The 56220-nt window shown below is 74.7% G+C and carries 53 protein-coding genes (2 of these 53 only partly in view); 33 read left to right on the forward strand and 20 right to left on the reverse strand.

Translation table 11 applies throughout. The annotated features are described in order from the left end of the window. Positions 1-479, forward strand: partial view of a mechanosensitive ion channel family protein gene (locus ACIPK4_RS23105; protein ID WP_402315454.1) — the 3' portion only. The gene continues 607 nt to the left of window position 1, outside the view; the window shows 479 of its 1086 coding nt (coding positions 608-1086); its start codon lies beyond the left edge, outside the window; it ends in the stop codon at positions 477-479. On the opposite strand, the gene ACIPK4_RS23110 is transcribed toward ACIPK4_RS23105, so the two are convergent. The 3 genes from ACIPK4_RS23110 to ACIPK4_RS23120 all read right to left on the reverse strand — a co-directional run bounded on the left by ACIPK4_RS23110 (position 476) and on the right by ACIPK4_RS23120 (position 3168). Next, positions 476-1066, reverse strand: coding sequence for a MepB family protein (locus ACIPK4_RS23110; RefSeq protein WP_402315456.1), 591 nt, complete (start codon positions 1064-1066; stop codon positions 476-478). The genes ACIPK4_RS23105 and ACIPK4_RS23110 overlap by 4 nt on opposite strands. Before the next feature lie 157 nt (positions 1067-1223). Then, positions 1224-2333, reverse strand: a complete 1110-nt coding sequence (locus ACIPK4_RS23115; protein WP_054221550.1) for a sensor histidine kinase KdpD — start codon at positions 2331-2333, stop codon at positions 1224-1226. Beyond that, positions 2326-3168, reverse strand: coding sequence for a response regulator transcription factor (locus tag ACIPK4_RS23120; RefSeq protein ID WP_402315458.1), 843 nt, complete (start codon positions 3166-3168; stop codon positions 2326-2328). The genes ACIPK4_RS23115 and ACIPK4_RS23120 overlap by 8 nt, the downstream gene beginning before the upstream one ends. Positions 3169-3292: 124 nt before the next feature. Between ACIPK4_RS23120 and ACIPK4_RS23125 the strand changes: the two genes are divergently transcribed. Genes ACIPK4_RS23125 through ACIPK4_RS23135 form a run of 3 tightly spaced genes read left to right on the forward strand, consistent with a single transcriptional unit; the run spans position 3293 to position 5300 of the window. Then, positions 3293-4009 (forward strand): glycosyltransferase family 2 protein, encoded by a 717-nt coding sequence (locus ACIPK4_RS23125; protein ID WP_376202973.1) that lies wholly within the window; start codon positions 3293-3295, stop codon positions 4007-4009. Beyond that, entirely contained in the window at positions 4006-4647 is a 642-nt protein-coding gene (locus ACIPK4_RS23130; RefSeq protein ID WP_402315460.1) for a DUF2064 domain-containing protein, read from the forward strand. The genes ACIPK4_RS23125 and ACIPK4_RS23130 overlap by 4 nt, the downstream gene beginning before the upstream one ends. Next, on the forward strand, positions 4629-5300 hold the full coding sequence (locus tag ACIPK4_RS23135) for a class I SAM-dependent methyltransferase (protein ID WP_402315462.1): 672 nt from the start codon (positions 4629-4631) through the stop codon (positions 5298-5300). The genes ACIPK4_RS23130 and ACIPK4_RS23135 overlap by 19 nt, the downstream gene beginning before the upstream one ends. Positions 5301-5394: 94 nt before the next feature. Here the strand turns inward: ACIPK4_RS23135 and ACIPK4_RS23140 are convergent, their stop codons facing one another. Both ACIPK4_RS23140 and ACIPK4_RS23145 read right to left on the reverse strand, forming a co-directional pair. Continuing rightward, positions 5395-5799, reverse strand: a complete 405-nt coding sequence (locus tag ACIPK4_RS23140) for a hypothetical protein (protein WP_402315464.1) — start codon at positions 5797-5799, stop codon at positions 5395-5397. Beyond that, positions 5799-6947, reverse strand: coding sequence for a molybdopterin-dependent oxidoreductase (locus ACIPK4_RS23145; protein WP_402315466.1), 1149 nt, complete (start codon positions 6945-6947; stop codon positions 5799-5801). The genes ACIPK4_RS23140 and ACIPK4_RS23145 overlap by 1 nt, the downstream gene beginning before the upstream one ends. 113 nt (positions 6948-7060) lie before the next feature. Between ACIPK4_RS23145 and ACIPK4_RS23150 the strand changes: the two genes are divergently transcribed. Beyond that, positions 7061-8506: a glycosyltransferase 87 family protein gene (locus tag ACIPK4_RS23150; RefSeq protein ID WP_402315468.1), complete on the forward strand. Its 1446-nt coding sequence runs from the start codon at positions 7061-7063 to the stop codon at positions 8504-8506. A 4-nt stretch (positions 8507-8510) separates the two neighbouring features. Here ACIPK4_RS23150 and ACIPK4_RS23155 read toward each other — a convergent pair whose 3' ends face one another. Then, positions 8511-8909 carry a DUF4440 domain-containing protein gene (locus ACIPK4_RS23155; RefSeq protein ID WP_402315469.1) on the reverse strand — a complete coding sequence of 133 codons (399 nt, stop codon included), beginning with the start codon at positions 8907-8909 and terminating at the stop codon, positions 8511-8513. A 222-nt stretch (positions 8910-9131) separates the two neighbouring features. On the opposite strand from ACIPK4_RS23155, the gene ACIPK4_RS23160 reads away from it, so the two are divergent. From ACIPK4_RS23160 to ACIPK4_RS23175, 4 genes are all read left to right on the forward strand, one after another. Then, positions 9132-11447, forward strand: coding sequence for a family 20 glycosylhydrolase (locus tag ACIPK4_RS23160; RefSeq protein ID WP_402315472.1), 2316 nt, complete (start codon positions 9132-9134; stop codon positions 11445-11447). Positions 11448-11667: 220 nt separating this feature from the next. Then, the gene (locus tag ACIPK4_RS23165) at positions 11668-12834 is read left to right on the forward strand and encodes a cytochrome P450 (RefSeq protein WP_402315791.1); all 1167 of its coding nucleotides are present in this window, start codon (positions 11668-11670) and stop codon (positions 12832-12834) included. A gap of 142 nt (positions 12835-12976) precedes the next feature. Then, positions 12977-14473 (forward strand): polyprenol phosphomannose-dependent alpha 1,6 mannosyltransferase MptB, encoded by a 1497-nt coding sequence (gene mptB / locus ACIPK4_RS23170; RefSeq protein ID WP_402315474.1) that lies wholly within the window; start codon positions 12977-12979, stop codon positions 14471-14473. Between the two features lie 213 nt (positions 14474-14686). Continuing rightward, on the forward strand, positions 14687-15097 hold the full coding sequence (locus ACIPK4_RS23175) for a VOC family protein (protein WP_402315477.1): 411 nt from the start codon (positions 14687-14689) through the stop codon (positions 15095-15097). A 292-nt stretch (positions 15098-15389) separates the two neighbouring features. Here the strand turns inward: ACIPK4_RS23175 and ACIPK4_RS23180 are convergent, their stop codons facing one another. After that, entirely contained in the window at positions 15390-16298 is a 909-nt protein-coding gene (locus ACIPK4_RS23180) for a calcium-binding protein (protein ID WP_402315479.1), read from the reverse strand. Positions 16299-16496: 198 nt separating this feature from the next. On the opposite strand from ACIPK4_RS23180, the gene ACIPK4_RS23185 reads away from it, so the two are divergent. Together ACIPK4_RS23185 and ACIPK4_RS23190 are read left to right on the forward strand one after the other, a co-directional pair. Continuing rightward, on the forward strand, positions 16497-16769 hold the full coding sequence (locus ACIPK4_RS23185) for a hypothetical protein (protein WP_402315481.1): 273 nt from the start codon (positions 16497-16499) through the stop codon (positions 16767-16769). A 178-nt stretch (positions 16770-16947) separates the two neighbouring features. Then, positions 16948-17514 carry a DoxX family protein gene (locus ACIPK4_RS23190; RefSeq protein ID WP_402315483.1) on the forward strand — a complete coding sequence of 189 codons (567 nt, stop codon included), beginning with the start codon at positions 16948-16950 and terminating at the stop codon, positions 17512-17514. 38 nt (positions 17515-17552) lie between these two features. Here ACIPK4_RS23190 and ACIPK4_RS23195 read toward each other — a convergent pair whose 3' ends face one another. Next, positions 17553-17804, reverse strand: a complete 252-nt coding sequence (locus tag ACIPK4_RS23195; RefSeq protein WP_402315485.1) for an EF-hand domain-containing protein — start codon at positions 17802-17804, stop codon at positions 17553-17555. A 163-nt stretch (positions 17805-17967) separates the two neighbouring features. Between ACIPK4_RS23195 and ACIPK4_RS23200 the strand changes: the two genes are divergently transcribed. From ACIPK4_RS23200 to ACIPK4_RS23210, 3 genes are all read left to right on the forward strand, one after another. Next, positions 17968-18537 carry a DUF5133 domain-containing protein gene (locus ACIPK4_RS23200; RefSeq protein WP_402315488.1) on the forward strand — a complete coding sequence of 190 codons (570 nt, stop codon included), beginning with the start codon at positions 17968-17970 and terminating at the stop codon, positions 18535-18537. Positions 18538-18638: 101 nt separating this feature from the next. After that, positions 18639-19991, forward strand: a complete 1353-nt coding sequence (locus tag ACIPK4_RS23205) for an MFS transporter (RefSeq protein WP_402315490.1) — start codon at positions 18639-18641, stop codon at positions 19989-19991. Beyond that, positions 19988-21193, forward strand: coding sequence for an anhydro-N-acetylmuramic acid kinase (locus ACIPK4_RS23210; protein ID WP_402315492.1), 1206 nt, complete (start codon positions 19988-19990; stop codon positions 21191-21193). Before ACIPK4_RS23205 ends, ACIPK4_RS23210 begins: the two co-directional genes overlap by 4 nt. Positions 21194-21205: 12 nt before the next feature. Here ACIPK4_RS23210 and ACIPK4_RS23215 read toward each other — a convergent pair whose 3' ends face one another. From ACIPK4_RS23215 to pgm, 3 genes are all read right to left on the reverse strand, one after another. Continuing rightward, entirely contained in the window at positions 21206-21940 is a 735-nt protein-coding gene (locus ACIPK4_RS23215) for an SOS response-associated peptidase (protein WP_402315494.1), read from the reverse strand. 681 nt (positions 21941-22621) lie between these two features. Continuing rightward, positions 22622-23839 (reverse strand): FAD-dependent monooxygenase, encoded by a 1218-nt coding sequence (locus tag ACIPK4_RS23220; RefSeq protein ID WP_402315495.1) that lies wholly within the window; start codon positions 23837-23839, stop codon positions 22622-22624. Between the two features lie 99 nt (positions 23840-23938). Continuing rightward, a complete protein-coding gene (gene pgm, locus ACIPK4_RS23225) occupies positions 23939-25579 on the reverse strand; it encodes a phosphoglucomutase (alpha-D-glucose-1,6-bisphosphate-dependent) (RefSeq protein WP_402315497.1) in 1641 nt (546 codons plus the stop codon). Positions 25580-25805: 226 nt separating this feature from the next. On the opposite strand from pgm, the gene ACIPK4_RS23230 reads away from it, so the two are divergent. Further along, positions 25806-29021 carry an amidohydrolase family protein gene (locus ACIPK4_RS23230; RefSeq protein ID WP_402315499.1) on the forward strand — a complete coding sequence of 1072 codons (3216 nt, stop codon included), beginning with the start codon at positions 25806-25808 and terminating at the stop codon, positions 29019-29021. 15 nt (positions 29022-29036) lie between these two features. Here ACIPK4_RS23230 and ACIPK4_RS23235 read toward each other — a convergent pair whose 3' ends face one another. Then, on the reverse strand, positions 29037-30488 hold the full coding sequence (locus ACIPK4_RS23235; protein WP_402315501.1) for an MFS transporter: 1452 nt from the start codon (positions 30486-30488) through the stop codon (positions 29037-29039). Further along, positions 30485-31450: a class I SAM-dependent methyltransferase gene (locus ACIPK4_RS23240; protein ID WP_402315503.1), complete on the reverse strand. Its 966-nt coding sequence runs from the start codon at positions 31448-31450 to the stop codon at positions 30485-30487. Before ACIPK4_RS23240 ends, ACIPK4_RS23235 begins: the two co-directional genes overlap by 4 nt. A 77-nt stretch (positions 31451-31527) precedes the next feature. Between ACIPK4_RS23240 and ACIPK4_RS23245 the strand changes: the two genes are divergently transcribed. Beyond that, the gene (locus ACIPK4_RS23245; protein ID WP_402315506.1) at positions 31528-32208 is read left to right on the forward strand and encodes a helix-turn-helix domain-containing protein; all 681 of its coding nucleotides are present in this window, start codon (positions 31528-31530) and stop codon (positions 32206-32208) included. Positions 32209-32265: 57 nt separating this feature from the next. Here ACIPK4_RS23245 and ACIPK4_RS23250 read toward each other — a convergent pair whose 3' ends face one another. The 4 genes from ACIPK4_RS23250 to sigK form a co-directional block, all read right to left on the reverse strand. Beyond that, complete coding sequence (locus tag ACIPK4_RS23250; RefSeq protein ID WP_402315509.1) at positions 32266-32808, reverse strand: hypothetical protein; 543 nt, start codon at positions 32806-32808, stop codon at positions 32266-32268. 68 nt (positions 32809-32876) lie between these two features. Next, positions 32877-34421 (reverse strand): alkaline phosphatase, encoded by a 1545-nt coding sequence (locus ACIPK4_RS23255; RefSeq protein ID WP_402315511.1) that lies wholly within the window; start codon positions 34419-34421, stop codon positions 32877-32879. Positions 34422-34593: 172 nt separating this feature from the next. Continuing rightward, positions 34594-35343 (reverse strand): anti-sigma factor domain-containing protein, encoded by a 750-nt coding sequence (locus ACIPK4_RS23260; RefSeq protein WP_402315514.1) that lies wholly within the window; start codon positions 35341-35343, stop codon positions 34594-34596. After that, the gene (sigK, locus tag ACIPK4_RS23265) at positions 35340-35921 is read right to left on the reverse strand and encodes an ECF RNA polymerase sigma factor SigK (protein WP_054220909.1); all 582 of its coding nucleotides are present in this window, start codon (positions 35919-35921) and stop codon (positions 35340-35342) included. The genes ACIPK4_RS23260 and sigK overlap by 4 nt, the downstream gene beginning before the upstream one ends. A gap of 396 nt (positions 35922-36317) precedes the next feature. Between sigK and ACIPK4_RS23270 the strand changes: the two genes are divergently transcribed. The 5 genes from ACIPK4_RS23270 (at position 36318) to ACIPK4_RS23290 (ending at position 41185) form a co-directional block, all read left to right on the forward strand. Beyond that, entirely contained in the window at positions 36318-37580 is a 1263-nt protein-coding gene (locus tag ACIPK4_RS23270; RefSeq protein WP_402315516.1) for an NAD(P)/FAD-dependent oxidoreductase, read from the forward strand. 83 nt (positions 37581-37663) lie between these two features. Beyond that, entirely contained in the window at positions 37664-38392 is a 729-nt protein-coding gene (locus ACIPK4_RS23275) for a DUF1365 domain-containing protein (RefSeq protein ID WP_054220908.1), read from the forward strand. Next, positions 38389-39666, forward strand: a complete 1278-nt coding sequence (locus tag ACIPK4_RS23280; RefSeq protein WP_402315518.1) for a class I SAM-dependent methyltransferase — start codon at positions 38389-38391, stop codon at positions 39664-39666. Before ACIPK4_RS23275 ends, ACIPK4_RS23280 begins: the two co-directional genes overlap by 4 nt. Continuing rightward, on the forward strand, positions 39663-40472 hold the full coding sequence (locus ACIPK4_RS23285; protein ID WP_402315521.1) for a DUF1295 domain-containing protein: 810 nt from the start codon (positions 39663-39665) through the stop codon (positions 40470-40472). The genes ACIPK4_RS23280 and ACIPK4_RS23285 overlap by 4 nt, the downstream gene beginning before the upstream one ends. After that, complete coding sequence (locus tag ACIPK4_RS23290; protein WP_402315523.1) at positions 40469-41185, forward strand: alpha/beta hydrolase; 717 nt, start codon at positions 40469-40471, stop codon at positions 41183-41185. Before ACIPK4_RS23285 ends, ACIPK4_RS23290 begins: the two co-directional genes overlap by 4 nt. Here the strand turns inward: ACIPK4_RS23290 and ACIPK4_RS23295 are convergent. Together ACIPK4_RS23295 and ACIPK4_RS23300 are read right to left on the reverse strand one after the other, a co-directional pair. After that, complete coding sequence (locus tag ACIPK4_RS23295) at positions 41163-41783, reverse strand: hypothetical protein (protein WP_402315526.1); 621 nt, start codon at positions 41781-41783, stop codon at positions 41163-41165. The two genes, ACIPK4_RS23290 and ACIPK4_RS23295, sit on opposite strands and share 23 nt — an antisense overlap. 248 nt (positions 41784-42031) lie before the next feature. Next, a complete protein-coding gene (locus tag ACIPK4_RS23300; protein ID WP_030293642.1) occupies positions 42032-42442 on the reverse strand; it encodes an organic hydroperoxide resistance protein in 411 nt (136 codons plus the stop codon). A gap of 124 nt (positions 42443-42566) precedes the next feature. Here ACIPK4_RS23300 and ACIPK4_RS23305 point away from each other — a divergent pair, with 124 nt between their 5' ends. From ACIPK4_RS23305 to ACIPK4_RS23345, 9 genes are all read left to right on the forward strand, one after another. Continuing rightward, a complete protein-coding gene (locus ACIPK4_RS23305) occupies positions 42567-43040 on the forward strand; it encodes a MarR family winged helix-turn-helix transcriptional regulator (RefSeq protein ID WP_402315529.1) in 474 nt (157 codons plus the stop codon). A gap of 124 nt (positions 43041-43164) precedes the next feature. Next, entirely contained in the window at positions 43165-44052 is an 888-nt protein-coding gene (locus ACIPK4_RS23310) for an oxygenase MpaB family protein (RefSeq protein WP_402315532.1), read from the forward strand. Positions 44053-44061: 9 nt separating this feature from the next. Next, the gene (locus tag ACIPK4_RS23315; RefSeq protein ID WP_402315535.1) at positions 44062-44448 is read left to right on the forward strand and encodes a VOC family protein; all 387 of its coding nucleotides are present in this window, start codon (positions 44062-44064) and stop codon (positions 44446-44448) included. Between the two features lie 289 nt (positions 44449-44737). Next, entirely contained in the window at positions 44738-46345 is a 1608-nt protein-coding gene (gene mdlC, locus ACIPK4_RS23320) for a benzoylformate decarboxylase (protein WP_402315537.1), read from the forward strand. Positions 46346-46389: 44 nt separating this feature from the next. Beyond that, positions 46390-47796 carry an FAD-binding oxidoreductase gene (locus ACIPK4_RS23325; protein ID WP_402315540.1) on the forward strand — a complete coding sequence of 469 codons (1407 nt, stop codon included), beginning with the start codon at positions 46390-46392 and terminating at the stop codon, positions 47794-47796. Then, complete coding sequence (locus ACIPK4_RS23330) at positions 47793-49229, forward strand: cytochrome P450 (RefSeq protein WP_402315542.1); 1437 nt, start codon at positions 47793-47795, stop codon at positions 49227-49229. Before ACIPK4_RS23325 ends, ACIPK4_RS23330 begins: the two co-directional genes overlap by 4 nt. Positions 49230-49330: 101 nt before the next feature. Then, on the forward strand, positions 49331-50704 hold the full coding sequence (locus ACIPK4_RS23335; protein WP_402315544.1) for an alpha/beta hydrolase: 1374 nt from the start codon (positions 49331-49333) through the stop codon (positions 50702-50704). Between the two features lie 36 nt (positions 50705-50740). Further along, positions 50741-52645: a peroxidase family protein gene (locus ACIPK4_RS23340; protein WP_402315546.1), complete on the forward strand. Its 1905-nt coding sequence runs from the start codon at positions 50741-50743 to the stop codon at positions 52643-52645. Then, positions 52642-52899, forward strand: a complete 258-nt coding sequence (locus ACIPK4_RS23345) for a hypothetical protein (RefSeq protein WP_402315548.1) — start codon at positions 52642-52644, stop codon at positions 52897-52899. Before ACIPK4_RS23340 ends, ACIPK4_RS23345 begins: the two co-directional genes overlap by 4 nt. A 65-nt stretch (positions 52900-52964) precedes the next feature. Here the strand turns inward: ACIPK4_RS23345 and ACIPK4_RS23350 are convergent, their stop codons facing one another. Continuing rightward, positions 52965-53321 carry an ArsR/SmtB family transcription factor gene (locus ACIPK4_RS23350; RefSeq protein ID WP_402315550.1) on the reverse strand — a complete coding sequence of 119 codons (357 nt, stop codon included), beginning with the start codon at positions 53319-53321 and terminating at the stop codon, positions 52965-52967. Between the two features lie 17 nt (positions 53322-53338). Here ACIPK4_RS23350 and ACIPK4_RS23355 point away from each other — a divergent pair, with 17 nt between their 5' ends. The 3 genes from ACIPK4_RS23355 to lysA all read left to right on the forward strand — a co-directional run. Continuing rightward, a complete protein-coding gene (locus ACIPK4_RS23355; protein WP_402315552.1) occupies positions 53339-54427 on the forward strand; it encodes a cation diffusion facilitator family transporter in 1089 nt (362 codons plus the stop codon). Positions 54428-54613: 186 nt separating this feature from the next. Further along, a complete protein-coding gene (locus ACIPK4_RS23360) occupies positions 54614-54970 on the forward strand; it encodes an SAV_915 family protein (RefSeq protein ID WP_402315554.1) in 357 nt (118 codons plus the stop codon). Between the two features lie 12 nt (positions 54971-54982). Continuing rightward, on the forward strand, positions 54983-56220 hold the 5' portion of the coding sequence (gene lysA, locus ACIPK4_RS23365) for a diaminopimelate decarboxylase (RefSeq protein ID WP_402315556.1). It continues 97 nt past the right edge of the window; 1238 of the gene's 1335 nt are visible here — the first part of the coding sequence; its start codon is at positions 54983-54985; the stop codon falls past the right edge of the window.

The raw sequence follows: 56220 nt of genomic DNA on the forward strand, positions 1-56220 counted from the left end.
ACATCAACTGGCGCAACACCGTCGTCCGCAACCTGTCGAACAACCTGGTGATCATCCCCAACGGGCGTCTCGCGCGGACGAACATGACCAACTTCACGCAGCCCGAGCAGCAGCTGTCGATCCTGGTCCAGGTGGGCGTGGGCTACGAGAGCGATCTGGAGCACGTCGAGCAGGTGACCCTGGAGGTCGTCGACACCGTGATGGCCGACATCAACGGCGCGGTCCCCGACCACGAGGGCAAGGTGCGGTTCCACACCTTCGCGGACTCCAGGATCAACTTCACGGTGATTCTGGGCGTCGGCGAGTTCAGCGACCAGTACCGCATCAAGCACGAGTTCATCAAGCGGCTGCACCAGCGGTTCCGGACGGAGGGCATCTCCATCCCCGCTCCCACCCGGACGGTCGCCCTCCAGCAGGACGCCGTACAGGTGCCGGCGCCGGTGCCGCACCAGCGCGAGGCCTCCACGGCCGTCCGCTAGCGCCGGTAGAGCTCCCGGGCGCGGACCTCGTCGAGGGGACGGTCCGGCGGCAGGTGGAGGAAGTACTCCACCTGCCACGCCTGGGTGCAGCCCGCCTGGCGGTTGGTGGTGGAAACCCAGGGCGGATAGACGCGCAGGCCCCGCTTCCCGCCGGCGCCGTCGACAGAGACGACCCCGTGCCGGACGAGCGCGTCCACCGGGAAGACGAACTGGCCGAAACCGTCGTCGTCATGGCTGCCGATGACGAAGAGGTCCACGGGGTCGGCGGTGTCGAAGGGCCGGATGGGCCCGTCCGCGGACCTCTGCCACACGGTGACGAACTGGCCGGCCTTGGCGGGAGTCGTCTTGGCCGCACGGAACCGGACGGGCCGTCCGTCGAGGGCGAAGGCACACGCGGCGTACTCCGCGCCCCCGGCTTCGGGGACCGGCTGCGAGCACGTGAATCCGAACGGGTCGTAGACCCGTTCCTTGGCCACGAGGAGATCGTCGTGGACCCGGGTCGTGTCCGGCCACGGCCGGACACCGGCGGATGGCCGGTGACCGGGCGCGGGCGGGTGATCGGCGGGACGCTCACGGTGGCTCGTCATCCGTTCACCCTGCCACGGACGCCCCGCTCGCAGGGAACCGGGAGGCGCGGCGAGGACGACGACGGTGTCCGGGTACGTCACCCCGCACGCGCCGGACCAGAACATGTCGGCGCGCAGCGACCAGGCGACCCTCACCTGCGCGAAGCAGCCGTGAGCGCTACGCCGGCGCCGGAAGGGTGAGCTCGAAGCGACAGCCGCCGGAGACGTTGCGGACGTGCGCGTGCCCGTCGTGGGCCTCGACGATTCCCCGGACGATCGCCAGGCCCAGGCCCGCGCCGGCCGGAGGCGTGCGGGCGGCGCTGCCACGCCAGCCGGTGTCGAAGACGCGCGGGAGGTCCTCCTCCGGAATGCCGCCGCAGGCGTCAGTGACCGAGAGCACCACGGATCCCTCGCGGGATTCGGCGGCGATCGCGACCGTGCCGTCGGCCGGAGTGTGGCGGATGGCGTTGACCAGCAGGTTCGACAGGACCCGGGTCATCTCCTTGCCGTCGACCTGCACCGGGAGCGGAGCGATGCCGTCGCCGACCAGCCGTACGCCGTGCTCGCGGGCCAGGGCGTCGGTGCCGGCCAGCGCGTCGCCCACGAGGTCGTAGAGGGACATCCGGGTCGGGCTGAGGCTGAGGGCGCCCGCGTGGATGCGGGAGAGCTCGAAGAGGTCGCCGACCATGGAGTTGAGGCGGTCGACCTCGGTGCGGATCTGCCGGTGGTAGCGGGCAGGGTCGGCGGCCATGCCGTCCTCCAGCGCCTCCGACATGGCGCGCAGACCGGCGAGCGGGGTCCGCAGGTCGTGCGAGATCCAGGCCACCAGTTCCCGCCGCGAGGTTTCCAGGGCCCGCTCGCGCTCACGGGACGCGGCCAGGCGTTCGCTGGTCAGGGCCAGTTCGCGGCTGAGCGCGGTGAGTTCGGCGGGGGCGGGCACCGTAGGTGTGGTGAACGTGCCCGCCTCGCCGAAGGCCCGCGCCGCGCGGACGAGTTCACGGCAGCGCAGCACGACCTGCCGGCCGAGCAGCAGGGCGGTGCCCAGCGAGACGGCGGCGGCCACGGCGGTGACCGTGGTCACGACGGCCAGGTCGTGGGAGGAGAGGAACATCGCCCAGGCCACGGTGAGGGTCCCGGCGAGCATCGCGGACACGGCGACGGCGGCGACGACGGTGAGGGAGACGGCGACGCTGCGCCGCCGCAGTATCCGCAGGGCGAGCGCGCCCAGTGCTCCGGCGGCGCCCGCGCCGAGGAGCGCGTACAGGGCGATCAGCAGCAGGTCACTCATGGCCGTCCACCGTCCCGGGAGTCGTGGCGGGTGCGGCGGGGGCGGGGTGGGAGTCGAAGCGGTAGCCGGCGCCCCACACGGTCTGGATCAGCCGGGGGCTCGCCGGATCGTCCTCGATCTTGCCTCGGAGCCTGCGGATGTGGACGGTGACGGTGGACAGGTCACCGAAGTCCCACCCCCAGACCTCGCGCATGAGCCGCTCCCGGTCGCAGACCTGCCCGGGGTGTCGCAGGAAGTACGCGAGGAGGTCGAACTCCCTGAGGGTGAGGGCGAGTTCCGCACCGTCCTTGGTGACCCGGCGGGCCGCCGGGTCCAGGCTCAGGCCGGCCGCGGTGAGCCGGGGCCCGGCGGCGGCCGGTGCGGCGGGGACGGCCCGGCGCAGTACGGACCGGACCCGCAGGACGAGCTCGCGCGGGCTGAAGGGCTTGGTGACGTAGTCGTCCGCGCCGACTTCCAGGCCGAGGATCCGGTCGTCCTCGTCGCCGCGGGCGGTGAGCATGATGACCGGGACGGGCGGGAGCCCCTGCTGCCCGGCTCCGCGCTCGCGGGCCCGGAGCCGCCGGCAGACCTCCAGCCCGTCCATGCCCGGCAGCATCAGGTCGAGGACGACCAGGTCCGGGCGCTGTTCCTCGGCGGCGCGCAGCGCGGCAGGTCCGTCGGCGGCCAGGCGCACGGTGAAGCCGGCCCGGTCGAGGTATCCGGCCACGACCTCCGAGACGGTCGGGTCGTCGTCCACGACCAGGACGCTGCCCAGGGCCCGGTCCCGGGCGTCCGTCCCACCGGTTTCGACGGAGCCGCGGCCCTCGTCCGTGCTGTGCGCATTGCTGACTGCCATGGCCCAAGACTGACATCCGCGCCGGTCCGCGGGTACCGCGGGTTCCCCCGATCCCGCACGGCGTCCGCGTTTCGTAAGGACTGGAAGCCCCTTTCGTCCGCGTCCGGTTCCTACGGTGTGGAGCGTGACTGATTCTGCTTGTGTGCCGCCCCGGGCGGACCTCGTACTGCCGTGCCTCGACGAGGCGGAGGCGCTCCCCTGGGTGCTGGCGCGGGTGCCGGCCGGGTGGCGGGCCATCGTCGTCGACAACGGATCCACCGACGGCTCCGCCGACATCGCCCGTCGGCTGGGCGCGACCGTGGTGCACGAACCCCGGCGCGGTTTCGGCGCCGCCTGCCACGCGGGGCTGCTCGCCGCGCGCGCCGACCTCGTCTGCTTCTGCGACTGCGACGCCTCCCTGGATCCCGGCCTGCTGGCCCCGATGGCGGCCCGGGTCGCGGCCGGCGAGAGCGATCTGCTGCTCGGCCGGCGCCGCCCGCAGGGGCGCGGGGCGTGGCCCCCGCACGCCCGCGCCGGGAACCTCGCGCTGGCGCGGATGCTGCGCCGCCGTACGGGGCTGCGGCTGCACGACCTCGGACCGATGCGGGTCGCGCGCCGCGAGGCGCTGCTGGGCCTGGAGCTGACGGACCGGCGCAGCGGATACCCGCTCCAGATGGTCGTCCGGGCCGCCGACGCGGGCTGGCGGGTGGCCGAGACGGACGTCCCGTACCGGCCGCGCTCGGGGAAGTCGAAGGTCACCGGCACCTGGCGGGGTACCTGGCAGGCGGTCCGGGACATGCGGCGGGTGCTGGCCGAGGCGCCCGGCGCCCGGCCCGTCCCGGACGGCGGGATCCCCGCATGAGCACCCACACGGAACCCGCGGGCACCCTCCTCGTCGTCGCCAAGGCGCCGGTCCCGGGCCGGGTCAAGACGCGTCTGACCCCGTACTTCACCCCGCAGCAGGCCGCGGGCCTGGCCTGCGCCGCGCTCCGGGACACCCTGGACGCGGTGCTGGCCGCTCCGGCCCGGCGGCGGGTCCTCTGCCTCGACGGCGCGCCGGGGCCCTGGCTGCCCGGAGGCATCGAGGTGGTGCCGCAGGGCTCGGGCGGACTCGACGCCCGGCTGGCCGCGGCCTTCGCCCTGTGCGACGGTCCGGCGCTGCTGATCGGCATGGACACCCCGCAGGTGACCCCGGAGCTCCTCGCGGAGGGCCTCGACTTCACCGGTGCGGACGCCTGGTTCGGTCCGGCCCCGGACGGCGGTTTCTGGGCCCTCGGGCTCGCCGAGCCCGACCCGGCGCTGCTGCTGGGCGTCCCCATGTCCGTCCCGCACACCGGTCGGGTGCAGCGCCTGCGGCTGACGGAGTCCGGCCGGACCGTACGGGACCTCCCGGCGCTGCGGGACGTGGACACTCCGGACGATGCCGTCCGGGTCGCGGCCCGCGCGCCGGGGACCCGGTTCGCCGCCCTGCACGCCGAACTGTGCGCGGGCGTACGGTGACCGCGCAGCTGGCGGAGCCCGCCGGGGCCTGGCGGGCCGATCCGTACGCCGACGCCCTGCGCACCGGCCGGGGGCCCCTCTACCTGCGCCGCAGCGACGGCTGGCTGCTGCCGCTGGAGGTGGAGCGCTGGTGTGCCGAGCCCGACAGCGCCGATGCCACCGTGCTGGCCCGCTGCCGCGGCCCGGTCCTCGACATAGGCTGCGGACCCGGCCGGCTGGTCGCCGCCCTCGCCCGCCTCGGGCACACGGCGCTGGGCGTGGACGTCACCCCGGAGGCCGTGGCCCGTACGGTGCGCACCGGCGGCAGCGCGCTGTGCCGGTCCGTGTTCGACCCGCTGCCCCGCGAGGGCCGCTGGGGGACGGTCCTGCTGATCGACGGGAACATCGGCATCGGCGGGGATCCCGGCGCACTGCTGCGCCGGGCCGCCGGGCTCGCCGCCCCGGACGGTTCCCTGCTGGTGGAGGTGGCCGCGGTGGACGTCGACGAACGCGTCGAGGTGCACGTCGACGACGGCCACGGCGGCCGCGGGGCGCCGTTCGCCTGGGCCCGGCTCGGCGCGCGTGCGCTGCGCGCCGAGGCGGTGGACGCGGGCTGGACCCGGGCGCTGACCTGGCAGGCCGAGGGCCGCACGTTCGTACAGCTGCGGCGCTGACCGGCGGCCGCGACCCTCGGCCCTGACCGCCGGCCGGGGCATGCGCAAACGGCTGACGCGACACCGCGTCAGCCGTTTGCGCGTGTCCAGCGGCTCAGGGCCGCCGGCGCGGCCCGCGCAGCGCCGCGCGCGCCCCGGCGTACAACGCTGCGGCCACGGCGACGGCCGCCATGGTCAGCAGCCAGTTGCGCAGGTAGTCCAGCGGCAGCACCGTCGCGTTGGCCACCCCGCCCGGCCGCAGCAGCGGCGGCAGGGCGATCGCCGTCAGGGAGCCCGCGACGATCAGGGCGGCGCGCGGGACCCCGCGCAGGCGCAGGCCCGCGGCGCCGGCGAGTGCGGCGACCGCGAACACGAGCGGCGCGATCAGTGCGTCGTGCAGGACCACGGCGCCCGCGAGCCACAGGGCGATCCGCCAGGGCGAGGGCTGCTGGACCAGCAGCGCGCCGCCGACGCCCATCAGGGCCAGCCCCAGCCCGGCCACCACGTACCGGTACCCCATCACGCCACCTCCAGTCGGCCGACCCACTTGGTCTGGAGCACGCCGGGCCGGTCGGGCGCGATGATCCGCGCCGGGTAGCCGTGGTCCAGGGAGAGCTCCTCGCCGTTCAGGCGCAACGCCAGCAGGGTGAGCGGGTCCTGCGCGTAGTGGCGTCCCATCTCCATCACCCGGTACGCCCCTGCGGCCTCCAGCGACACCACCCGGGCCCGGGCGTCGGGGCCGCCCCCGGCGCGCTCCAGCAGGTCGCGCACCCGCACCCCGGTCCAGCGGGCGTTCCTGCTCCAGCCCTCGACGCACGCGATGGGCAACGTCACCTCGTGCTGCGGCAGCGCGCGCAGTTCGTCGAGGCCGAGGGTGTACGGGCGCGGGCCGGCGACGGTCAGCCGCCAGTCGCGCAGCGAGGCCTCGGTGACCCGGGCCGCGTCCGCCGTCCGGTTCACCGGCAGCCCCTGCGGTCCTGCGGCGGGATCGCGCGGGGCGAACAGGTCGAGCCGGCCGAGCGCGGAGACGGACTGCCCGGCGGTCGTCAGCGTCACCGCCCCCACGCCGGCGGCGACCGCGGCGAGCAGCGTGCGCCGGTCCGGGCCGGCCGCCTCGGGCAGAACGAGCGTCCCCGGGGAACGGCGGGTCCAATGCGCGTGGATCTGCGGCCACTTCACCGCGACGTGCAGCATCAGCGCGCCGATCAGGAGCCAGGCCAGCGCGAAGTGCACGGGGACGAAGGAGAAGGGCCAGGGGTACCACTGGAAGGTGTTCAGCAGCCCGCTGAACAGCTCGAACACCCCGGCCGCCACGAGCACCGCCACGGCGGCCCGCTCCAGCGCCTGCCGCACCGACCGGAACGGCGGCCATGCGAACAGCCTCGGGTACACGGCCCACAGCTTCGCCAGGAGCAGCGGGATCGCCGCGATCCCGGAGACCACGTGGAGTCCCTGGGTGAACCGGTAGCCCCAGTACGGGCGGCTCGGCAGCCGGTCGGCGAGCCAGACGGGCGGGTGCTGGAAGAAGTGGCTGAGCACTCCGGTCGTGAAACACACGGCGAAGGCGAGCCCGAGCAGACGGCCGAGGACGGTCGCGGTACGGGCGTCGTGCAAGCGCGCCTTGAACGTGACGGGCGGGCCGGAAGGGAATCGGAGGGGGAAGCGCATGCAGCCATGACACCCCCGAGTCGGCGTGTGCGGGAGGTTCGGACACCTTACGAAACACGGACATGGGAGGCTCAGGGCCCCGTTGCGGGGCCCTGGCCTGGAACGCTGCGGGGGTGAACCTGCGTACCTCCCCCGGCGTCTGCGCCGTCGCCGCCCTCCTCGCCGCCCTCGTCGCCGCCCTGGTGTGGACCGTCCGCCACGACGGCTACTTCACCGACCCCGCCGGACTGTCCTGGCGGTACGCGGCCTGCTGGGCGCTGTTCACCGTCGCCCTGCTCGCGCTGCGCCGGGTCCCGGCCGCCGCCGTCGTGCCGCTGGTGCTGGCGGGGGCCGTCGCGGTGACGGCGACGGGGCTGGTGGCGCCGCCCCGGACCAGCACCGACTCGTACCGCTACGCCTGGGACGGCCGGGTCCAGTCCGCCGGCATCTCCCCGTACGACCACGCACCGCAGGACCCCGCACTGAGCCGGCTCCGCGATGCGTGGCTGTTCCCCACGGGAGCCGCCGCCTGCGCGGGCCCGGACCGGGCACGCATCCCGCAGACCGGCGCCCCGGAGCACCCGGGGACGACGGACGACGCCGGGAACACCGGCGGCGGCGCGCTCTGCACCCGGATCAACCGGCCCGCCGTGCACACGATCTACCCGCCGGTCGCCGAGGTGTACTTCCTGGCCGTCGACCGGCTCTCCCCCGGCGGCGCCCGGCACAAGCCGCTGCAGACCGGGGCCGGGCTGCTGTCCCTCGCCGTGACGGGCGCGCTGCTGCTGATCCTGCGCCGCCGGGGCACGGACCCGCGCAGGGCCGCGTACTGGGCGTGGTGTCCCGCCGTACCGATCGAGGCGGTCAACAACGCGCACGTCGACGTACTGGGGGTGCTGCTCGCGGTGGCCGGGCTCGGGCTGGTGGCCGCGCCGGGGCTGGGCCGCCGGGCCTGCGGCGGGCTGGTCCTCGGCGCCGCCGTCGCCACCAAGCTGATGCCGGCGGTCGTCCTCCCGGGAGCCCTGTCCGGGGTGCGCCGGGTGCGGGACGCGGTCGCCGTGCTGCTGCCGGCCGCCGTGGTGACGCTGCTCGCGTACCTGCCGTACGTCCTGCTCTCGCACGGTTCCGTCTTCGGCTACCTCGGCGGCTACGTGGCGGAGGAGGGGTACGAGGACCCCTCCTCCGGCTCCCGTTACGCACTGCTGCGGCTGGTGCTCCCGGACGCCTGGGCTCTGCCGGCACTGCTCGCCGCGATGGCGGCGGTGACCGGGTACGTCCTGTGGCGCGGGGACCCCCGGCGGCCGTGGAGCGGCGCGCTGCTGGTGACGGGGTGGGCGTTCGCGCTGCTCACGCCCGGATATTCGTGGTACGCCCTGCTGCTCGTCGCGCTCGTGGCGCTGGACGGGCGCTGGGAGTGGCTGGGCATCGCGGTCGCGGGCCCCGCCGTCTACGTGACGGGCCGGGTGTTCGGCTCGCGCGAGGCGGTGAGTGCCACGGCGTACGGTCTCGCGGTGCTGCTGGTGCTCGTGGTGACGGTGGTGCGCAGGCGTTCGCTCGGCGCCACCGGGCGCCGCCGTTGACGCGTCAGGGCCGGTCGTACCAGGAGAAGGCGGTGATCCGCCAGCCGTCCGGGGTGCGGACGAACTGGATGGTCTTGGTCCCGGCCCCTTCGAACGGCTCGCCGTCGAGGATCCCGGACTTGCGGTACTCGCCGAACCGCGACGCGATGTCCCCCGCGATGTCGGTGCGTTCGGAGGTCTCCCACTCGGAGAACTCGACCAGCCGGCCGTCGCCGAGGAGCTTGCGGCGGGGTTCGACGAACTCGTCGACGGTGTAGACCGTGAGCTCCGGACCGGTCTTGACGATCACTGCGCCCGGCAGGGTCAGCCGCCGGATCCGCTCCACGTCGGCGGCCCTGCCGCCCCGGTTGTCGAAGGCGCCGAAGAACTCGGCGGTCAGCGCGTCTATTTCGGCCTTGGACATGGCGCGACGCTAGCACGCGTGCGCGCGGCGGCGTGCCGGATCTGCGCGGGCCTCCCTCGCCGGCGGCCGGATGCGCGATCCTGCTCGGTCCGCCGGGGTTTCGAGCAGCTCTTGACATGCACGCGCCACTGCGCTGCACTGTGGCCCACGTCCCCCGGCGTCCGCCGCCGGACGCAGCAGCACCCCTGAGACCCCCATCCCTCCCGAGACCTGGGGCTTGCCATGCGTGTGCTCGGACTGCTGATCGCCGCCGTCTGCGCGGTGTCCGCACTCTCCTCACCCGGTGTCGCCGTCGCCGGACCCGCCCCGGCGGGTGCCGCTGCCGGGCCGCCGCAGACCGTTCCGGCGCTGCGGCAGTGGACGGCCGGCACCGGGGCCTACACCTTCACCGCGCAGACCCGGATCGTCGTCGATCCCGCCTCCGCCGCCGAACTGTCCGACGAGGCGGCCACGTTCGCCGAGGACCTGGGGGCGATGGCCGGGCGTCCCGTCGCCGTCGTCACCGCAGTCCCCTCCCCCGGTGACATCGCGCTCGGGCTCGGGGAGCCCGGGCTGTCCGCCGAGGGCTACCGGCTGACCATCGGGCCGTCCCTCACCATCCGGGCCGGAACCGACGCCGGCGCCTTCTACGGCACCCGCACCGCGCTCCAGTTGCTGCACCAGTCGGCCTCCGTGCCCGCCGGCACCGCGGTGGACTGGCCCGCCAAGGCGGAACGCGGGCTCATGATCGACCAGGGCAGGAAGTTCTTCACCGTCGACTGGGTCAGGCAGCACATCAAGGAGCTGGCCTACCTCAAGCTCAACTACTTCCACTTCCACCTGTCCGACACCTTCGGCTTCCGCCTGGAGAGCTCCACCCACCCGGAAATCGTCTCCACCGACCACTACTCCCGGCAGGACATCGCCGATCTCGTCGCGCTCGGGCAGAAGTACCACGTCACGATCGTTCCCGAGATCGACACTCCGGGGCACATGAACGCCGTGCTGGCGGCCCACCCCGAGCTCAGGCTCAAGAACAGCTCCGGCGCGGCCAGCCCCGACTTCATCGACCTCTCGCTGCCGGCCTCGTACGCCCTCGTCAAGGACCTGCTGAACGAGTACCTGCCGCTGTTCCCCGCCCCGTACTGGCACATCGGCGCGGACGAGTACGTCACCGACTACGCCGCGTACCCGCAGCTGCTCGGCTACGCCCGCGCGCACTACGGAGCCGGCGCCACCGCCAAGGACACCTACTACGGGTTCGTGAACTGGGCCGACGACCTGGTCCGGGCGAGCGGCAAGACGACCCGTATGTGGAACGACGGCATCAAGGCGGGCGACGGCACCGTCACTCCGCACGCCGGCATCCTCGTCGAGTACTGGTACAGCTACGGACTCACCCCGCAGCAGCTGGCCGCGGCCGGCCACACCGTCGCCAACGCGTCCTGGACACCCACCTATTACGTCCTCGGTGGCGCCAAACCCGACACCAGGTGGATGTACGAGACCTGGACCCCCGACCGCTTCGAGGGCGGCGCCACCCTCACCGACCCCTCGAAGAACCCCGGTTCGCTGCTCCACGTGTGGTGCGACAACCCCGCCGCCGAGACGCAGGACCAGATCGCCGCGGGCATCATGTACCCGCTGCGCGTCCTGGCCCAGCAGACCTGGGGCTCGCCGAAGCCCGCGGCCGCGTACGCCGCGTTCACCCCGATCGCGGCCGCCGTCGGGCACAACCCCGCCTGGCCGGGGCTCGCGCAGCCCGGCAACCTCGCCCGCAACCGGCCGACCACCGCCTCCAGCACCGAGACCGCCGCCTTCCCCGCCTCCGCGGCCACCGACGGCGACGGCGGCACCCGCTGGTCCAGCGCGTACACGGACCCGCAGTGGCTCCAGGTCGACCTGGGATCGAGCCAGGCCGTCGGCCGGGTGGTGCTGCGCTGGGAGGCTGCGTACGGCAGGGCATTCCGGATCCAGCTCTCCGACGACGCCGCCACGTGGCGCACCGTGTACTCCACCACGACGGGCGCCGGCGGGGTGCAGGAGCTCACGGGTCTCTCCGGATCGGGCCGCTACGTCCGCGTGTACGGGACCACGCGCGGCACCGCGTACGGCTACTCGCTGTACGAGTTCGAGGTGTACGGCGGCCCGTTGAGCGGCACCCGCACCCTCAGCGCGGCCGGCAAGGCCCTGGACGACCCGGCGAGCTCCAGCGCCTCCGGCACCCAGCTGATCACCTGGACCCCGCACGGCGGCCCCAACCAGCAGTGGCGGCTGGTCCTCGGCGGCGACGGCGCCTACTCCATGGCCAACGGCTCGTCCGGGCTCTGCGCGGACGTCGCGGGCGGCTCCACCGCCGCCGGTGCGGCCGTCGTCCAGGCGAACTGCACGGGCGGCGACAGCCAGCGCTGGCTGATCACCGCCGTGGGCGGGGGCGAGTACACGGTGGCCAACAAGGGGAGCACGCTCCTGCTGACCACCGCATCCGCAGCGGACGGCGCCCCGGCCACCCAGCAGCCCGATTCCGGTTCGGGCTACCAGCGGTGGCGTATCGGCTGACCGGCCGGACTCCGGATCACGGCCGTCCCCCGGCCACGGCACCGCCGGGGGACGGCGCGGCCGCGAGCCGTGGAACACCCTGTCCACGGCGCGCGTTGTGCGGGAGATGAAGGATCCTCAGCACCGCCACGCCCGCATCCAGAAGGAGTTACGCGTGAACCAGTCCGATGCCCCGCTGGTCCTCGATCCCGCCGGCGCCGACCGGCACGCCGAGCACCGGATGCTGCGCGCCCAGGGGCCCGCGGCCCGCGTCGACGTCCTCGGGGTGGCGGCGTGGGCCGTCACCGACCCGGTCCTGCTGAAGGAACTGCTCACCAGTCCGGACGTGTCCAAGGACGCCCGTGCGCACTGGCCGGAGTTCGAGCAGGCGGTGCAGACGTGGCCGCTCGCCCTCTGGGTCGCCGTGACCAACATGTTCACCGCCTACGGTGCCGATCACCGGCGGCTGCGGCGGATGGTGGCCCCCGCGTTCAGCGCCCGCCGCGTCGCGCTGCTCCGCGAGACGGTGGAGGGCATCGTCGCCGGCCTCCTCGACGAGCTCGCGGCCCTGCCGCCCGGCGCGGTGGCGGACCTGCGCGAACGACTGGCCTACCCGCTGCCCATCGCGGTCATCGGGCACCTCATGGGGCTCCCCCGGGAACAGCGCGGCGAGTTCCGTTCCGTGGTGGACGGCGTCTTCGACACGACCCTCACCCCCGAGGAGGCCGCCGCGAACGCGGTCCGGGCCTACGAGATGCTCGGCCGGCTCGTCGCCGCCAAGCGCGCCCAGCCCGGCGACGACATGACCTCGCTCCTCATCGCCGCCCGCGACGAGGAGGGCGACGGCTCCGCGCTCTCCGACACCGAGCTGGCCGACACCCTGTTCCTGATGATCAGTGCCGGCTACGAGACGACCGTGAACGTCATCGACCAGGCGGTCACCGCCCTGCTCACGCACCCCGGCCAGCTGGAGCACGTCCGGTCCGGGCGCAGCAGCTGGGGTGACGTCGTCGAGGAGACCCTGCGCCACGAGTCGGCGGTCAAGCACCTGCCGATGCGTTTCGCGCTGGCCGACCTGCCCCTGCCCGACGGACGGACCATCGCCAAGGGGGAGGCGATCCTCGCCTCGTACGCCGCCGCCAACCGGCACCCCGACTGGCACGGCCCGGACGCCGACGTCTTCGACGTCACCCGGGTCACCAAGGACCACCTCGCCTTCGGGCACGGGGTCCACTTCTGCCTCGGCGCGCCGCTGGCCCGGCTCGAAGTCGCGTCCGCCCTCGAAGCGCTGTTCCGCCGCTTCCCCGAGATCGGGCTGGCTGTTCCCGCCGAGGAGCTGCGGCCCGTCACCTCCCTGATCAGCAACGGCCACCGGACGCTGCCCGTCCGGCTGGGGCCGCCCGCCTGACCCGCTGACCGCACCCGGTGCGGGCCCGCGGCTTCCGGTCCGGAGCGGGCTGCCCGCGCGAAGAGCGAACGCCGCCCGAAGTTCATTTGCCCGACGCCTCGCGCGGGCCGATCACCGGGCCCGGCGACCCTAGGCTGCCGCCATGGCTAAGGTGGGGGTCACGGTCCGGGGTTGCCGGCTGCTCGGAACGCTCGGGTCGGTGCTGCTGGCCGGCGGGAGCTGGTCCGCCGGGGCACTGCCGTCCGGGGTCCCCGACGGGGTGTGGGCACAGCGGAGCCCGGCCCACACGGTGCTGGGAGCCGCGGCCTCGTACGCCGGGCTGGTGCTGCTGGTGACCGCCTGGTGGCGGCTGGGCGGCCTGCTGCGGCAGGGGGAACCGGTCGGCCGCGGGCAGCTGCGCGCGGTGCTGTGGTCCTGGGTCCTGCCGCTCGTACCGGGGCCGCTGCTGTTCAGCAACGACGCGTACAGCTACGTCGCGCAGGGAGCGCTGGCGGCCCGGGGCTGGGACGTGTACCGGCAGGGGCCGGCGGTGCTCGGCGGCCCGCTCGCGGAGAACGTGCCGCAGATGTGGCAGGACGCGCCCGCGCCCTACGGACCCCTGGCCGTCGCCGCGAGCCGGGCCGTGGTCGCCGTCACGGGTGAACACCACACGGTGGCGGCGGTGCTGGGGATGCGGCTGGTGGCGTTGTGCGGACTGGGGCTGATCGTGTGGGGCGTGCGGCGGCTCGTGTCCGACCGGGGTTCCGCGACGGGTTCCGAGGGGGGACGCGGCGAGGAGGCGGGGGCGCTGTGGGCGGCCGTGCTGAACCCGCTCACCCTGGTGCACCTGGTGGGCGGGGCCCACAACGAGGCGCTGATGCTGGGGCTGATGGTGGCGGGGCTCGTGGCCTTCCGCCGGGGCCACTGGGCGCTGGGCACCGTCGTGCTGACCTGGGCCGCACTGGTCAAGTTGCCGGCCGGCGTGGCGCTGCTGTGCGCCGCCGCCTGGTCCGTGGGTGGCCGGCCGGACCGGCGGTCGGGGTGGCTGCGCGCCGCCGCCATCGCGCTGACGGGCCTTGCGGCTCTCGCGCTGGGCGTGGGGGTGAGCGGCCGGGGCTGGGGGTGGCTGTCGACGCTGCGGGGGCCGGCCCAGGTGTACACGGTGCTCTCGCCCAGTACGGACGTGGGCCGGACCCTCGGGCTGCTGTCCGAGACGTTCGGTGTGGGTACGGCGGCCGGTGCGATCGCCGCCGCACGGTCGGTGGGGCTGCTGCTGGGTGTGGGCGCGGTGGCGTTCTGCGCATGGCGTGCCCCGCGTACGGGTCCCGAGTACGCCACCGGCATGGCGTTGCTGGGGTTGGTGGTGACGGCTCCGGTCGTACAGCCCTGGTACGTGCTGTGGGGGGCGGTGCCGCTGGCGGCGGTCGCCTGGCGGCTGCTGGAGAGCACCGGGGCGCGGCTCGCGACGCTGGGGCTGGTCGCGTTGGTGCTGCCCAGCGGCTCGGCGCCCACCTGGCCCTATGCGCTCGCCGCGGTCACGGGGGCGTCGGCGGCCACGGCGGCGCTCGCTGCCTGGGGACCACCGGGGCTGTTGGTGCCGCCGCGCCTGCGGCTGCAAGAGCGCGGGCTGGTGCGGGCGGTGGCCAGGACGCGGCGCTGAGGCGGCGGGAGTTCCGCGTTGCGCCGGCCCGTGATGATCATTAAGGTTGCCGACATGACTGCCGGGTCGGCCTTGGGCCATGTACGAGCAGGGTTCCCGGCCTCGGCGTGAACCCGAGGCGGGCCAGGAGCCCGCCCCCTTCTCCGCGTTTCTTGCGTCCGGCGCCGTGCGGCGCCCGTCCAGCGATACCGAAACCGGAGACACACCCTTCTCATGTCCGACACCCAGCAGTACCCGAACGATGCCGTCCAGTTGAACCACACCGTCGTCCACGCCAGGGACCGGCGGCTGTCGGCCGAATTCCTCGCCGTGATTTTGGGGCTGGAGGTCGGGGCCCCGTTCGGGCCGTTCCTGCCCGTCGACCTCGGCAACAGCGTGACACTCGACTACTACGCGATGACCGGCGAGCCGATCCAGCCGCAGCACTATGCGTTCCTCGTGCCCGACGAGCGGTTCGACGCCATGATCGCCCGGCTGGAGGCGGTCGGCGTCACCTATTTCGCCGACCCTCACCACACCGAACCCGGGCGCATCAACCGCCTGTTCGGCGGTCGCGGCGCGTACTTCGCCGACCCGGACGGCCACAACATGGAGATCATGACCCGCCCTTACGCCCGCCCCTAGCGGCCGGCCGGCGCCGGTCAGGCGGACACCCGCCGACGGGCTTGCGCCGAGTCGCCACCGGCCACCCGGGGGCCCGTGGCCGCAGTTCGCCGGCCGCGGCGTCGCCGCCGCCGGGGCCGGCCCAGGCTGTGTATCCGTCCGGGCGGGCCAGGCAGCGGCAGCCGGGCCGGCAGCGGGTGTCGACCGCCATCGACCGAGCGCTTCGAAGAGGGCCTGCAGATCGTCCTCGACGGCATCGCGGCGCGCTACGGCATCCGCTGACGCCGGCGGCGGCGCCCACCGGCTCCCGCCGTCACGGAACGTTCGTCATCGTCTCGCAGCGGACCGCGATGTCGGCCCCGTCCGTGCCGTCGCAGGTGTCCGTCGCGTCGTCGCCGCCGTCGATGACGTCGTTCCCGGTGGCCGCCGCGGCCGCCGGGACGGGCGCGGCCGGAGCGGCGGGAGCCGGCGACGCCGCCTGCGCGGGCTTCGCCGCCGGGGTCGGGCGGCCCTGGCGGCCCGGCCGGGCGGGCTTGCCCGTGATGCCGCCCTCGCCCTTCCCGTGTGCGGCGTGGCCCGAGTTGCTGTCGCCGATGATCGCGTCGACGCCGGGTCCGCCCAGCAGTACGTCCTCTCCGCTGCCGGTCGCGGTGCCCTCGGCGGAGGAGTCGCCGGTGAGGGTGTCGTCTCCGGCGCCCCCGTCCAGGATGTCCCGGCCGCCGCCGCTCGCGTTGATGCCGCCGCGGCTGTCGCCGATCATGGCGTCGTTGCCCGCCTCGCCGAACATGATGTCGTTGCCGCCGCCGGTCGCGCTGGAGCCGAACGCCATGCTGTCCCCGCCCATCCGGTCGTCACCCGGTCCGCCGAAGAGGATGTCGTTCCCGCCGCCGTCGACAGAGGCCCCCGTGGAGAGCAGGTCGCCGCGGATCAGGTCCGCGCCCTCGCCGCCGTCCAGCCGGTCGTCGCCCAGGCCGCCGGAGATCGTGTCGTTGCCCGCGAGCCCGCAGATGAGGTCGTTGCCGCCGCGGCCGTCGATGGTGTCCGCTCCCGCCGACCCGATGATGACGTCGTTGCCCTCCGTCCCGGTGATCGTGCCGGACCCGGTGATGGTCGCGGGCTGCCCGAAGCAGGTGGCGTCGGCCGCGTGGGCGGCCGTGGCCGGGGCCCCGAGGGAGAGCAGGGCGGCTGCCGCCAGCAGTGTGAGCGACGTACGACAAGGCATGGAGAACCTCCGGTCGGAGTGTGCGCGGCTGTTCCGGTTCCGGACGTCATGGGAACCAGGCTCGAATCCGTGGGGAACATATGGCGCATACACCTCAAAATCAATGAAATGCAGAGCCTTTTGTATGTCTTACGCTCGGTTGGCCCCGCCTCCGGGACAGCGGAAGCGAGTTCCCGGGCGGTCGCCTACCGTCGGGGTATGAGCGTGATCATCGTCATGCACGAGTTCGACACTCCGTCACCGGCCCGCACCGCCCCCGGGCCGGGCCGCGGCGTCGGGTCACCCGTACGCCGGGTGCACGTCGCGCCCGCCGCGCCGGGTACGACCGACGAGCCGGGACCGCGGACGCTCTGCGGCAAGGACACCTTCGCGATGCGCGCGGCCGGCCCACCGACAGGCTCCCCGTGGTACCCGCCCGAGGAGGCGGACCTCGTGTGCCCCTCCTGCGACGCCGCGATGGACGAGGACTGATCCCCGAGTCCGACTGCGCGCCGCGGAGACGCCGACGGCGGTACAGCGCGTGCGCACTCACCGCATTCGCGTGAAGCTTGAGACCGGGTCAACGCACCACCCACCACGCGCCCGGGTCAACGCACCACCCGCCACGCGCCCGGTCGTGGCGACCGCGTCTAGGGAAGGGTCTGTCCTCATGCCGCTCACGCATCGCAAGGATCTCGGCCTGCTCGCCCTGCGTCTGGGGGCCGGCGGTGTGCTGCTCGCGCACGGTGCGCAGAAGCTCTTCGGCTGGTTCGGCGGCGGCGGGATCGAGGGCACGGCCCGGGGCATGGAGCACATGGGGTTCACCCCCGGCCGGGAGAGCGCGATCGCCGCCGGCCTCGGCGAGGCGGGCGGCGGTGTGCTGCTCGCCCTGGGGCTGGCGACCCCGGTGGCCGGCGCCGCCGCCGCGGGGGCCATGGCCGGCGCCGCCTCCGTGCACGCGCCCGCAGGCTTCTTCGCCCAGGGCGGAGGCCTGGAGTACCCGGCCTTCCTGGGCTTCGTGGCGGCCTCCCTCGGCCTTTCCGGACCCGGCCGGTTCTCGCTCGACCATGCCACCCGGCACCGGCTGGACCGGCCGGCCACGGTGGTGACGGCCTTCGCACTCAGCGCGGCCGCAACCACCGTCGTCCTCACCCGGAGGAACGCCGGGCTCGCCGCCGCCGAGGCGGCCAGCCCGGACCCGGCCCCGGACCCGGACCCCGGCAGCCATACGGCCTAGTGCTGCGGCCCGCACCGGCTCACCGGTGGCTGCGAGGGCTACCAGCCGAAGCGGCGGTCGACCTCCCGGGCGAACTCCTCGAACGTCAGTACGTTGTCGCCGTTCTTGTCGGCGGCGTCGAAGAGGGCGGACGAGGCGTCGACATCACCCAGGCCCCAGAACGGCAGGTCACCGGCGGCGGCGAGGGTCGGGCCCTTCGCCCGCAGGGCGGTGATCACTTCCAGGCGCGTCAGGGTGCCGTCGTGGTCGAGGTCGAGCGCCTCGAACAGCTTGCGGGCCTTCGCACTCATCACGCGTGTCCTTCCGGGAGGAATCGGCAGGGGCTGCCTGCCGCCAGCCTACGACGCGGCGCACTCCCCCCGACGGGCCGGTGCGCACCGCTCCCCGACCGCCGAACCCCCGGGCCGGCAGCCAGGACGAGGAATGAGGAACGAGGAACGAGGAAAGAGGCGGATGACCGAGATCCCACCCCAGCACGCCTGCGCGGAACAGGCCGTCACCGTCCTGATGGCGGTGGTTCCGTGCGGCGCCGAAGCGGCACGCCGGATCCTGGCCGCCGCCGCACGCAGCGCCGACGCCGGACCGCGGGAAACGGCGGAGGCCGTGCTCGCACTCGCCGACGGCGGCACACCCCGGGGCCCCCTTCGGCGGGCCCTCGCGGAGGCGATGGACGAGGCCCGGTCCGCCGGCGCCCCGGTGACGCAGCCGTACACCCGGCTGCTCCCCGACCCGCAGGCCATCGCCACCCTGCTGAAGCGGCACCGCGGGCTGCGCCGGCGTGCTCTCGACGCGCCCCACGACCTCGCCGTTCGCAGCGAGCTCGACGACGCGACGTACACCCTCTGCATCCTGATGGGTCAACGCAACGCGTACACGGCACTGCGTTCGGCCGAACTGCTCCTCGGCACGGAGTGGTGGCTCGGCACCGGCGTCCGCGGCAGATCGGACCGTCGGCCGGGGCACTCGCCCCTGCACGGTTGCAGAACGCGTCGGCCGGACACCACGGGGTGCGACTTTCCGTAGCCGAACTGCTACCTTTCGTGACCATCGATGAGGTGGCCACGCGGGGAAGGGTTGCGTCCCATGAAGACGGTCGTGCACGGCGTCCGAACCCCTGCCGTCCGATGACGGCGTCCGATCCGTACCCCGCGCCGCCCGCCCCCGCGCCGCCCGCCCCGGCGTCTTCCGCGGCCGTCCGCCGCGGCGGCACGTCCCGTCGGGCGCTGCTCGCCGGGTCGGTCGGCAATCTCGTCGAGTGGTACGAGTTCGGTGTGTACGGGTGCCTGGCCACCGTCATCGCCGCGAACTTCTTCACACCGAGCGAGAGCGGAACAGGCGGAACCGGCGGAGCCGAGGCGCTGGTGGCGACGTACGCCTCGTTCGCGCTCGCGTTCTTCTTCCGGCCGGTCGGCGCCGTCCTCTTCGGGCGGCTCGGCGACCGTGTGGGGCGCCGGCCCGCCCTGATCGCGGTCGTCGGCCTCATGACCCTGGCGACCGTGCTGATCGGCCTCCTGCCGACCCGCGGCGCGATCGGGCCGGCCGCCCCGTGGCTGCTCACCCTCCTGCGGGCACTGCAAGGGCTGTCCGCGGGCGGCGAGTTCGGCGGGGCCGTCTCCCTGATGACGGAGTACGCGCCGGTAGGCCGCCGCGGCGTGTACGGCGCCTGGCAGTCCTTCACCGTCGCGCTCGGCCTGCTCACCGGGGCCGGTACGGCCGCCTCCCTGGCGAGCGCGCTGTCCGCCGAGGCCCTGCACGCGTGGGGCTGGCGGATCCCGTTCCTGCTGGCCCTGCCGCTGGGCGCCGTGGCGCTGTGGCTGCGCACCGCGGTCGAGGAGCCGCCCGGCGCTCCCCCCGCAGCCGGCGCCGTCCCGCAGGCCGGGCCCCGGGAGCTCGCGCGGGCGGTGGTGCTCGGCGTCGGGCGGATCATGGGCTGGTCGGCGGCGGGCTACACCTTCCTGGTCGTCCTGCCGTCCTACCTCCAGGCGGCACTGGGCGCCTCCCTCCGCGAGGCCCTGGTCGCCACCGCCCTCGCCAACACCGGCTTCGCCGCGGCGATCCTGCCCGCCGGAGCGCTGAGCGACCGGATCGGCAGGCGCCCGGTGATGCTGTGCGGCGCCCTCGGCGTCGTGGTGCTCGCCCTGCCCCTGCTGCACGTGCTCCAGTCCCCCGGCGCCTCACCGTGGGCCCGGGCCGGGGCCGTACTGCTCGCCGGAGCGCTGGTCGGCCTGCTCGCCGGACCCGGGCCCGCCATGCTCGCCGAGATGTTCCCGCGCAGGGTGCGCTGTACCGGCCTCGGACTGGCCTACTCGCTGGGCAACGCGGTGTTCTCCGGCTGCGCCGGACTCGTCATCACCGCCCTGATCGCCGGTACGGGGGACACCGCCGTGCCCGCCTACTACGCGGCCGGCGCCTGCGCGCTCAGCTGCCCGGCGCTGCTGAGCCTGCGCGGCCGCGACCACCGGGAGCCGCTGCGGTGAGGGTGATCGGGCTGATGTCGGGGACCTCGTACGACGCCGTCGACGCTGCGGCAGCCGACCTCGACGTCCGTGCCGACGACGGCACGCTGCACCTGGTGCCGCTGGGCACGGTCAGCGAGCCGTACCCGGCCGACGTACGGGAGGCCCTCGCCGCCGCCCTGCCGCCCGCCGCGACCACTCTGGCCGAGGTCTGCCGCCTCGACACCCTGATCGGGCAGGCCTTCGCGGCCGTCGCCGCCCGCGCCGACCGGCAACTGTGCGCAGGACGCGCCGAGTTGGTCGCCTCGCACGGGCAGACGGTGTACCACTGGGCCGAGGAGGGCCGGGTCCGCGGGACACTCCAGCTGGGCGAGCCCGCCTGGATCGCGGAACGCACCGGCCGTCCGGTCGTCTCGGGTTTCCGCCCGCGCGACGTGGCGGCGGGCGGGCAGGGCGCGCCGCTGGTCAGCCTGGTCGACCTGATGCTCCTGCGCGGGCGCCCGGGCGTGCCCGCGGCGCTGAACATCGGTGGGATCGCCAACGTGACCGTGCTCCCGGCGGGCGCCGATCCGGTGGCGTTCGACACCGGCCCGGGCAATGCGCTGATCGACGCCGCGGTACGGGAACTGAGCGCGGGGCGGCTCGCGTACGACGCGGACGGCCTGCTCGCCGCCGCCGGGCGCGTCCACGAGGGGCTGCTGCGGCGGCTGCTGTCGACGGAGCCGTACTACCGGATGCCGGTTCCCCGGACGACGGGCAAGGAGCTGTTCCACGCGGGCTACCTCCGGACGCGGCTGGCGGGCTTCGCGGAGCTCCCCCCGCAGGACCTCGTCGCCACGCTCACGCGCCTGACCGCCCGGACGGTGGCCGACGCGCTGCGCCCGCCGGGCACCACGGAGGTGTTCGTGTCGGGCGGCGGGGTACGCAATCCGACGCTGATGGCGATGCTCCGGGACGAGCTCGCGGGCCGGACCGCGGTCCGCGGGTCGCAGGAGCTGGGGCTGCCCCCGCAGGCCAAGGAGGCCTACGCCTTCGCGGTGCTCGGGTACCTCACCGCGCACGGCCTGCCCGGCAATGCCCCGGGCTGCACGGGCGCCGCCGGGCCGCGCGTCCTGGGGTCGCTCACCCCGGGCAGCCGCCCGCTGTGCCTGCCGGCGCGTCCGGGCCGCCTCCCGCACGCCCTGGCGGTACGGGACCCGGAGCCCGCGGAGGCCGACGGGTGACCCGGGGCCGGCTCAGCGTTCGGGGGCGGGTGCCACCAGTTCGGGGCCGTTGTTGCGGACGCTGTTGACCGCCGTGGACACCGCCCGTACGTCGAGCCGGCCGTCGGCCGGGGTGTGCAGCAGGGCCCGGAGGCCGTGGACGTCCTGGTGGGCGGGGTCCAGCCACGCCCCGTGGTCCTCCGGGGCCACGGCCAGGGGCATGCGGGGGTGGATCCGGCCGGCCGCGTCGGTGGCCTCGGTCGTGATGATCGTGGCGGTGGCGAGCCAGGCCGCCGGGTCGTCCTCGTCGGTCACGGCGGGGTCCCGCCAGAACTCGTAGAGCCCGGCCATGGCCATCACTGAGGCATCCTGCGGGGTGATGAAGTACGGCTGCTTGTACGCCTTGGCCGTGGCGGTGGCGGCCACGGCCTGCCACTCGTAGAAGCCGTCCGCGGGCAGCAGGCACCGGCGCCGGGTGAACGCGCGGCGGTAGGCCGGCTTCTCGTGCACCGTCTCGACCCGTGCGTTGATCATCCGGGCGCCCCCGTCCGGGTCCTTCGCCCAGGAGGGGACGAGGCCCCAGCGCAGGGTGCGCAGGCGGCGCTCCACCTCCCCGGTCCCGCGGTCGGGGCGTTCCAGGACGGCCCAGACCTGATCGGTGGGGGCCACGTTCCAGCTCGGTGCCAGCGTCTCCCGGGGGTCCCACCGGGCCTCGAACAGGCCGGCCAGGTCCTCGGGGGCGCGGCTGGAGGCGTATCGACCGCACATGGCATCCACTGTCCCACCGCGAGGGCTCCCCCGGGCCCGCGGCGCCCCGTGGCGCCCGCCGTCGGGCCGGCGCCGCGGGCGCGGGGTTCAAGGAGGGGTACGTGCCCGCAGCCACCGGGGCGGCCGCCCGGGCCGCTCACCGCGGACGGCCGCCGTCTCCAGCGTAGGCCTGAATGCGGCCGCTCCGCCGCTCGTGTCGTTCGGACGGCGGCCCGGGGCCGCCCGGGCGCGCACTCCGCGGACGGTCCGGCGACCAAACGTCTTCGCAGGTCAGCGCCCCATCGCACCGGATCTGACCGGTCGCCGCCTGTCGTGATGTTCCGCCCGGCCCCCGGGTCATCCGTGCGGCCGGCGGGGGCCGGTGAAGGCCGACGAGCGGGGTGATCGGGACGGGGCGGACGCCCCGGGTGACCCGGCCGCCGCCGAGGTGCGCGCGGGCCCGGGTCCGCGCGCGGTGCGTCGCGCGGGCGCGCCGTACCAGGGCGCGTCGGGACCGCCACGGGGCAGCGCGCACGGCGGCGGCGGGTCCGTCAGCGCTGCGGCCGGACGGCGTCCGCCGACGGGCCCGGCCGACCGGCCGACCGCGGGCGACGCGGGCGAAGACGGGTCCGGGCAGCGCTCCCGTCGGCGGGGGCGCACCGGACGGCGCGGGGTTGACCGGCCTGACCGGCAAGGCACCCCTCAGCGCCTCAGGGCCTGGCCGCCGATGTCGGAGGCGCCACCGAGCAGGGCCTGCCACCACGACTGCACCTCGCGGTGGTCCATCGTGGCCCAGGCCGGGGTCTGCTCCACCTGCCCGCGGCCGAGGCGGCGGGCCAGCGCGACCATCTCCCGTCCCGCAGCGCCCCGCGCGGCCTGGTAGGCGTGCAACAGCTCGGCCCAGGTGCCGGAACGGCGCCAGGCCTCCTCGAACGCGGTGGCGTCCTGGAGGGCCTTGGCCGCACCGCTGGTGTTGTGCGGGCGCACCACGGTGGCCGCGTCTCCGGCGAGCAGCAGGCGCCCGGCCGTCGTACGGGCCGTCTCCAGGTCGTAGATGGGCTGGACGAAGGTGTCCGCGGGCTCCGTCAGCCCGATCACCTTCGCCCAGTAGGGCGGGAACTCCCGCTCCAGCAACGCGCCGAGGTGAGCCGTGAGTTCCTCGGTCACCCGGCCCGGGGGGAAGCTCGTCGGGTCGTCGAACGGCAGCCGGCCGGCCTGCGGGGGCAGGGCGTACAGGACCCAGTTCACCCGGGGGCCGTCCGGTCCGGGGATGCGGTAGACCACACAGCTTCCGCCGGTGAAACAGACGGTGGTCACCGCGTCGGCGGGCCAGTCGCCGTCACCGAGCGCGTCCAGCCGCCGGGCGTCGAAGTTCCCCCGCCAGCAGACGTACCCGGCGTACGAGGGCCGGGACTCGGGGCAGACCGCCTCGCGGACGACCGAGCGGTACCCGTCGGCTCCGACGACCAGGTCGAACGGCTCGGTGGTCCCGTCGGCCAGCCGTACCTCGGCCCGCTCGCCGGCGTCGGCCACGCCCGAGACCACCACGCCCTGCCGGTAGAGGACCGATGCGGGGGTGGCCTCGCGCAGCCCGCGCCACAGCAGCCCCCAGTGGTACGAGTGGAAGGGGAACGGCTGCTCCCAGAACAGCCGCCCGGACGGCCCGGCCGCGGAGTCGTCGCGGACCACCCATCGGCGGCGGGTCAGCCGGTGCGCGGCGATGCCTTCGGGCAGGGCCCCGGTGGCGGCGAGTTCGGCGGCCCGGCCGTCGTGGACGCACAGGCCGAGCCCCCGGTCCGCCAGCCGTCCGCGGGTGCGCTCCAGCACCACCACCCGGTCGGCGCCGGCACGGGCCGCCGCCGACGCCAGCGCGCATCCGGCGATGCTCCCGCCCACCACCGCGACCGTACCGCCCTGCATGCCGTGCTCCCTCCGCGCGAACTCCCGGGATCCGTCAGCCTACTGAGAGTTGGACGGCGGGGCGCGGGGTTCGCGCGATGCCGGGCGCCGGGCCGGCGGTCAGCCGGCGAGTGCGGCCGACACGACGGAGCGGGCCTCCTCCTGTACGCGGCTCAGGTGGTCTGCGCCCAGAAACGATTCGGCATAGATCTTGTAGACGTCCTCCGTTCCCGAGGGGCGGGCCGCGAACCAGGCGTGCTCCGTGGTGACCTTGATGCCGCCGATGGCGGCGCCGTTCCCCGGAGCCTGCGTCAGGACCGCCGTCACCGGTTCGCCCGCCAGGGTGTCGGCGCCGACCTGCCCCGGGGACAGCCGGCCCAGGACGGCCTTCTCCTCCCGGGTGGCGGGGGCGTCGATCCGGGCGTATTCCGGCTCGCCGAAGCGGGCCGTCAGCGCGGCGTACCGCTCGCTCGGGGTCTGCCCCGTCACCGCCAGCATCTCCGAGGCCAGCAAGGCCAGGAGGATGCCGTCCTTGTCGGTGGTCCACACCGAACCGTCGCGGCGCAGGAAGGAGGCTCCGGCCGATTCCTCGCCGCCGAAGCCGATGGTGCCCGCGGAGAGCCCTTCGACGAACCACTTGAACCCGACGGGGACCTCGACCAGTTCACGGCCGAGGTCGGCGGCCACCCGGTCGATCATTCCCGAGGAGACCAGCGTCTTGCCGATGCCCGCGTCCGCCGGCCACTGCTCGCGGTGGCGGTAGAGGTAGGCGATCGCGGTGGCCAGGTAGTGGTTGGGGTTCATCAGGCCGCCGTCCGGGGTCACGATGCCGTGCCGGTCGGCGTCCGCGTCGTTGCCGGTCGCGATCCGGAACCTGTCGCGGCCTTCGATGAGCGAGGCCATCGCGTACGGGGAGGAGCAGTCCATCCGGATCTTGCCGTCCCAGTCCAGTGTCATGAACCGCCAGGTGGGGTCCATGTGCGGGTTGACGACGGTCAGGTCGAGGCGGTGTTCCTCGGCGATCCGGCCCCAGTACGCCACGGAGGCGCCGCCGAGCGGGTCGGCCCCGACGTGCAGGCCCGCGGCGCGTACGGCGTCCAGGTCGAGCACGGACGGCAGATCGCGCACGTAGGCGCCGAGGTAGTCGTACGTGCCCGTGGTCGGGGCGGCGGTCGCCCGCGCGAACGGGATGCGCCGGACCTCCTTCATGCCCCCGGTGATGATCTCGTTGGCGCGCTCCTGGATCCAGCCGGTGGCATCCGATCCCGCGGGCCCTCCGTGCGGCGGGTTGTACTTGAAGCCGCCGTCCGCCGGCGGGTTGTGCGAGGGGGTGACCACGACCCCGTCGGCCGGCCCGGAGGTGCGCCCGCGGTTGTGGGTGAGGATGGCGTGCGAGACCGCGGGGGTGGGGGTGTACCCGTCGGCGGAGTCCACGAGCACGGTCACGTCGTTGGCGGCGAAGACCTCAAGGGCGGTCACCCGGGCGGGCTCGGACAGGGCGTGGGTGTCCGCGCCCAGGAAGAGCGGGCCGTCGATGCCCTGGCGGGCGCGGTACTCGCAGATCGCCTGGCTGGTCGCGGCGATGTGGTCCTCGTTGAACGCCGTGGCGAGGGAGGAGCCGCGGTGTCCCGAGGTGCCGAAGGCGACGCGCTGGCCGGGGTCCGCCGGATCGGGGTGCAGGGCGTAGTACGCGGTCACGAGCCGGGCCACGTCGATCAGGTCCTCGGGCCGCGCCTGCTGCCCCGCTCTTTCGTCGACCATCCGTCCTCTTCCTCCGTGTCGGATCCGAGCTGAATCAACGAGAACAACCGTGGTCATTGTGTCGCCCCCTGAACGTGCCCGCACCGCCGCGCCGCCACGCGGCCCGCCCCTGTGCGCCCCGTCACGCGGCCGTCGGCCCGTACGGGGTGACCGCCCGGCCGGGCGGTCGTTGAGCCCGGCGGCAGCACCCCGGACCAGGCCCCCGACTGCGGAGACGTGGCAGCTGATGAACGCCCACCCCGGCACCGACCCGCATGCCCTGTCCCGGCGCCGGCTGCTCGCGGCGGCGGGCGCCGCCGGCGCCGCGGAGGTCCTGGGCACGGGAGCCGTGGCGGCGGCCCGGCCCCGTACCGGCGGCGCGCCGGGCGGCCCCGCCCCGTTGTCCTTCACGGAGGCCACGAACGGCGCGGCGAGCCCGTCCCCGGGCGGGGACGGGCTGGTCGCCGAGATCCACAACGTGCTGTGGTCGGTGCCGGGCTCCGGGGGCGACGCCGTGCCGCTCACCGCGGCGGCCCTGGAGGCGAGCCGGCCCGTGCACTCCCCCGACGGCACGCTGGTGGCCTTCTGTGCCTACGGCAGCGGCGGCCATCACGTGTGGACCGTGCGCCCGGACGGAACCGGGCTGCGGCAGCGCACCGACGGGCCGTTCGACGACCGCGGGCCGGCCTGGTCGCCCGACGGGACGCGGATCGCCTTCGCGTCCGAGCGGGCCGGGGATCCGGTCGGCGGGGCCCCGTACCGGATCCACGTACTGGACCTGCGGACCGGCGCAGTCGTCGGGGTGACCGGAAGGGCCGGGCAGGACGGGCCGCTGCAGTCGGGGGCGTGGGAGGACTTCGATCCCGCCTGGTCCGCGGACGGGCGGCGGATCCTGTTCGTCCGGGCGGCGGTGAAGGCCGCCCCGAACGGGCCCGTGGCGGATGCGCGGACGATCGCCTCCGCCCCTGCGGACGGATCGGGTCCGGTCGCCGCCGTCTTCACCGAGGAGGGGCCCGGCGCCCAGCTCCTGGCGCCGGCCGTCGCGCCGGACGGCCGCCGGACGGCCTGGCTGCGGACCACGCCGGCGCCGGAGGCCTCCTGCGTCCTCGTCGTCGACGGCCGGCCGGTGCCCCTCGCCGGGGACCTCGCGGCGCAGCCCCCGCGGTGGACGGCGGCCGGTGAACTGCTCGTCACGGTCGACGGCCGGTTCACCCTCGTCAGCCCCGAACGGCCCCAGGCACCCCGGACGATCCCCTTCCGCGCCCGGGTGCCGGCGGCCCGTCCGCGCTACCGGACCAAGCGGTACGACCTCGGCGGCCAGGGCCGGGTCCGGCCGGTCCGCGGGGTGCACCTGCCGGCGCTGTCCCCCGACCGGCGGTACGTCGCCTTCGCCGCCCTGGGCTCCCTGTGGCTCGGCGGCACCTCGGGCGGACGCCCGCCCCGGCGGCTGGTCCGGGCGGTCCCCACCCGCTACCTGTTCGCCCCGTCATGGGCGCCCGACGGGCGTTCCCTGCTGTACTGCGACGACCGTGACGGGCTCATGGCGGTTCACCGGCGGGACCTCGCCACGGGAGCGGAGAGCACCCTGGCGGCCGGCGGCCGGGTGTTCCCGGCGCTGTCGCCCGACGGGCGGCGGCTCGCCTGCCTCGACCTGGTCGGGCGGCTCGTCGTGCGCGACCTGGAAGGCGGCACGGAACGCGTGCTCGCCGCACCGCTCGGCGGGGGCGGGCTGCCGGGCCGGCCCTGCTGGTCGCCCGACGGGACGCGGATCGCCCTGTGCGACCGCAACCGGCTCAACATGCGGTTCCGGGAGGGCCTCAACCTGATCCGGGTGGTCGATGCGGTCACGGGAGACGACCGGCTCCATGCCGTGGCCCCCTATTCCTCCCTCTCCGACCGGTACGACAGCGGGCCCGTCTGGTCGCCCGACGGCCGCTTCATGGCGGTGATCGTCGAGTCCGCGCTGTGCCTGCTGCCGGTCGGGCCGGACGGCACCCCGCGGGGCCCCCTGCACACCCTGACGGCCGAACCCGCCGACCACCCCTCGTGGTCCGGGGACGGAAGGACGCTGCTGTACCTGTCGGGGACGCGGCTGCGCCTCATCGGTGTGGACGGCGGTCCGCCGCGGACGGTACGGCTGCCGCTCGACCGGAGCGTGCCGGAGCCCGTGGACACCGTGGTGCACGCCGGGCGGTTGTGGGACGGGACGGGCGGGGCGGTGCGCGAGGACGTGGACGTCCTCGTCCGCTCCGGGCGCATCGCGTCCGTCGAACCCCACCGCGCGTCCGGCCGGGTCTCGGCGGCGCGGCGCATCGACGCGTCGGCGGGGACCGTCGTCCCCGGTCTGTGGGACACCCACACCCACCCGTGGCAGAGCACGTACGGCGGCCGCCAGGGCGTGGGCCAGCTGACGTACGGGATCACCACCGCCGTCTCCCTTGGCGGCTTCGCCTACGAGCAGGCCCGTGTCCGCGAGGCCGTGGCGAACGGGGAGCTGGCCGGACCGCGGCTCCTGACCAGCGGTGAACTCCTCGACGGTGCGCGCGTCGCGTACAGCATGGGGCGCGCCCACCGGACGGCGGAAGGGCTGCGGCGGTCCCTGGAGCGGGGTGCCGCCCTGGACTGGGATTTCGTCAAGACGTATGTCCGGGCGCCCTCCTGGGTGATGGAGCAGGCCGCCCGGTTCGCCCACGAGCGGCTCGGCGTCCGGTGCGGAAGCCATCTGGTGTCCCTCGCGCTCCAGCTGGGCCAGGATCTGACCACCCATCTCCAGGCCACCGAGCGGGCCGAGGCCGGCCATGCGCGGACGGCCTGCGGCCGCTCCTTCCAGGACGTGGCCGAGATCTACGGCGCGGGCGACGGGCGCCTGGCCCTGATCGCCACGCCGTTCGCGGCGATGCCGCTGCTGGGTGCCGATCCGGGGCTGGCCGACGACCGGCGGGTCACGGAGGTCATGGCGCCCTGGGACTCCGCACTCGTGCGCCGCTCCGCCGGGACCGCGCCGACGGACGCTCAGCTGGCGACGCTGCGCCGGGAGACCGACGTCTACCGGAGGCTGCTGGCCGCGGGCGGCCTGGTCGCCCTCGGGACGGACTCGCCGCTGGTGCCCGTCGGGCTCTCGTTGCACCTGGGGCTGCGCGCCCTGCACCGGGGCGGGCTGTCCCCGGCCGAGGCGCTGCGCACGGTGACCGTCCTGCCGGCCCGGCTGTTCGGGCTGGCGGACGAGCTCGGCACGCTCGTACCCGGCAAGGTCGCCGACCTCACGATCGTGGACGGGGACCCCTTCACCGATTTCGACGCGCTGGTGCGGACCTCCGCAGTCCTGCGGGGCGGCGTGCCCCACACCACCGACGAGCTCGTGGCCGGCTTCGCACCGGCGCCAGGCCGCCGGACCGACCTGGTGCGCTGGGACCGGGAACGGCACTTGATGCTCCGCGACGGCTGCTGCCGGACCCCCGCGTGAGCACCCGCACGCCGGCTACCCGGCGTCCGCGCGGCGCCGTGCGAGGGCGCGGCCCGTCGCGGCGAGGGCGATCGCGGTGACGGCCAGCGCCGCCGCCACGGCGAAGGTGATACGCATGCCGTGGGCGACGTCCTCGGGGCTCGCGGTGGCGACGTCGCCCGCCCCCGAGGCGAGCGCGAACACCGCGCCCATCACCGAGGCGCCGGTGACGAGCCCGAGGTTGCGGGACAGGTTGAGGACTCCGGAGACCACGCCCCGCCGGTCCGGGCCGACGTCCGTCATGACGGAGGTGTTGTTCGCCGTCTGGAACACCGCGTAGCCGGCGGTGACGACCACGAGGGGGACGAGGTAGCCGGCCACGCCGAGCGACACCGGTGCGAGGGACAGCGCGCCGCAGCCCAGGCCCACCCCGGCGAGCCCCGCGACGGTCATGCGCCGGGAGCCGAACCGGTCCGCGATGCGCCCGGCCGGCACACCGGTCAGCGCGGCGACGAGCGGACCGGCCGACAGGACGAGCCCCACCGCGGCCTCTCCGAGTCCGAGGCCGCGGGAGAGGTGGAACGGGCCGACCACGAGCGTGGTCATCATCACGGTGGAGACGAGCGCGCTCATGCCGAGTCCGGAACTCAGCAGCGGCTCGCGGAAGACCGCCGGCCGGAGCAACGGGGACGCCGCTCGCGCCTCGGCCCGTACGAACAGGCCCACGCCGAGGGCGGCGGCCGCCAGCAGGGCGAGGTTGAGCGGACCGGGACGGCCGCGCCCCACCGTCATGGCCAGGGAGTAGGCGCCGAGGGTCAGCGCGAGCAGCAGCGTGCCCAGGTGGTCGAAGCCGCCCCGCTCGGTGCGCCCGTCCCGCCGGTCGGCGGGCAGGTGGCGGGAGGCCAGGGCGAACGCGAGGACACCCAGCGGCACGTTGACGAGGAACACCGCCCGCCATCCGGGACCGGCGATCAGCAGACCGCCCAATGAGGGGCCGAGGGCCGTGCCGACGGAGGACATGGTGCCGAGCAGCCCCATGGCGCTGCCGGTCCGCTCCTTGGGCACCGTGTCCCCGACGAACGCCATGGTGAGGGCCATCATGGCGGCCGCTCCGAGACCCTGCGCCGCCCTGGCGGCGATCAGCAGCCACAGCGTGGGCGCGAGCCCGCACAGTACCGAGGCCGCTGTGAACAGGGAGATCCCGGACAGCAGCAGCCGGCGGCGGCCGATCATGTCTCCGAGCCGGCCGACGCTGACGATCAGGGTGGTGATGGCGAGGAGGTAGGCGAGGACGACCCACTGGACCTGCTGGAAGGGGGCGCCGAAGGCGTGCGCCAGCGTGGGCAGGCCGACGTTCGCGGTGCTGGTGCCGAGCGAGGACAGCAGCATGGACAGGGAGAGGCCCGCGAGTGCCCATCGGACCGAAGCCGGGTTCCTCGCCGGGCCCCCGGCCAGGGCCGCCGGGGACCCGGCGGCGAGCGGCTTCACCGCCCCCGCCCTTCGGCGGTGGCCTCGCGCACGCCCGTGAAGACGGTGGTGGCGGACAGGAGGAAGGCGTCGGGCCGGCGCAGGATGCCCTGCTCGGCCCCGGGGTCGAGCAGTACGTCGAGGGTCTCGGTGTCCTCGGTGTCCAAGGCCTCGCCCGCGACCTCCCGCATCCGGGTCAGCTGCGCGTGCAGGAAGGTGCGGCCCGGTGCGCCCAGCGGGGCCGGCAGGTCGAGGAGCGACGTGAAGCTCCCGACGCGGGTCAGCCCCGCTCGGCCGAGCATCGCCTGCCAGTCCTCGACGACGGCGACGGCGCCGGGGAGCTCGGCCCGCATGGCCGCGAACCGGTCTTCCAGGACGGCGTCGAGCCGGGCCTGCAGGCCGGGGCGGCCGATGCCGATGTCGCGCGGGAGGAAGCGCATCGGCAGACCGCCCTCCGCGACCGCGAGCACCCCGCCGGGCCGCAGCGCCGCGGTCAGCGCGTCCAGCGCGCCCTGCTGGTCGCCGAGGTGGTGGACGGCCTTGCTGCTCCAGATCAGGTCCGCCGTGCCGAGGCCGTCGAGGCCCTCGGGCAGTCCGGCGTTCCGGGCGGCCACCCGGTCGCCGAGGCCGAGGCGTCCGGCGCGGGCGAGGGTGCGCTCCAGCAGGCCGGGCGAGCCGTCCACGGCGACGGTCTCCGCGTCCGCGAAGGCCTCGGCGAGCACGCAGGTCATCACGCCGGGTCCGCTGCCGATGTCGAGGACGCGCCGGACCTGCGCACGCGGGCCGAGCAGCTCCCCGAGGCGGGCGGCGGTCCGGCGCAGGGCCGGGAGCTGCAGTTCGGCGCCGGTCTCCAGGGCCGTTGCCTGGGCGTCCCAGTCGACGTCGGCCGCGTGCCGGCCGTGTCCGTGTCCATGTCCATGGCGGTGGCTGTGACGGTGTGGGGGTGCGCCGTGCGCGGGGCGGGGATCGCTGTGTCGGGTCATGCCGCGGAGCCTGCACCCGCGGTTCCGGGGCGACAACTCTTGTTGCCGTTTCCGGGACGGGAGAGTGGAATGCCCCCATGGACACACCCAGCGGCACACCCACCGACGCACCCGCCGACGCGCCCTTGGACACACCACCGGACACGTCACCGGACGCGCCACCGCCGTACCAGGCGGTCCTCGACGGGGTCGGCCCGCGCCTCAGGCGGCTGCGGGCCAGGCGCGGCCTCACCCTGGCCGCGCTCTCCGAGGAGACGGGCATCTCCAAGAGCACGCTGTCCCGGCTGGAGTCCGGACAGCGCCGTCCCAGCCTGGAGCTGCTGCTCCCGCTGGCGGGTGCGTACCGGGTGCCGCTCGACGACCTGGTGGGGGCGCCCGAAGTGGGCGATCCCCGGGTCCGGCTGACGCCGCACGTGCTGCCCAGCGGCGGGACGTTCGTCCCCCTGTCACGGACGCCCGGCCCCCTCCAGGCGTACAAGATGATCATCACCGACCGGGGGGCCGAGCCGGACCTGCGCACCCACGAGGGCTACGAGTGGATGTACGTGCTGCAGGGCCGGCTGCGGCTGGTGCTCCCGGAACACGATCTGGTCCTCGGCCCCGGCGAGGTCGCCGAGTTCGACACCCGGCTCCCCCACTGGTTCAGCAGCGCCGACGGGCGGCCCGTCGAGGTGCTCAGCCTCTTCGGGAGACAGGGCGAACGCATGCACGTCCGCGCGAAGCCGGCTCCGTCGGGCGGTGCCGGGAAGAGGCCGTGAGGGGGTTGAGGGGGTCCTGCCGGGCCGTGGCGCCGCGTGGGCGGGCGGGTGCCCGGGCTATTCGCTGACCAGGACCGGGAGGGTGAGCACCGCGCTCGCCGGGGTTGAGGTGAGCTGGTCCGCCGGCACGGTGAAGTCGATCCCGTCCCCGGCCGCGCGGGGCCCGTCGTGGTGGTCCGTGCCGGACGCGTCCGCGCCTTCCTCCTGGTAGTGGAAGGTGCCGGTGCCCAGGAGCCGCCCGTCCGCGTCGTAGTACGCGGCGCGCAGGTCCAGGGCCAGTACGTCGCTGACGTCCGAGGTGACGGCCAGGTGCCCGGTGACTCCCGGCTTCCCGGCGGGTGCGAGGGCGAGCGCCGTCAGCCGCACCCGGTCGGTGAACGGGCCCTGCTCGACGCGGACTTCGCCGGCCTTGGCCGACGGGGTGAGAACGGCTGCCGGTGCGGGTGCGCCGCTGGGCGCCGGCAGCGCCACGGCCGCGGCGGATCGGGCCGGCTTCCCGGCACCGGCGTCGCCGCCGTCCGGGCTGCCGGAGCAGCCCACGGCGAGGGCGAGGAGGGAGGCGGCCAGCGCGGCGGCCGCCCCGCGGGTGAGGTGTCTCATCGGTTCGCTCCTGGAGGGGCCGGGGCCGGGAGGGGCGTGCTGCCCTCCCGGCCCCGGTTGCCCGAAGGTCAGTGCTGCTGGGGGGCCCGGCCGAACAGGGCGCGGTACATCTTCCCGTACAGCTCCGTGTTGTTCTGGCTGGCGGCGAAGGCGCTGCCGGTGGGGCCGTAGGCGAAGAGCGGGACGTCGGCGCCGGTGTGGTTGCCGGACAGGTACGTCAGCCACAGGCTGGCTTCGGGGCTGCCGTCCTTGACGCCCGCCGGGTCCTCGGGCGTACGGAACGTGGCGGGCGCGAAGTTCTTCGCGTCGGCCGAGCCCGCGCCGTTGACGGCACCGGTGGAGCGGGAGGGGTCCTTGGCGCCGGAGGCCGCGCGCGACGGGGCGCTGCTGTTGGCGGCGTTGCCGGCGTCCACGTTGGCCGGGGGCGCGACGGCCTCGGCGTTGGTGTACGAGCCCTTCTCGATGATGTTGAAGCCGGCGCACTCGTGGTCCGCCGTGACGATCACGAGGGTGTGGCCGTCCTTCTTCGCGAACTCGTACGCGGCCTTGACCGCCTCGTCGAAGGCCTTCACCTCGGCGAGCGTCTGCGCGGCGTCGTTGGCGTGCGAGCGCTTGTCGATCTGCGCGCCCTCGACCTGGAGGAAGAAGCCCTTGTTCTTCCTGCGGTCCTGCTGCCTGCGGTCGGTCAGCAGGGAGATGGACTTCCTGGTCATGTCCGCGAGGCTGGGCTCCTGCTTCTGCGGAGCGTCGGCGGGCAGGGACGCCTTGGCCTGCTCGACGGTCAGGTTGCCGCGGTTGAACAGGCCGACGACCTTCTTGCCGTCGGCCTTGTCGAGGTCGCTCTTGGTCGCGACCTTCTGGCTGGCGGCGCTCTGGGCGGGCAGGGCCGGGTCGCCGAAGCTGCCGAGCACCTGGTAGCCCTGGGCCTGGAGGGCCTTCTGGTCATCCGGCTCGAAGCGGGCGAGGCCGCCGCCGAGGATCACGTCGGCGGTTCCGTTGCGGGCGATCTGCTCGGCGATCGGCGTGACCAGCGTCTTGTCCTGGGGCGCCGGCTCGTACGTGCCGTCGTCCTTCTTGGGCAGGCAGGCGGCCTCGGTGAAGACCGGGCCCTGGCAGCCGCGCAGCAGTGCGTGGCTGAACTGCGCCGCCGGGGTGGCGTCGGTGACCTCGGCGGTGGAGACGTTGCCCGTGGCGAAGCCCGCCGCCTTGGCCTGCTCCATCAGCGTCACGGTCTTCCTCTCGTACGCGTCGACCCCGATGGCCGCGTTGTACGTCTTGACGCCGGAGGACCAGGCGGTCGCGGAGCTGGCCGAGTCGGTGACCAGCGCGGGCTTCTGGCTGCCCTTCTCCACGGCGTACGTGGCGACCGCGCCGGTGAACGGGAGGGTCTCCATGGTGAGCTTGCCGCCGGGGCCGTAGTAGCGGTCGCGGGCGGCCGTGACATGGGAGCGGCCCATGCCGTCGCCGAGGAGGTAGATGACGTTGTGGATCTCCCTCCCCTGATCGCCCTGCGGGGTGGCGGAGTTGGCGGTGACGGCCGTACCGGCGGCGACGGCACCTGCGACGGCCAGGACGGTCAGGATCTTCGGTGTGTTCGCGAAACTGCGACGCATGTGCGGGAAATCCCCCTCGGAAGGTACTGCTCGGGCATGCCGACCGTAGGAGGCTTGCGTGAACACGCCGGGCTCGGAAGATGACTTCGAGTCGAACGGAACGCGGGTCTGCGTGGTCGCGCCGCAGGCGGCCCGGAACCCGTACGGGGAGGGGCGCGTACGGGTTCCGGGCTCACGCCGGCAGGGCCATGAGGAGGAGCGGCCGGGTGGTGGGGCGCACGGATCCGCCCTCGGGTTCCAGGGTGAGTCCGACCCCGGAGGCGTTCTGGATACCGCCCTGGAGGAGCGTGGCCCCGTCGTGCGCCACGAGTCCGGCGGGACGCATGGTGCCGTGGTCGTCGAACCAGAGCTGGTACGTCCTGCCCGCGCCGGGGTCGGGTAGCCCGGCTCCGACGAAGACTGCCCGGTTCTGCGCCCTGGAGCTGACCACGGAGGTGGTCGCGCCGGTCGCGGTGCGGCCGCGCACCGTGCGGGCGTCGGGCGCGGACATGACGGCGCTGAGGTCCTGGAGGCTGCGTTCGGAGGCCTGGACCTGCTGGAGGGCCTCCTCGGTGCGCTGGTTCTGCATGATGCTGACGCCTCCGAGCACGGCCGCCGTGGCGAGGCTCGCGGCGATGGCCAGTACGGTGGCCCTGCGGCGCAGGACCGCGGCGAACGTGATCGGCCTGCCCACGGACGGCAGCAGCGGGGGCAGTTGGCGGACGGAGTCGATGCCGTCCAGGACCGCGCCCTTCATCTGCGGGGGCGGCGCCAGGGTGGCGGCTCCGGCCAGGCGGGCGGCGGTGGCGGAGAATTCGGCCACCTCCTGGAGACAGGACGGGCAGTCGGCGAGGTGTGCTTCGAACACCTCGTGTTCCGCCGGTGCCAGGGCGTGGAGGGCGTACGCGCCGGTGAGGGTGTGCAGTTCCCCGTCGTGCTTCATGTGGTCACCCCCATGCAGTCGCGCAGCCGGATGAGTCCGTCGCGCATGCGTGTCTTGATCGTGGGCAGTGGTGTGCGCAGGGTCTCCGCGACCTCGCGGTAGGTCAGGCCCTGGTAGTAGGCCAGCGTGACGGCCTGGCGCTGGATCTCGGTCAGGCCGCGCATGCAGCGCCGTACCTGCTCGCTCTCCAGCCGGGTTTCGACCTGTTCCGCCACCTCGTCGAACGGCCGGGCCTGTTGGCGGGCGGCCTGGTCGTGTTCTCGGTTGATCGCCGCCTGGGCGGAGCGTACCCGGTCGACGGCGCGGCGGTGGGCGAGGGTGGCGGCCCAGGTCTGCACGCTGCCCTGGTCGGGGCGGTAGCGGGCGGCCTGCCGCCACAGGTCGATCATCACTTCCTGGGCCACCTCCTCGGACTGGGCACGGTCGCGGACGACGCGGACGACCATGCCGAAGACGGTTCCGGACAGGGCGTCGTAGAGGGCGGAGAAGGCGTCCTTGTCGCCGCGGGCCACCCTGGACATCAGCTCTTCGAGCGGGGGCGCGGTGTCGGGGGCACCGAAGGGCAGTGGTTGCCTCACCGGCCGGTCTCCCTTCCCCGCAGGTGCCCATGCCGGTGCGGACTCGAGCGGATCGGCGGGGGCGGGGTGCAGGGTCGGCCGAGGGTGGCGGATGATCCGCCGGGGTCCGTCCATCGCATGACTGTCCTTCGCTCCGCGTGGCGCCAAGTTCGCGTTCTTGACCGGTCTTCGGAGCGGGCGTCCGTACGGATTGGCCCGCTCGCCCGGCAATTTACGCACGTGGGCACGGCGTGGTCGGGGGAAGTTGTCCGTTCGTGCCAAGTCAGGAGGGGTGCCGCGGCGAAGGCGCCGGTTTCGATTCCCGCCCGTCGGCACCAATCCGCCGGCGCCCCGGCCGCGAAGGAAGGGGGAGACGCCGTGGCCGACGGCGTGGCGACCAGTGGGGAGTGACGGATCGTGCGTACCCAGAGTGTGGCCGTGATCGGTGGCGGGGTGGCGGGACTGACCGCCGCCTACGTCCTGCAGAAGGCGTGTGACGTCACGCTGTACGAGGCGGACCCCCGGCTGGGGGGTCACGCCCACACCCATGAACTGCCCGCCCACGGCGGGGGAACGGTGCAGGTGGACTCCGGGTTCATCGTCCACAACGAGCGTACCTACCCCCTGCTGCTGCGGCTCTTCCGCGAACTCGGAGTGGCCACCCAGGACTCCGAGATGAGCATGTCGGTGCGGTGCGACGGCTGCGGTCTGGAGTACGCCGGTGCGCGCGGGCCCGCCGGCCTGTTCACCGGCCGGCCCGCCCTGCGCGCCCGCTACCTGCGGCTGCTGGCGGAGGTACCCCTCTTCCACCGCCGGGCGCGCCGCCTGCTGGCCGCGGGCACCGCGGAACCGTGGCACACCCTCCGGGCGTTCCTCGCCGACGGCGGGTTCTCCCCGTACTTCATCACCCACTTCGTCATCCCGCTGGTCGCGGCCGTGTGGTCCTGTCCGGCCGACACCGCGCTGGAGTACCCGGCCGCCCACCTGTTCCGTTTCCTCGACCACCACGGCCTGCTGTCCGTGACCGGATCCCCGCAGTGGAAGACCGTCACCGGCGGCAGCGCCGCCTATGTGCAACGGGTCGCGAAGGAGATCAGCAACGTCCGGACCGCGACCCCGGTCGACCGGGTGGACCGGATACCGGGCGGCGTGCTGGTGGGCACCGAGGACGGGACCACCGACGCGTACGACGCGGTCGTCATCGCCACCCACCCGGACCAGGCACTGCGTCTGCTGGCCGATCCCACCCGGGACGAGCAGCGGATCCTCGGCGCGATCCGGTACGAGGCGAATCCGACCGTCCTGCACACCGACACCGCCCTGCTCCCCCGTTCGCGCAGGGCCCGGGCCTCCTGGAACTACCACCTCGACGACTGCCGTCCGGGCACCCAACGGGTCCGGGTCAGCTACGACATGACACGGCTCCAGCGCCTGCCGGACCGTACCGGATACGTCGTCAGCCTGAACGCGGGCGACCGCATCGACCCGGAGCACGTCCTGGCCCGCATGGACTACGCGCACCCCGTGTACACCCCCGAGTCGGTGGCGGCCCAGCGGGCGCTGCCCCGCCTCAACACACGGGTCACCGCCTTCGCCGGGGCCTACCACGGGTGGGGTTTCCACGAGGACGGCTGCCGCTCGGGCGTGCGGGCCGCGGCCGCGCTGGGCGTCCGGTGGTGAGCCCGGCGGTTCCCCCGGCCGTGGCGCCCGGGGCGGGCCCGGAGGAGGCCCCGCCGGTCCCGACCGCCCCGGCCCTGCCGGCGGTGGCCGTTCCGGCCCTGTACGACTGCGTCGTCTCCCACGCGCGGACGGCCCCGGTCCGGTACTCCTTCCGGCACCTCACGTACATGTGGCTCGTGGACCCGGACGACCTCCCCCGGCTCCCGTGGCCGCTGCGCCCCCTGGCCCGGTTCGACGCCCGGGACCACTTCGCCGGCGCGCCCACGATCCGGGCCGGCCTCGACCGGTACCTCGCGTCCCGGGGCGTGCACCTCGACGGCGGGCGGGTCCTGATGCTGGCCCACGCCCGCGTCCTGGGGTACGTCTTCAACCCGCTGACCCTGTACTGGTGCCACGACCGTGCGGGCGCCCTGGTATGCGTGGTCGCCGAGGTGCACAACACGTACGGGCAGCGCCACTGCCACCTGCTGCGCACCGACGACGCCGGCCGGGCCGAGGCGGCGAAGGAGCTGTACGTCTCGCCGTTCTTCCCCGTCGACGGGCACTACCGGATGCGCCTGCCGGAGCCGCGGGAGCGACTGGAGATCGCCGTCCAGCTCGTGCGCGCCGGGCAGCGGCCCTTCACCGCGACCCTGCACGGCCGGCACCGCCCCGCCACCCCCCTCGCCCTGCTGCGCGCGGTCGCCCGGCGGCCCTGGTCCACGGCCGCCGTCTGGGCCGGGATCCGCCGCCACGCCGTCCGCCTGCTGCTCCGCGGGCTGCCCGTCCAGCCCCGTCCCGACCGTGCACTCCAGGAAGGCATCGCCCCGTGACCCTCTCCCTTCCCCGCACCGCCGACGAACCCGCCCAGCGGTGCTCCGCCGAGACCCCGGCGTGGCCGGACCTGACCCGGCCGCCGACCGCCCCGTGGGGGCACGCGGCCGTGGCCCGGCGCCTGATCCGCCGGGCCGTGACCGCACTGCCCCTGCGCTGCCGCTTCGGTGCCGAACCGCCGAGCGGCAGCGGGCCGTCGCTGACCGTCCACGAGCCGGAGGCCTTCTTCCGCCGGATCGCGGCGTACGGCCTGATCGGCTTCGGCGAGTCCTACATGGCCGGCGAATGGGACAGCGACGACCTGACCGGCCTGCTGACCGTGCTCACCGCGCACGTGGACGAGCTCGTCCCGGCCCCGCTGCGCCGACTGCGCGGGGCGTGGGTGCGGCCCAGGCCGGAGGCGGAGCTGAACTCCCGGGCCGGTGCCCGGCGCAACGTCCGGCGCCACTACGACCTGTCGAACGAGTTGTTCGCGCTCTTCCTCGACGAGACCCTCTCGTACTCCTCCGCCGTCTTCACCTCCTTCCCCGCACGCCACGAGAGCCTGCCGGCCGCCCAGCACCGCAAGATCGACCGGCTGCTGGACCTCGCCTGCGTCGGCCCGGGGAAGTCCGTGCTGGAGATCGGCACCGGCTGGGGCGAACTCGCCCTGCGCGCGGCCGCCCGCGGGGCACGCGTGACCACCGTGACCCTGTCCGCCGAGCAGCGGCACCTCGCCCGCCGCCGTATCGCCGCCGCCGGGCTGGCCGACCGGGTGGACGTGCAGCTGCGGGACTACCGCGACCTGGAGGGCCGGTACGACGCGGTGGTGAGCGTGGAGATGATCGAGGCGGTCGGCAGGGACTTCTGGCCGACGTACTTCGCCGCCCTGCGCGACGCCGTCGCGCCCGGCGGACGCATCGCCCTCCAGTCCATCACCATGGGGCACGAGCAGATGCTGCGCACCGCCCGGACGCACACCTGGATCGCCAAGTACGTCTTCCCCGGCGGTCTCATCCCCTCCCGCGAGGCCATCGAGACGCACGCGGCCGGGGCGGGGCTGCGGATCGTCTCCGACCAGGGGTACGGCGACCATTACGCGCAGACCCTGCGGCTGTGGCGGGAACGCTTCCTGCAGCGGGCCGAGGCCGTGGAGGCGCTCGGCTTCGACGCGACGTTCCGGCGGATGTGGGAGTTCTACCTGGCCTACTCCGAGGCGGGGTTCCGGGCCCGCTACCTCGACGTGCGCCAAATGCTCCTGATCCAGGACGTCTTCGAGGAGGTGCCGCAGTGAACGCGGCCGCTCTGGCGGCCCTCGGGAGCAACCTGGCCGCGGCCGCCGCCACGGCCGCCGCGGTGCTGCTGACCGCCTTCGCGGTCGGGACGGCCCGGCGCCTGCACCGGACCGTCGACATCGCCTGGGGCCTCGCGTTCGCCGCCGTCGCGGCGCTCTCGTACGCCCTGTCGTCCGGGTACGGGGACGAGGGCCGGAGGCTGCTGGTCGCCGCCGCCACCGTCGTCTGGGGCGTGCGGCTGGCCGCGCACATCGCCTGGCGCGGCCGGGGGCACGGCGAGGACCCCCGCTACACGAAGTTCCTGGCCCGGGGGCGGGGCAACCCGCACCTGCGCGCCCTGCTCATGGTCTACCTGCTCCAGGCCGGCCTGGTCTGGCTGGTCTCCCTGCCCGTCCAGACGGCCTCGTACGTCGGCTCCCCCGTCGGCGTCCCGGCCGTGCTCGGCGTGCTCCTGTGGGCGGTGGGCCTGGCCTTCGAGGCCGTCGGCGACTTCCAGCTCGCCCGGTTCCGGGCCGATCCCGCACACCGGGGCGCGGTCATGGACCGGGGCCTGTGGGCGTGGACCCGCCACCCGAACTACTTCGGAGACTTCCTGGTCTGGTGGGGGCTCTACCTGATGGCGTGCGGCACCCGGGAAGCCGCGCTGGTGTGCCTGGTGTCCCCGGCGGTCATGACGCTGCTGCTGACCGTGGGCAGCGGCAAACGCCTGCTGGAGACCCATATGGCGGACCGTCCCGGCTATGCCGCCTATGCGGCCCGTACCAGCGGCTTCCTCCCGCTGCCGCCCCGGGGAGGCCGCGCATGACGAGGCCGACGGGCGCCCTGGTGCTGCGCCGGCTGCCCCGGGAGCCGGCCGCCGCGGTGCTCCTGCTGCACGGAGGCCGTGCGGTGGGGCTCGGCGCGCCGCCCCGGCCGAACCTGCCGGGCCTGCGGATGCGCCCCTTCGCGCGGGCGATCGCGGGCTCGCCGGCGGCGCGGGACGTGCTGGTGGCGGAGGTCCGCTACGTGCACCGCGGCTGGAACGGCGACCGGGCGGATCCCGTCCACGACGTCTGGCAGGCGCTGCGCGAACTGTGCTGCGTGGCCGGGCCGTTGCCCGTGGTGCTGCTCGGTCATTCCATGGGCGGTCGCGCCGCGCTGCGGGCCGCCGCCGACCCACTGGTCCGTGCCGTGGTCGGGCTCGCGCCGTGGTGCCCGCCGGGTGAACCGGTCCTGCATCTCGGGGACACGGCGGTGGTGCTGCTGCACGACGAGGCCGACCGCGTCACTGATGCGGGGGCGTCGTGGGACTACGTACGGCGGGCCCGTGCGCGGGGCGCCCGGGCCGCGGGCATCGCCATGCCCGACGGACGGCACACGATGCTCCGCACGGCACCCACCTGGCACCGGGTCGCCACGCAGACCACGCTGGGCCTCCTCGGCCTGACGGCCCTCCCCGAGCAGCTGTTCACCGGCCGGGTGCCCATGGCGCGGCCCGGGACAAGACCCGTGCCGGTCAGCTGCCCGGGACGGCCGTAACCGTACGGGGGCGTCGGTCCCCGTCCCCGGCCCGGCGCCCCAGGGGTGCGAACGCGAGGAGCAGCAACAGCCCTGCCACCGGCAGCAGATCCAGGCTGACGCCCGTGAGGACGACGCCCGCGACCACCACGGCGGGCCGCCAGGCGGCGATCCGCCGCAGCGCCGCCAACTGGGTCATGAGCAGTAGCAGGCCGACGTAGAACAGGAGCGGGCCGACGGTGTAGACGGCGGGCTCCACGCCCGCGTGGCTCTTGACCTGCCGGAAGAAGTCATTCATCGTCTCGCGGTCCTCGCTCAGGAATCCGACGACGAGGTCGATGACCGCCTGGGCGACGACCGCAGTGATGCCGAGCAGGCCGGTGACCGCCCCGGTGGCGGCGAGTCCCCGGCCGGCCGGTCCCCGGCCGGGCAGCGCCGTCCGCCGCATCGCCAGCACGATGGGGACGAAACACGACACGGCTGCCAGGAAGAAGAGGTGGCCGAGGGACCAGGCGAGTCCGGGGCCGTGTTCCCCATCGGTCAGCCGGACGAGCCCGTAGGCCGTCATACAGAGCGGACCGGCGGTGAACGCCGTCCGCTGCCAGGGTGTTTTCGACATGCCTTGATCTTGTCGGCGCGGGGCCGCCGCCACCCTCGGGGAAGGCCCTGATCCGCCCCTGAGACGCCCCTGAGACGCGGAGGAGAGCCGGCGGCTCTCGATGCCTCGGCCCTTCCGGCCCGGACCTGGACCGGCTCTTGGGCCCGAGCCGGGGGCCCGAGCCCGAGCCGGGGGGCCGAGCCGGGGCCGGAGGCCGGGCCGGGCCCGGCGGAGTGCGGGGGCCCTGTGGACAGGGCCCCCGAGCGGGACTACTCGATCACCAGCTCGACCGGGATGTTGCCACGGGTGGCCTTGGAGTAGGGGCAGACCTCGTGGGCCTGCTTGACCAGCAGCGCGCCCGTCTCGCCGGCGAGGGACTCGGGGAGCTCGACGCGCAGCGTGACGGCCAGGCCGAAGCCCGTGTCGTCCTTGCCGATGGAGGTCTCCGCGGTGACCGACACCTCTCCGGTGTCGACCTTGGCCTGCCGGCCGACCAGGCCGAGCGCGCTGGCGAAGCAGGCCGCGTAGCCCGCCGCGAAGAGCTGCTCGGGGTTGGTGCCCTGACCGTTGCCGCCGAGCGCCGGGGGCATGGCGAGCGCGAGGTCGATCTGGCCGTCGGAGCTGACCGTGCGGCCTTCGCGGCCGTTGGCGGTGGCGACAGCGGTGTACAGCGCGTCCATCGGGGTTCCTCTCGCGGTGGTGACCGTGCCAGCCGGTGATCGGCTGACGTCCACTACTAGAGCACACAATTTAGTTGTGCACAACTAAATGACCCGCAAGCGTTGCCCGGGTACACTGGCGTCCATGAGCGAGCAGCACACCGAAACCCTCCGCGACGAGGACTTCCTCCGCCTGGACGGCCAGATCTGCTTCGCGCTGAACGCCGCGAGCAGGGCATTCAACGGCCTCTACCGCGTCGTCCTGAAGGATCTCGGCCTGACCTACCCCCAGTACCTGGTGATGCTGGTGCTCTGGGAGCACGGCACGACGCCGGTCAAGGAGCTCGGAAACCACCTGCGGCTCGACTCGGGCACGCTGTCGCCCCTGCTCAAGCGACTGGAGGCCGCAGGCCTGGTCCACCGCGAGCGCAGCACGCAGGACGAGCGGTCCGTACGCGTCGCCCCCACCGAGGCCGGTACGGCGCTGCGCGCCCGCGCGGCGGAGGTGCCCCGCAGGATCGCCGCCGCCACCGGTTTCGAGCTCGCCGAGATCCGCGACCTCCAGACCCGCCTGCACCGCCTCACCGCGGCTCTCGACGCCGCCGTCCCCGAGGTGTGACCGGCCCGCCCGCGACGACGGGCGCCGGACCGGGCCGCGGGCACTGCACCTCGGGCCGCCGGGACCGGGCATCCGTTGTCCGGAAGCCCGGATGCGGGGGCGGGCCGTGGACGACAATGGACGGATGAACGTTCCGGCGCCCGCCCTGGACCGGCTGAGGGAACAACTCGGCCGCAGTCTGTTCGCGCGCGTCGCCGGGCCCTCAGGTCCGCAGAACCGCGCCCGCATCCACGACACCCCCGGCCCCCGCTGGTTCGGCCCCGACCGCCCGATCCGCACCGTCCACGGCGACGCCTCGATGTTCATCGGCGGGATCACCGCCCTGCTGCTGCAGTCCCTGCATCCGCAGGCCATGGCCGCCGTCGCGGCGCACTCCGGCTACCGCGGGGACCCGTGGGGGCGGCTCCAGCGCACCAGCACCTTCCTCGCCGTGACGACGTACGGCACCGCGGACGACGCCGAGGAGGCCGTAGCCCAGGTGCGCGCCGCCCACGAACGGGTGCGCGGAACGACCCCCGACGGACAGCCGTACCGGGCCGGCGACCCGCACCTGCTGGGCTGGGTGCACGTCGCCGAGGTCCACTCCTTCCTGCGGGCCCACCAGAGGTTCGGCGCCCACCCCCTCGACGGCGCCGGCTGCGACGGGTACCTCGCCGACGCCGCCCGGGTGGCCCTCGCCCTCGGCGTCACCGACCCGCCGCGCGACCGGGCCGCACTCGCCGCCCGGCTGGCGGCCTACCGGCCGGAACTGCGCGCCACCCGTGAGGCGCGCGAGGCCGCCCGCTTCATCCTGCGCCGCCCTCCCCTGCCGCCGGCCGCCCGCGGCCCGTACGCCGTCCTGGCGGCGAACGCCGTCGGAGTGCTGCCGCCCTGGGCCCGCGATCTGCTCGGTCTCCCGTACGCGCCCCTCCTGGACGTGGCCTGCGTCCGGCCGGCGGGCCACGCCCTGACCGGCGGCATCCGCTGGGCCATGCGCCCACCCCGGGCGGCGCACGCTCCCGGCCGGGTCTAGGTTCGCCGCATGGTGCACGTACTGGGCAGCCGGACGCTGCTGACCCCCACGGACCCGGAGCGCTCGCGCGCCTTCTACGGCGGCACGCTGGGGCTCGCCGTGTACCGGGAGTTCGGCACCGGGCCGGACCGGGGAACGGTCTACTTCCTGGGCGGCGGCTTCCTGGAGGTCTCGGGGCGCGCCACCCGACCGCCCGCGCCGGGGCTGCGGTTGTGGCTCCAGGTCGCCGACGTGCAGGCGGCGTACGAGGAGCTGCGGGCGCGGGACGCGGAAGTGCTGCGGCCGCCCCTGCGGGAGCCCTGGGGGCTGATCGAGATGTGGATCGCCGACCCGGACGGTGTGCGCATCGCCCTCGTGCAGGTCCCGGAAGACCATCCGCTGCGCTTCCGCCCCTAGGCCCTGTCGTCAAACTCCCGTCGTCGCCCGCAGACGGCAGTTTGACGACAGGGCCCAGGGCCGCGTCCGTACTCCGGATCGCGGCCCGGCGCGTCCACCCATCGGGGGGACATCCGGCACCCTCCGTGGACGCGGCGTCAACCGCCACCGGCCGCGCGGCCGGTGGCGGAACGGGTCCGGCGCAAGCGCATAGCACACACGGGTATGCCGTGGGGGCCTTTTGTAAAGATCAACTCAGTGTGCTGGATTGATCACCGACAGTGCCCCCGGATGCACGGAAGGACACCCCATGCGCACGGTTCGCGAATCAGTCCTGGACGTTCTACGAACACGTGGCATCACCACGGTCTTCGGCAACCCCGGCTCGACCGAGCTGCCGATGCTCAAGCGGTTCCCCGACGACTTCCGGTACGTCCTCGGCCTCCAGGAAGCCGTCGTCGTCGGCATGGCCGACGGGTTCGCCCTCGCCTCCGGAACCACCTCCCTCGTCAACCTGCACACCGGACCCGGCACCGGCAACGCCATGGGCGCCATCCTCAACGCCCGCGCGAACCGCACGCCGATGGTCGTGACCGCCGGCCAGCAGGTGCGGGCCATGCTCACCATGGAGGCACTGCTCTCCAACCCGCAGGCCACACTGCTCCCCCAGCCCGCCGTCAAGTGGGCGTACGAGCCGCCGCGTCCCGCGGACGTCCCGGCCGCGCTGGCCCGCGCCGTGCAGATCGCCGAAACCCCGCCCCACGGGCCGGTGTTCCTCTCCCTGCCCATGGACGACTTCGACGCCGAGCTGACCGAGGCCCAGGACCTGGCCGGCCGGACGGCCGCCGCCCGCCGGATCACGCACGCCGCCGCGCCGGACTCCGGCACGGTCGCCGCGCTCGCCGACCGGATCTCCGGCGCCCGCTCCGCCGTCCTCGTCGTCGGCGACGACGTCGACGCCTCCGGCGCCTGGGACGCGGTCCTCGCGCTCGCGGAACGCACCGGACTGCCCGTCTGGGCCGCGCCCGTCTCGGCCCGCGTCTCCTTCCCCCGCAACCACCCGCAGTTCCGCGGCGAGCTGACCCCGGCGATCGGGCCGCTCGGCGGACAGCTCGCGGGGCACGACCTGGTCGTCGTCATCGGCGCGCCGGTGTTCCGCTACTACCCCTACATCCCCGGGGCCCACCTGCCCGAGGGCACCGAGCTCGTCCTCCTCACCCGCGACGCCGAGGAGGCCGCGAAGGCCCCGGTCGGGGACGCCGTCGTCGCGGACCTGGCGCTGACCGTACGGGCCCTCGCGGACCGGCTCCCGGCCGGCGGCGCCGGCGCCGCCGCGCCCCATGAGCAGGTGCGGTTCCCCGAGGCGGCCGAGGGCGTCATGCCCCCGCTCGCCGCTCTGACGGCCATCGCCCAGGGCGCGCCGCACAACACCCTCTGGGTCAACGAATCACCCTCCAACGTCCCGCAGTTCCACGAAGCCACCCGGATCAGCACCCCGGGCTCCTACCTCTTCTCCGCGGGCGGCGGGCTGGGCTTCGGGGCGGCCGCGGCCGTCGGCGCGCAGCTCGGCGCGCCCGACCGGCCCGTGGTCTGCGTCATCGGCGACGGCTCCATCCACTACGCCGTGCAGGCGCTGTGGACCGCGGCCGCCTACCGGGTGCCCGTCACCTTCGTCGTCCTCAGCAACGCCAAGTACGCGATCCTCCAGTGGTTCGCGCAGCTCGAACACGCGCAGGGCGCGCCGGGCCTCGACATCCCCGGGCTGGACATCACGGCCGTCGCCGAGGGCTACGGCGTGCGCACGCACCGGGCCCACGGCGCGGGCGAACTCACCAAGCTCGTACGGGACTCCGCGTCCCGGCAGGACGGCCCGGTGCTCATCGACGTGCCCGTCACCACCGAGCTCCCCTCCCTCTGAAACCCGGCCGCAGGCCCCCCGCCACCCTGACCGGAAGGCCCCTCATGTCGCCCGACACGCCCCTGCTGTCCCGTCTGCGCACCCTCCTCACCGACCACGCCGACGTGCTGCACACCGACCCCGAGACCCTCGCCGCGCACGCCCGCGACGCCGCCCCGTTCTCCGAGGCCGGCACGCCGGCCGTGGTCGCCCTCCCGCGCACCGCCGAGCAGGTCCGGCACATCATGCGCACCGCGTACGAGCTCGGCGTCCCCGTCGTCCCGCAGGGCGCCCGCACCGGGCTGGCGGGCGCCGCGAACGCCATCGACGGCTGCGTGGTCCTCAGCACCGCCCGGATGGACCGGATCCTTGAGATCGACCCCGCCAACCGGCTCGTGCGCTGCGAGCCGGGGGTCGTGACCAAGCGGCTGAACGACGCCGTCGCCGAGCACGGCCTGTCCTACCCGCCCGATCCCGCCTCCTGGGAGCACTGCACGATCGGCGGCAACATCGCCACCGGCGCCGGCGGCATTTGCTGCGTCAAGTACGGGGTGACCGCCGACTACGTGCGGGGCCTGGACCTCGTCCTCGCCGACGGCCGCCGGATGCGGACCGGGCGGGACACGGCGAAGGGCGTCGCCGGGTACGACCTGACCCGGCTGCTCGTCGGCTCCGAGGGCACCCTGGCCGTCATCGTCGGCGCCACGCTCGGGCTGTGCCCCGTACGGCCGCCCGCGCTGGCGATGCTGGCCCAGTTCCCGACGCTGACGGCGGCCGGGGACGCCGTCGCCGCGATCACCGCGGCCGGCCACGTCCCGTCCGCCCTCGAACTCCTCGACCGGGCGACGTCGCAGGCCGTCGCGGACCACGGGCACCCGATGCTGGCGCCCGGCGCCGCGGCCACGCTCATCATCGAGAGCGACACCGCCGACCCCGGCCGCGACCTCGCGGCGATGGCCCTGCTGTGCAAGGGGGCCGGGGCCGGGAACCTGGTCACCGCCTCCGGTGCCGAGGAGTCCCGCCAGGTGATCGAGGCCCGGAGGATGGTCACCCCCGCCCTGGGCGCGTTCGCCGCGACGCTCGGCGGCAGGCCGACCGCCTTCATCGAGGACGTGGCCGTACCGCGCTCCGAACTGGCCAAGTTCATGGGCACCATCGAGGAGATCGCCGTACGCAACCGGCTGCGGATCTTCACGCTCGGCCACGCGGGGGACGGCAACCTGCACCCCACCGTCGTCTTCGACGAATCGGACGCGGACGAGTTCCGGCGGGCGCAGACCGCGTACGACGACATCATGGCCGCGGGTCTCGCGCTCGGCGGCACCAGCACCGGCGAGCACGGGATCGGCACGCTCAAGCGCGAGTGGCTGACCCGTGAGCTCGACCCGGTCAGCCTGGAACTCCAGCGGGGGCTCAAGCGCCTCTTCGACCCGAAGAACCTGCTCAACCCCGGGAAGGTCGTGGAGGCGTGAGCGAGGCCACGGCCGGCTCCGCCGCCACCACCGGGACCGCCGGCGGGGACACCTCCGGGACCCCGGCCGAAGCCGCGGGCACGGAGGCCGCCGCCCCCGTCCTCGCCGTACCGCGGCCCGCCCGGGCCGGGCGCGCCGAGACCGTCCGCTTCGCCGCCACCCACACGCTGCCGGCGTTCGTCCGCGGGGCCTTCCACCTGAGGCCGCGGGTCGTGGCGGCGTACGCGGCCCTCGGCCAGCAGGGCTGGTCGGCCGCGACCCTGCGGGCCATGCGCGCCCGGCACGGCGGGGCGCCCGTCGAGGTGCGCGGCCTGTCCGGGCCGCTGCTGGTCCTGCTGGACCACTCCGACGTGCGGCGGTTCTACGAACTGCCGGTGCGCACCCTGGCCATGGACGCGCCCGACAAGTACAAGGGGCTCTCGCTGCTGGAGCCCACTGGCGTGATCTGCTCGCACGGCGACACCCGGGAGGAGCGCCGGCGCGTCAACGACGAGGTGCTCGCGGCCGACCGGCCCGTGCACCCCTCCTGCGCCGAGTTCCGGTCGGTGATCGCGCAGGAGGCGCCCGCCCTGGTCCGGGGCTCCGAGCTGGACTTCCCGCTGTTGCGCCGTACGGTGGCCCGGATCGGGCGCCGCATGGTCCTCGGCGACGCGGCCGCGGGGGACGAGGAACTCGCCCGGTGGCTGCTCGCGATCCGCGAGGAGGCCAACTGGATGCGGATGCGCAAGGGCCGGGCGGCGGCCGCCGAGGCGCTCTACCGCAAGGCCGCCGCCCGTGTCGAGGAGTACGCCGCCCGGGCGGAGCCGTACACCCTGACCGCGCTCGCCCGCAGCCACCCGGCCGCCTCGGGGCCGGACGCCGCGGCGCTGGACGCGGTGGGCCAGGCCCACCACTGGCTGCTCGCCCTCGACACGGTCGGCCCGACCGTGGCCCGTACGCTGCTGCTACTCGCCGCGCACCCGGCCGAGCAGGAGGCCCTGCGGGACGAAGTGGACGGCGGGGGCGCGGAACTGCCCCGGCTGCGGGCCTGCGTACAGGAGACGCTGCGGCTGTTCCCGATCGTGCCGGACCTCGTACGGGTCACCCGCGCCGAGACGCAGTGGCGCGGGGTGCACTATCCGCCCGGGACGGCGGTCCTGGTGCCCGCGCTGTTCCACCAGCGGGATCCGGAACACGTCCCGGCGGCCCACCAGTTCGTGCCCGGCCGGTGGCTGCGGCCCGGGGCGGCGCAGGACATCCGGATGGCGCCGTTCAGCCACGGCGGCGGGCGCTGCCCCGGCGAGCACCTGGGCGTGCTGACGACCGCCGAGCTGGTCGCGGCGGTGCTGAGGGGCCACCGGGTCACCGGCGGCCGGCCCGCCGTGGACCCGTGCCTTCCGCTGCCCGGCATCCTCTCCTCGGCCGGTGTCCGGCTCACCCTCGACCGGCGCTGAGCACGTGCCACGGGTCCCGGCCGGCCGCCGGGACCCCCGCACCGCACCCGCCCGCCCGTCCCGCCCGCTCCCGTCCCCACCCCGCCCCGGAGGGCACCTGCATGACCGAAGCCATGACCGCCGTCACCGGGCACGAGAACGAGCACGGGCACGAGCCGGAGATCGATTCCCTGCACCACCTGTGCCGGCTGCTGGCGGAGGCCGCCGAAGGGGTCGGCGAGGCCTCCCGGTACGCCTCCGAACTCGCCCTGGGCACCCGGCTGCCGCGCACCGCCCGCGGCGGCGCCGCCCGGCGCACCCTGCTGCGGACGGTCACCGACCCCAAGGGGCTGGGCTGGGCCCTGCGCGGTCGCGGCCTCGCCCGGATCGGCCGGCTCGCCGGGGTGTTCACCAGCCGGGAGAGCCTCGCGGTCAGCATGGCCGTGACGGGCCTCAAGGCACGGATCCGGGCCGCTGCCGTGAGCCACCCCGAGCTGCTCGCCGGTCCCGACACCGCGCGGATCCTGCGCGCCGTCGAGGAGGACCGGCAGCGGGAGGCGATCCGGGTCTTCCGGTCCATCCTCGGCAACAAGGGCGCCGAGCGGACCTTCGCCCTGCTGGCGCCCTCGTTCGCCGACATCCTGGCGTGGAACGCCCTCACCGACGAGAACCCCCTCAACGACGCGGCGGGCTGGGAGGTCGCCACCGGACGGACCCTGACCGGTGCAGAGCCGATCCTCGGCATCAGCGGCCGGGTCTGGGCCTTCCTCGACCGCGGGCCCGGCCGGGCCGAGCCGTTCGTGCCCTCCCCCGCACTCGCCGAACGCCTCGACACCACCGGCACGATCGCCGGGTACTGCCGCAACATCGACGCCGTGGGGACCGACGGGACGCTGCTGGTCCAGCAGGTCACGGGGCCCGACGGGGTACGGCGGTACGTCGTCCAGCTCGCCGGCATGTCCCGCGTCCGCAACGAGAGCCCCCAGGACCTGCTGGGCGCCGTGCACGCGGTCGCGCGGCCGGCCACCCCCTACTCCAGGGCGGTCTCCAGGGCGCTGCGCCGGCTGATCCCCTCGGGCTGCGACGTGGCCCTGGTGGGCCACAGCCTGGGCGGGATCACCGCCATGAACCTGGCGGCCGACCGGGACTTCTGCGAGATCCACCGGGTGACGCACGTCGTCGCGATCGGCTCCCCCATCGACGGCAAACGCCCCGCCGATCCGCGGACCAGGGTGTACTCGCTGGTCAACGAGCACGACGTGGTGCCCAGCCTGGAGGGCCGCTCGTCGGTGTCCCCGTACGCGCTGCCCGAGCAGTTCACCGAGTTCACCTGGACCGACGACACGCACGCCTTCCCGCTGTGCCACGCCGCCGAGCGGTACGCGCACAACCTCGAACACGAGGTCCCCGAGGTGAGCGCGCTCGTGGACGCCGACCTCGCGCCGTTCCGCGGACGGGTGACCGCCGCCCGCTTCTTCCGGCTCCACGACCGCTGACCGCACCCCCTTGCCCGCCGACCGCTGAGGAACACCATGACCGACACCACCTCCACCGAGCAGAGCGCGGCCCCGCAGGCCCCGGCCGGGGCGGGCGTCCCCGCACAGGCCGCGGGGGCCGGCCCGGCCCCCGCGTACGGGCCGCCCGGGCTCCTCGAACGCCTCGGCTCGGCGGCCTTCGCCCGTGTCAACCGCACCCGCGAGTGGCACGAACTGCCGCTGCCGCTGGGGCTGCTGAACCTCCGGGTGCTCCGCGACGACCTGCGCCGCAAGAACCTGTACGACACGTACGGCGCGGGCGGGGAGCGCCGCCGGCGGGCGACTCCCTCGCTCGCGCCGTTCCGCTCGTACGACGGGTCGGGCTACGACCCGTACGACGAGGACATGGGCCGGGTGGGCACCCGGCTCGACCGCAACGCCCCGCTGCACCTGGCGTTCCCGGACTCCGACGAGGAGCTGATGTCGCCGAGCCCGCGCGAGATCAGCAGGCACCTGCTGGCCCGCAAGGGGTTCGTGCCGGCGCCCACGCTCAACCTGCTGGCCGCCGCGTGGATCCAGTTCGAGAACCACGGCTGGGCCAACCACGGCGACAACGAGGAGGCCGAGCCGTTCACCGTCCCGCTCGCCGAGGACGACGACTGGGCCGAGCACGGCGGCAGCTGCCCGATGCGCGTGAACCGCACCCGCCCCGACCCGGTCGCGCACACCAGCGCGGACGTGCCGCCCACGTACGAGAACACGGTCACCCACTGGTGGGACGGCTCGCAGATCTACGGCTCCGACGAGGCCCGCTGCCGGGCGCTGCGCACGGGCGAGCACGGGCGGCTCATCGTCGAGGACGGCCGGCTGCCGGCCGACCCGCGGCCCGGGCGGTCCTGCCTGGACTGGACCGGCATGAACAGCGACTACTGGGCCGGTCTGTCGCTGCTGCACACGCTCTTCGCCAAGGAGCACAACGCGATCTGCGACTACCTGCGCGGCCACTACCCGACGTGGGACGACGAGCGGCTCTTCCACACCGCGCGGCTGGTCAACACGGCGCTGATGGCGAAGATCCACACGGTGGAGTGGACGCCGGGCATCCTCGACACCCCGGTCCTGCGCCACGCGATGGACGCCAACTGGCACGGGGTGCTGCCGCGCTGGGTCGCCAGGACGTTCGGCCGGGTCGGCAGGGGCGAGATGCTCAGCGGGATCCTGGGCTCCCCGACCGACCACCACACCGCGCCGTTCTCGATGACGGAGGAGTTCGTCTCCGCGTACCGGCTGCACCCGCTGATCCCCGACGAGCTGGCCGTCCGCGACCACCGGGCGGGCTCCGTGCGCGCGACCATCGGCTTCGACGACATGCAGGGCAGGGCCACCCGCACGGCGATCGACGCGTACGGCATGAGCGACCTCTTCTACAGCTTCGGCACCGCCCACCCCGGGGCGCTCGTCCTGCACAACCACCCCGACGCGCTGCGCAATCTGGCCCGGCTGACCGGCGAGCACATCGACCTCGGCACGGTCGACATCCTGCGCGACCGCGAGCGCGGCATCCCCCGCTACAACGCGTACCGGCAGATGCTGCGCAAGCGCCCGGTCACCTCCTTCGAGGACCTGACCGGCGGGCACCCGGGCGACACGCCGCTGCTCAAGGAGCTGTACGAGGGGCGCCTGGACCGGGTGGACACGCTGGTCGGCAACCTCGCCGAGCCGCGGCCGGCCGGGTTCGGGTTCAGCGACTCGCTGTTCCGGATCTTCATCCTGATGGCGAGCCGGCGGCTCAAGAGCGACCGCTTCTTCACGACGGACTACCGGCCCGAGATCTACACGGCGGAGGGCCTGGAGTGGGTGGACCGGGGCGGCATGGTCCCCGTCCTCCTGCGCCACCACCCCGAACTCGCACCGGCCCTCGACGGGGTGACCAACGCCTTCGCTCCCTGGAGGGCCCTGTGAGCGCCGTCCCGGCGCCGCGCACGGAGCGGCCGGGGCGGCGGTGCGAGCCCGCGGAGGGGCTGCGGGCCCACGCGGCGGCGCTGCTGCGGCACGCGGAGCGGCTGCGGGCCGGAGCCGCCGCGCTGGACTGGAAGGGTCCGCAGGCCGAGGCCTTCCGGTGGCGGATCGAGGCCCTGGCCGACCGCTGCACGACGGCGGCGGCCGGCCTGGCCCGGTCCGCCGAGCGGCTGGACGCGCCCGTACGCCCGCGCTGACGGCGTGGGCCCGGCTCCGCGAGTGCACTCGGAGGTCAGGGGGCCCTGCGGACACCCGCCCCTGGTCACACCCCACCGTGACCGGGGCGATCGGGCCCGGCCGCGGCGAGCGCCTCGGCGACGAGGCGCCGCAGGTGGTCGTCGGTCAGGGCGTAGACCACGCGGCGGCCCTCCTTGCGGGTGGTCACCAGCCCCGACATCCGCAGCCGCGCGAGGTGCTGGCTGACGGCCGGCCGGGGGGCTCCCACCGCGGCGGCCAGGGTGCCGACATCGGCCTCTTCCGAGGCCAGGGCGTGCAGGAGAGCGAGGCGGGTGCGGTCGGCGAGCAGGCGCAGGATCCCGGCCGCGGCGTCGAAGGCCCGCGGGCCGGGTTCTTGCGGGTGCGAACTCTGCGCAGGTGACAGGTGCATGCGTGCGCTCATACGCACACAATAGGCGGGTGGACGCTCGCGTCCACCCCTTCCCCGTCGTCCTCGTCGAAAGCGAGCACGCTGTGAGCCACCACCACGAACACCGCGACGGGGCGTTGCGGGCGCGGCTGCGGCACCGGTTCGGCCATGCCGCGCACGCCCTCACCCCGCACCGCCACGATGCGGCGGCCAAGGTCGATCCGGCGATGGAGACCTCTCGCGAGGGCATGCGCACGCTCTGGCTGTCGGTGGGCGTCCTCGGCCTGACCACGGTCGTCCAGGCCGGCGTCGTCGTCCTTTCGGGGTCGGTGGCCCTGCTCGGCGACACCGTCCACAACGCCGCCGACGCGTTGACCGCCGTACCCCTCGGCATCGCCTTCGTGCTGGGCCGGCGGGCGGCGAACCGCCGCTACACGTACGGCTACGGCCGCGCCGAGGACCTGGCCGGGATCCTGGTCGTCCTCACCATCGCCGCCTCCTGCGCCCTCAGCGCCCACCAGGCCGTGGACCGGCTGCTGCACCCCCGTGAGGTCACGCAGCCGTGGGCCGTCGCGGGCGCCGCGGTCGTGGGCTTCCTCGGCAACGAGTGGGTGGCCCGGCAGCGGATCCGCACCGGCCGCCGGATCGGTTCCGCGGCGCTCGTCGCCGACGGTCTGCACGCCCGTACCGACGGATTCACCTCCTTGGCCGTCCTCCTCGGCGCCGGTGGTTCAGCCCTCGGCTGGAGGCTCGCCGACCCGCTCGTCGGCCTGCTCATCACCGCCGCCATCCTCGTGGTGGTGCGCGACGCCGCGCGCGAGGTCTGCCGGCGGCTGATGGACTGCGTCGATCCCGCCCTGGTCGACGCCGCGCACGGCGCGCTGCTCGGCGTGCCCGGCGTGCGGGGCACCGGGCAGCTCCGCATGCGGTGGATCGGGCACGCACTGCGCGCCGAGGCCGACATCGTCGTCGACCCGCACCTCACGGTGGTGCAGGCGCACGCCCTGGCCGTCGCAGCCGAACACGCCCTCATCCATTCCGTCCCGCGCCTGACCGCCGCCACCGTCCACATCGACCACGTCCCCGGCCACGAGGACCCGCACGCGGCGCTGGCCCACCACGGGAGCCGGGCGGGCTGACGCGCGCCGCTGCGGGGCCGGTGCGCGTCAGCGGTGTGTATGGAGTGGGGGGTTCGCCGTCAAGGTGGCGTCAGGGACCGGCGCGCGGGGGGCGGGTGCGGGGATAGCTTCGGTGTCGCGCCCCGGACTGCCTCCCCGCATCGGGGCGTCACCAGTCGCCTCTTGCGGTTCCTCAGGGAGGGCCCCATGTGTCTGTTCCGCTACGAAGACGATCCCGAGCCGGAGGAACGGGTCCCGGCCGGACTCCTGTACGTGCCCGTCCGGCCGGGAGGGGGAGCGGAGACGGTCATCCGGCTGTTCCGCACGCCCCTGGGCGCCCGTACCGCCGTCGGGTTCACGAGCACGGACCGGCTGACCGCCACGCTCGGCGAGGGCCAGGGCTGCATCCGGCTGTCGGAGGCCGTGCTGCGGGAGCTGTGCGAGCCGCTCGGCGCGGACCTCGTCACCGTCGATCCGACGCTCACGGCTCCGGTGGCCGCCCCTCCCGCCTTCGCCCCGGCGGCGCGACTCCGGCCGGGCCGGCGTCCGGTGCAGGCCGGCTGAGGGGGGCCGTCCATGACCACTGTCACCCTGTCCGAGATCCCGGCGGGCGCGGACGAGCTGTCCGTCTGGCCCGTGTCGACGACCCGGCTGCCGCACGGCGGTCTCGCCGTCGGCGGGGTCCCGCTGACCGAGATCGCGGACCGCTTCGACACCCCGGCGTACGTACTGGACGAGGGCGAGGTCCGGGCCCGGTGCCGCGCCTACCGCGACGCCTTCCCCGACGCCGAAGTCCTTTACGCGGCCAAGGCCTTCCTCTCCCGCGCCATGGTCCACCGGGTGGCCGAGGAGGGGCTGGGGCTCGACGTGTGCTCGGCCGGCGAGCTCGAACTCGCCGTCACCGCCGGATTCCCCCCCGACCGCATCGTGCTGCACGGCAACGCCAAGTCACCCCGCGACATCGCGACCGCGCTGCGGCTCGGCGTGGGCCGGATCGTCATCGACAGCCCCTCCGAGATCGCCCGCCTGGCGGCCGCGGTCGGCCCCGACGGACATCAGAAGGTGCTGGTCCGCGTCGTCCCCGGCATCTCGGCCGGCGGCCACGAGAAGATCCGCACGGGGACCGACGGCCAGAAGTTCGGCCTCTCGCTCATCGACGGCTCCGCGCAGCACGCCGTCGCCCGCATCCTGGGCCAGCCCCAGCTCAAACTCGTCGGCCTGCACTGTCACATCGGCTCCCAGATCACCGACGTCACCCCGTACGCCGGCGCCGTGCGCCGCATGGTGGGCCTGATGGCTCGCATCCGTGACGCCCACGGCACGGTGCTCCCCGAACTCGACATGGGCGGCGGCCACGGCATCGCCCACCGGCCCGGGGAGGCGGCACTCGACCTCACCGCGCTGGCCCGCCGGCTGCGCGCCGAGCTCGCGAAGAGCTGCGCGGCGGCCGGCCTGCCCGTGCCCCGCCTCGCCGTCGAACCCGGCCGCGCGATCGCCGGCCCGGCCGGGGTGGCGCTCTACCGGGTCCTCGCGGTGAAACGCACCGGGGACCGGGTGTTCGTGGCCGTGGACGGCGGCATGAGCGACAACCCCCGGCCGGCCCTGTACGGGGCCCGGTACGCGCCCCGTCTGATCGGCCGCCACTCCACCGCCGACCCGCTCACCGCCACGGTCGTCGGCCGGCACTGCGAGGCGGGCGACGTCCTCGCCACCGACGTGGACCTGCCGGGTGACGTCCGTCCCGGGGACCTGCTCGCGGTACCGGTGTCGGGTGCCTACCAGTTCTCCATGGCCTCCGGCTACAACATGGTCGG

Origin of the sequence: Streptomyces sp. NPDC086989 (assembly GCF_044745505.1) — a bacterium.
Lineage (GTDB): Bacteria > Actinomycetota > Actinomycetes > Streptomycetales > Streptomycetaceae > Streptomyces.

Coding starts and splice junctions, on each gene's coding strand:
- ACIPK4_RS23110 (WP_402315456.1), bottom strand. CDS start 1,066: ATGACGAGCCACCGTGAGCGTCCCGCCGATCACCCGCCCGCGCCCGGT.
- ACIPK4_RS23115 (WP_054221550.1), bottom strand. CDS start 2,333: ATGAGTGACCTGCTGCTGATCGCCCTGTACGCGCTCCTCGGCGCGGGC.
- ACIPK4_RS23120 (WP_402315458.1), bottom strand. CDS start 3,168: ATGGCAGTCAGCAATGCGCACAGCACGGACGAGGGCCGCGGCTCCGTC.
- ACIPK4_RS23130 (WP_402315460.1), top strand. CDS start 4,006: ATGAGCACCCACACGGAACCCGCGGGCACCCTCCTCGTCGTCGCCAAG.
- ACIPK4_RS23140 (WP_402315464.1), bottom strand. CDS start 5,799: ATGGGGTACCGGTACGTGGTGGCCGGGCTGGGGCTGGCCCTGATGGGC.
- ACIPK4_RS23145 (WP_402315466.1), bottom strand. CDS start 6,947: ATGCGCTTCCCCCTCCGATTCCCTTCCGGCCCGCCCGTCACGTTCAAG.
- ACIPK4_RS23155 (WP_402315469.1), bottom strand. CDS start 8,909: ATGTCCAAGGCCGAAATAGACGCGCTGACCGCCGAGTTCTTCGGCGCC.
- ACIPK4_RS23160 (WP_402315472.1), top strand. CDS start 9,132: ATGCGTGTGCTCGGACTGCTGATCGCCGCCGTCTGCGCGGTGTCCGCA.
- ACIPK4_RS23165 (WP_402315791.1), top strand. CDS start 11,668: ATGCTGCGCGCCCAGGGGCCCGCGGCCCGCGTCGACGTCCTCGGGGTG.
- mptB (WP_402315474.1), top strand. CDS start 12,977: ATGGCTAAGGTGGGGGTCACGGTCCGGGGTTGCCGGCTGCTCGGAACG.
- ACIPK4_RS23175 (WP_402315477.1), top strand. CDS start 14,687: ATGTCCGACACCCAGCAGTACCCGAACGATGCCGTCCAGTTGAACCAC.
- ACIPK4_RS23180 (WP_402315479.1), bottom strand. CDS start 16,298: ATGCCTTGTCGTACGTCGCTCACACTGCTGGCGGCAGCCGCCCTGCTC.
- ACIPK4_RS23185 (WP_402315481.1), top strand. CDS start 16,497: ATGAGCGTGATCATCGTCATGCACGAGTTCGACACTCCGTCACCGGCC.
- ACIPK4_RS23190 (WP_402315483.1), top strand. CDS start 16,948: ATGCCGCTCACGCATCGCAAGGATCTCGGCCTGCTCGCCCTGCGTCTG.
- ACIPK4_RS23195 (WP_402315485.1), bottom strand. CDS start 17,804: ATGAGTGCGAAGGCCCGCAAGCTGTTCGAGGCGCTCGACCTCGACCAC.
- ACIPK4_RS23200 (WP_402315488.1), top strand. CDS start 17,968: ATGACCGAGATCCCACCCCAGCACGCCTGCGCGGAACAGGCCGTCACC.
- ACIPK4_RS23205 (WP_402315490.1), top strand. CDS start 18,639: ATGACGGCGTCCGATCCGTACCCCGCGCCGCCCGCCCCCGCGCCGCCC.
- ACIPK4_RS23215 (WP_402315494.1), bottom strand. CDS start 21,940: ATGTGCGGTCGATACGCCTCCAGCCGCGCCCCCGAGGACCTGGCCGGC.
- ACIPK4_RS23220 (WP_402315495.1), bottom strand. CDS start 23,839: ATGCAGGGCGGTACGGTCGCGGTGGTGGGCGGGAGCATCGCCGGATGC.
- pgm (WP_402315497.1), bottom strand. CDS start 25,579: ATGGTCGACGAAAGAGCGGGGCAGCAGGCGCGGCCCGAGGACCTGATC.
- ACIPK4_RS23230 (WP_402315499.1), top strand. CDS start 25,806: ATGAACGCCCACCCCGGCACCGACCCGCATGCCCTGTCCCGGCGCCGG.
- ACIPK4_RS23240 (WP_402315503.1), bottom strand. CDS start 31,450: ATGACCCGACACAGCGATCCCCGCCCCGCGCACGGCGCACCCCCACAC.
- ACIPK4_RS23245 (WP_402315506.1), top strand. CDS start 31,528: ATGGACACACCCAGCGGCACACCCACCGACGCACCCGCCGACGCGCCC.
- ACIPK4_RS23250 (WP_402315509.1), bottom strand. CDS start 32,808: ATGAGACACCTCACCCGCGGGGCGGCCGCCGCGCTGGCCGCCTCCCTC.
- ACIPK4_RS23255 (WP_402315511.1), bottom strand. CDS start 34,421: ATGCGTCGCAGTTTCGCGAACACACCGAAGATCCTGACCGTCCTGGCC.
- ACIPK4_RS23260 (WP_402315514.1), bottom strand. CDS start 35,343: ATGAAGCACGACGGGGAACTGCACACCCTCACCGGCGCGTACGCCCTC.
- ACIPK4_RS23290 (WP_402315523.1), top strand. CDS start 40,469: ATGACGAGGCCGACGGGCGCCCTGGTGCTGCGCCGGCTGCCCCGGGAG.
- ACIPK4_RS23295 (WP_402315526.1), bottom strand. CDS start 41,783: ATGTCGAAAACACCCTGGCAGCGGACGGCGTTCACCGCCGGTCCGCTC.
- ACIPK4_RS23300 (WP_030293642.1), bottom strand. CDS start 42,442: ATGGACGCGCTGTACACCGCTGTCGCCACCGCCAACGGCCGCGAAGGC.
- ACIPK4_RS23305 (WP_402315529.1), top strand. CDS start 42,567: ATGAGCGAGCAGCACACCGAAACCCTCCGCGACGAGGACTTCCTCCGC.
- ACIPK4_RS23310 (WP_402315532.1), top strand. CDS start 43,165: ATGAACGTTCCGGCGCCCGCCCTGGACCGGCTGAGGGAACAACTCGGC.
- ACIPK4_RS23315 (WP_402315535.1), top strand. CDS start 44,062: ATGGTGCACGTACTGGGCAGCCGGACGCTGCTGACCCCCACGGACCCG.
- mdlC (WP_402315537.1), top strand. CDS start 44,738: ATGCGCACGGTTCGCGAATCAGTCCTGGACGTTCTACGAACACGTGGC.
- ACIPK4_RS23325 (WP_402315540.1), top strand. CDS start 46,390: ATGTCGCCCGACACGCCCCTGCTGTCCCGTCTGCGCACCCTCCTCACC.
- ACIPK4_RS23335 (WP_402315544.1), top strand. CDS start 49,331: ATGACCGAAGCCATGACCGCCGTCACCGGGCACGAGAACGAGCACGGG.
- ACIPK4_RS23340 (WP_402315546.1), top strand. CDS start 50,741: ATGACCGACACCACCTCCACCGAGCAGAGCGCGGCCCCGCAGGCCCCG.
- ACIPK4_RS23350 (WP_402315550.1), bottom strand. CDS start 53,321: ATGAGCGCACGCATGCACCTGTCACCTGCGCAGAGTTCGCACCCGCAA.
- ACIPK4_RS23360 (WP_402315554.1), top strand. CDS start 54,614: ATGTGTCTGTTCCGCTACGAAGACGATCCCGAGCCGGAGGAACGGGTC.